This window comes from Streptomyces geranii (assembly GCF_002954775.1).
Lineage (GTDB): Bacteria > Actinomycetota > Actinomycetes > Streptomycetales > Streptomycetaceae > Streptomyces > Streptomyces geranii.
In genome coordinates, this window is sequence record NZ_PJME01000032.1 from 1 (window position 1) to 57,671 (window position 57,671).

Annotated in this window: 28 protein-coding genes, 1 other RNA gene and 2 pseudogenes (1 of these 31 running past the window's edge); 16 read left to right on the plus strand and 15 right to left on the minus strand. The window is 69.0% G+C overall.

Annotated elements, in window-relative coordinates; translation table 11 throughout:
* A pseudogene (locus CW359_RS29730) lies at window positions 1-108 on the plus strand (IS5/IS1182 family transposase); the annotation flags it as partial.
* Between the two features lie 93 nt (window positions 109-201).
* Here the strand turns inward: CW359_RS29730 and yaaA are convergent.
* Window positions 202-984, minus strand: a complete 783-nt coding sequence (gene yaaA, locus CW359_RS29735; protein ID WP_105973276.1) for a peroxide stress protein YaaA — start codon at window positions 982-984, stop codon at window positions 202-204.
* 130 nt (window positions 985-1,114) lie between these two features.
* On the opposite strand from yaaA, the gene CW359_RS29740 reads away from it, so the two are divergent.
* Window positions 1,115-2,575 (plus strand): RNB domain-containing ribonuclease, encoded by a 1,461-nt coding sequence (locus CW359_RS29740; RefSeq protein WP_105973277.1) that lies wholly within the window; start codon window positions 1,115-1,117, stop codon window positions 2,573-2,575.
* Here CW359_RS29740 and CW359_RS29745 read toward each other — a convergent pair.
* Both CW359_RS29745 and CW359_RS29750 read right to left on the minus strand, forming a co-directional pair.
* A complete protein-coding gene (locus CW359_RS29745) occupies window positions 2,526-3,143 on the minus strand; it encodes a hypothetical protein (RefSeq protein ID WP_105973278.1) in 618 nt (205 codons plus the stop codon). The two genes, CW359_RS29740 and CW359_RS29745, sit on opposite strands and share 50 nt — an antisense overlap.
* Entirely contained in the window at window positions 3,140-3,892 is a 753-nt protein-coding gene (locus CW359_RS29750; protein ID WP_105973279.1) for a MerR family transcriptional regulator, read from the minus strand. The genes CW359_RS29745 and CW359_RS29750 overlap by 4 nt, the downstream gene beginning before the upstream one ends.
* An 88-nt stretch (window positions 3,893-3,980) precedes the next feature.
* Here CW359_RS29750 and CW359_RS29755 point away from each other — a divergent pair, with 88 nt between their 5' ends.
* From CW359_RS29755 to CW359_RS29775, 4 genes and pseudogenes are all read left to right on the plus strand, one after another.
* Complete coding sequence (locus tag CW359_RS29755) at window positions 3,981-4,826, plus strand: helix-turn-helix domain-containing protein (protein WP_232838660.1); 846 nt, start codon at window positions 3,981-3,983, stop codon at window positions 4,824-4,826.
* A gap of 23 nt (window positions 4,827-4,849) precedes the next feature.
* Window positions 4,850-5,632: pseudogene (locus CW359_RS47630) on the plus strand (DMT family transporter); the annotation flags it as partial.
* A 115-nt stretch (window positions 5,633-5,747) separates the two neighbouring features.
* An RNA gene (rnpB, locus tag CW359_RS29770) (RNase P RNA component class A) lies at window positions 5,748-6,173 on the plus strand.
* Between the two features lie 324 nt (window positions 6,174-6,497).
* A complete protein-coding gene (locus CW359_RS29775; protein ID WP_232838661.1) occupies window positions 6,498-7,307 on the plus strand; it encodes a calcium-binding protein in 810 nt (269 codons plus the stop codon).
* A gap of 131 nt (window positions 7,308-7,438) precedes the next feature.
* On the opposite strand, the gene CW359_RS29780 is transcribed toward CW359_RS29775, so the two are convergent.
* Window positions 7,439-10,672, minus strand: coding sequence for a helix-turn-helix transcriptional regulator (locus CW359_RS29780; protein ID WP_332874999.1), 3,234 nt, complete (start codon window positions 10,670-10,672; stop codon window positions 7,439-7,441).
* 182 nt (window positions 10,673-10,854) lie between these two features.
* Between CW359_RS29780 and CW359_RS29785 the strand changes: the two genes are divergently transcribed.
* The 3 genes from CW359_RS29785 (at window position 10,855) to CW359_RS29800 (ending at window position 13,253) form a co-directional block, all read left to right on the plus strand.
* Complete coding sequence (locus CW359_RS29785) at window positions 10,855-11,352, plus strand: hypothetical protein (RefSeq protein ID WP_232838663.1); 498 nt, start codon at window positions 10,855-10,857, stop codon at window positions 11,350-11,352.
* A 45-nt stretch (window positions 11,353-11,397) separates the two neighbouring features.
* On the plus strand, window positions 11,398-12,177 hold the full coding sequence (locus tag CW359_RS29790) for a dienelactone hydrolase family protein (protein WP_198655434.1): 780 nt from the start codon (window positions 11,398-11,400) through the stop codon (window positions 12,175-12,177).
* A 365-nt stretch (window positions 12,178-12,542) separates the two neighbouring features.
* On the plus strand, window positions 12,543-13,253 hold the full coding sequence (locus CW359_RS29800) for a hypothetical protein (protein ID WP_157968658.1): 711 nt from the start codon (window positions 12,543-12,545) through the stop codon (window positions 13,251-13,253).
* A 98-nt stretch (window positions 13,254-13,351) separates the two neighbouring features.
* Here the strand turns inward: CW359_RS29800 and CW359_RS29805 are convergent, their stop codons facing one another.
* Window positions 13,352-21,295, minus strand: coding sequence for a ricin-type beta-trefoil lectin domain protein (locus tag CW359_RS29805; RefSeq protein WP_232838669.1), 7,944 nt, complete (start codon window positions 21,293-21,295; stop codon window positions 13,352-13,354).
* A 585-nt stretch (window positions 21,296-21,880) separates the two neighbouring features.
* On the opposite strand from CW359_RS29805, the gene CW359_RS29810 reads away from it, so the two are divergent.
* Window positions 21,881-25,117: a DNRLRE domain-containing protein gene (locus tag CW359_RS29810; RefSeq protein ID WP_105973288.1), complete on the plus strand. Its 3,237-nt coding sequence runs from the start codon at window positions 21,881-21,883 to the stop codon at window positions 25,115-25,117.
* Window positions 25,118-25,179: 62 nt separating this feature from the next.
* Here the strand turns inward: CW359_RS29810 and CW359_RS29815 are convergent, their stop codons facing one another.
* Window positions 25,180-27,345: a DEAD/DEAH box helicase gene (locus CW359_RS29815; RefSeq protein WP_408647534.1), complete on the minus strand. Its 2,166-nt coding sequence runs from the start codon at window positions 27,343-27,345 to the stop codon at window positions 25,180-25,182.
* Window positions 27,342-28,676: a BREX system ATP-binding protein BrxD gene (brxD, locus tag CW359_RS29820; RefSeq protein WP_105973289.1), complete on the minus strand. Its 1,335-nt coding sequence runs from the start codon at window positions 28,674-28,676 to the stop codon at window positions 27,342-27,344. Before brxD ends, CW359_RS29815 begins: the two co-directional genes overlap by 4 nt.
* 236 nt (window positions 28,677-28,912) lie before the next feature.
* On the opposite strand from brxD, the gene CW359_RS29825 reads away from it, so the two are divergent.
* Both CW359_RS29825 and CW359_RS29830 read left to right on the plus strand, forming a co-directional pair.
* The gene (locus tag CW359_RS29825) at window positions 28,913-30,727 is read left to right on the plus strand and encodes a GmrSD restriction endonuclease domain-containing protein (protein ID WP_105973290.1); all 1,815 of its coding nucleotides are present in this window, start codon (window positions 28,913-28,915) and stop codon (window positions 30,725-30,727) included.
* Window positions 30,724-31,761, plus strand: a complete 1,038-nt coding sequence (locus CW359_RS29830) for a CBS domain-containing protein (RefSeq protein WP_232838665.1) — start codon at window positions 30,724-30,726, stop codon at window positions 31,759-31,761. Before CW359_RS29825 ends, CW359_RS29830 begins: the two co-directional genes overlap by 4 nt.
* A 63-nt stretch (window positions 31,762-31,824) precedes the next feature.
* Here the strand turns inward: CW359_RS29830 and pglZ are convergent, their stop codons facing one another.
* From pglZ to CW359_RS29850, 4 genes are all read right to left on the minus strand, one after another.
* Window positions 31,825-34,878: a BREX-2 system phosphatase PglZ gene (pglZ, locus tag CW359_RS29835; RefSeq protein WP_232838666.1), complete on the minus strand. Its 3,054-nt coding sequence runs from the start codon at window positions 34,876-34,878 to the stop codon at window positions 31,825-31,827.
* Window positions 34,879-34,990: 112 nt separating this feature from the next.
* Window positions 34,991-38,977, minus strand: a complete 3,987-nt coding sequence (gene pglY / locus CW359_RS29840) for a BREX-2 system ATPase PglY (RefSeq protein WP_105973292.1) — start codon at window positions 38,975-38,977, stop codon at window positions 34,991-34,993.
* Window positions 38,978-39,279: 302 nt separating this feature from the next.
* Entirely contained in the window at window positions 39,280-39,486 is a 207-nt protein-coding gene (locus CW359_RS29845) for a DUF397 domain-containing protein (RefSeq protein ID WP_105973293.1), read from the minus strand.
* Entirely contained in the window at window positions 39,483-40,355 is an 873-nt protein-coding gene (locus CW359_RS29850; RefSeq protein ID WP_105973294.1) for a helix-turn-helix domain-containing protein, read from the minus strand. The genes CW359_RS29845 and CW359_RS29850 overlap by 4 nt, the downstream gene beginning before the upstream one ends.
* 189 nt (window positions 40,356-40,544) lie before the next feature.
* On the opposite strand from CW359_RS29850, the gene CW359_RS29855 reads away from it, so the two are divergent.
* Window positions 40,545-41,000 (plus strand): ATP-binding protein, encoded by a 456-nt coding sequence (locus tag CW359_RS29855; protein ID WP_105973295.1) that lies wholly within the window; start codon window positions 40,545-40,547, stop codon window positions 40,998-41,000.
* 246 nt (window positions 41,001-41,246) lie between these two features.
* Here the strand turns inward: CW359_RS29855 and pglX (CW359_RS29860) are convergent, their stop codons facing one another.
* Window positions 41,247-44,897, minus strand: coding sequence for a BREX-2 system adenine-specific DNA-methyltransferase PglX (gene pglX / locus CW359_RS29860; protein WP_105973296.1), 3,651 nt, complete (start codon window positions 44,895-44,897; stop codon window positions 41,247-41,249).
* Between the two features lie 110 nt (window positions 44,898-45,007).
* Window positions 45,008-49,756 (minus strand): BREX system serine/threonine kinase PglW, encoded by a 4,749-nt coding sequence (gene pglW / locus CW359_RS29865; RefSeq protein ID WP_105973297.1) that lies wholly within the window; start codon window positions 49,754-49,756, stop codon window positions 45,008-45,010.
* Window positions 49,757-50,022: 266 nt separating this feature from the next.
* Between pglW and CW359_RS29870 the strand changes: the two genes are divergently transcribed.
* Window positions 50,023-51,078, plus strand: a complete 1,056-nt coding sequence (locus tag CW359_RS29870; protein WP_105973298.1) for a beta family protein — start codon at window positions 50,023-50,025, stop codon at window positions 51,076-51,078.
* Between the two features lie 12 nt (window positions 51,079-51,090).
* On the opposite strand, the gene CW359_RS29875 is transcribed toward CW359_RS29870, so the two are convergent.
* Window positions 51,091-51,726, minus strand: coding sequence for a hypothetical protein (locus CW359_RS29875; RefSeq protein ID WP_105973299.1), 636 nt, complete (start codon window positions 51,724-51,726; stop codon window positions 51,091-51,093).
* Window positions 51,723-53,138 carry an AAA family ATPase gene (locus tag CW359_RS29880; protein ID WP_105973300.1) on the minus strand — a complete coding sequence of 472 codons (1,416 nt, stop codon included), beginning with the start codon at window positions 53,136-53,138 and terminating at the stop codon, window positions 51,723-51,725. The genes CW359_RS29875 and CW359_RS29880 overlap by 4 nt, the downstream gene beginning before the upstream one ends.
* 228 nt (window positions 53,139-53,366) lie before the next feature.
* Between CW359_RS29880 and pglX (CW359_RS29885) the strand changes: the two genes are divergently transcribed.
* Both pglX (CW359_RS29885) and CW359_RS29890 read left to right on the plus strand, forming a co-directional pair.
* On the plus strand, window positions 53,367-56,993 hold the full coding sequence (gene pglX, locus CW359_RS29885; protein WP_105973301.1) for a BREX-2 system adenine-specific DNA-methyltransferase PglX: 3,627 nt from the start codon (window positions 53,367-53,369) through the stop codon (window positions 56,991-56,993).
* Between the two features lie 39 nt (window positions 56,994-57,032).
* On the plus strand, window positions 57,033-57,671 hold the 5' end (the start) of the coding sequence (locus tag CW359_RS29890; RefSeq protein WP_198655435.1) for an SWIM zinc finger family protein. Its footprint extends 1,041 nt past the window's final position; the window shows 639 of its 1,680 coding nt (coding positions 1-639); its start codon is at window positions 57,033-57,035; the stop codon falls past the right edge of the window.

A 57,671-nucleotide genomic window follows, 5' to 3' on the forward strand; every position in this document is an offset into this window, starting at 1 on the left:
TTCAACAAGCTCAAGCACAACAAAGCCCTCGCCACCCGCTACGACAAACGCGCCCGCCACTACCAAGCCCTGGTCACCATCGCCTGCCTACGACTCTGGCTCCCCTGACATTGCGGACACGACCTAGGGGCGCGGGGAACTGCGCGACCAGCCCCAACGGCGCAGCAGAAAACGACTACCTGCCGCACCCCTCAGTTCTGTTCAGTGAATCTCATCGACCAGCACATCAAGCGCCCAAGCCACCCCACCCCTCGAAGGCGCATCGACCTCCACCACATACCCCATGTCCCGCAACGCCTCCACCAGCTCCCCCGGCCCGGAGGGCGCCACACCCGAACCGACAAGGCTCCGCACGATCCGCCCCTTGGTCGCCTTGTTGAAGTGACTCACCACCTTCCGCGTAGGCGCGTGCAACACCCGCACGGTCGCCGTCCGCCCGGCCACCTCCCCCTTCGGCTTCCACGCGGAGCCATACGCGGCGGACCGCAGGTCAAGCACCAGCCCACCCCCCGCCACCTCGGGCAGCGCCGCACTCATCGGCGCCCGCCAGTGCGAGGCCAGCGCGCCCAGCCCGGGCAGCTTCACCCCCATCGAACACCGGTACGAGGGAATGCGGTCGGTGATCCGGACGGCACCCCACAACCCGGAGAAGACCAGCAGCGACCGCGCCGCCCGCCTCTTCGCGGCGGCGTCGAGGGAGGCCAGGTCGAGGGCGTCGTACAGCACACCGGTGTAGATCTCCCCGGCGGGCCGGGTCCCGGCGGTGCGCAGCTCCGTGTTCTTGGCGACCTCGCCCCGCAGCCCCTCGCTCAGCCCGAGCACCTCACGCGCCTTGTCCTCGTCCCCGAGGCACAGCTCGACGAGCTCCCCGAGGACGGCCTCACGGGCGTCGGCGAGCCCCGGCAGGGACAGCGACTCCGGCTTGAGCGGGGCGCCGCGTCCGGAAGAGGCCTTGCCTTCGGAGGGAGGCAGCAGGACAAGCACGGTGGGTTCTCCAAACGGGTACGCGGGCTCGACTCGCGCCAGATTACGTGGTGCGGCGGCCGGATCCCGTGGTGCGGCGGCCAGGTCACGTGGTGAGGCGGGTACGTCGGACTGTGCCTACGCTCGTTCCATGCCCCGCCGCCACATACGCGTGACTGGCGCCCCCGAAGCCCCTCTCCGGGCCGCCCTCACAGCGCTGCGCACAGAACTGGGCGTCCCCGAGAGCTTCTCACCGGCCGCACAGGCCGAGGCGGAGGCGGCAGCGAAGGCCCCGGCCCTCCCCGCGACGGACGCCACGGAACCCACGGACGCCACGGACATCCCCTTCCTCACCATCGACCCGCCCACCTCCACCGACCTCGACCAGGCGATGCACCTCGCCCGCCGCCCCGGCGGCGGCTACCGCGTCCGGTACGCGATAGCGGACGTCGCCGCATTCGTCGTACCGAACGGCCCCCTGGACGCGGAGACGCACCGCCGGGTCACGACCCTCTACTTCCCGGACGAGAAGACCCCGCTGCACCCGCCGGTCCTCAGCGAGGACGCCGCCAGCCTCCTGCCCGGCCGGACCCGACCGGCCGCACTCTGGACGATCGACCTGGACGCGGACGGCCGTACGGTCGCGGTCGACGTCCACCGGGCCCTGGTCCGCAGCCGCGCCAAACTCGACTACGCGGGCGTGCAACGCCAGTTGGACGCCGGAACGGCGGAGGAACCGCTGGCCCTCCTCCGGGAGATCGGCGAGGCGAGGGAACGCCTGGAGGCGGAACGCGGCGGCATCTCCCTGAACGTGCCCGAGCAGGAGATCGTGAAGCGGTCCGGAACGTACTCCCTCACCTACCGCGCCCCGCTCCCCGCGGAGACCTGGAACGCCCAGATCTCCCTGCTCACAGGCATGGCGGCGGCCGACCTGATGCTGACGCACGGCACGGGAGTGCTCCGCACGCTCCCCGCCGCACCCGACGGCGCGGTCGGCCGCCTGCGCCGCACCGCGCAAGCCCTCCGGATCGACTGGCCGCACCACGTCTCGTACGCGGCCCTGATCCGCTCCCTGAACCCGCACGACCCCCACCACGCGGCCTTCCTCCAGGAGTGCACGACTCTCCTGAGAGGCGCGGGCTACACGGTCTTCCGGGACGGCAACCTCCCCCCGATCACGACCCATTCGGCAGTGGCGGCCCCGTACGCCCACTGCACGGCCCCCCTCCGCCGCCTGGCCGACCGCTACGCCTCGGAGATCTGCCTGGCGGCGGCAGCCGAACAGCCCACGCCCGACTGGGTGTTGGCGGCCCTGGACGCCCTCCCCAAGGAGATGGCCGAGGGCGGGAGGCGGGCGGGCGCGGTGGAGCGCGGCTGCGTGGACATCGTCGAGGCGGCGCTGCTCAAGGACCGGGTGGGGGAGGAGTTCGAGGGGTGCGTGGTGGACGTGGAGGAACGCGAACCGACGGTCGGGAAGGTCCAGTTGGAGTCCCCGGCGGTGGTCGCCCGCATCGAGGCGGACGGCACTCCACTGCCCCTCGGGGAACGGCTGCGAGTACGGCTCACGAGGGCGGAGCTTGGGCCGGCGGGGGTGCGGTTCGCTCCTGCGTGACGGCCCGCAGCGAGCGTACGAGACTGTCGGCGTCGTCGGCGTGGAAGCGGACGAGCCGGATGTCCTGCCGACGGCCGAAGAAGGTGAAGTGGGCGAGCGGCTCGGTGAGTTCGAGGGTGATGGTGGTCTGGGAGCCGATGGGGAGGGAGAGTTCGCCCGCGGTCCGCTGATGCGTGGTCCGCAGCTCACGACGCACGGCCGCGATCCGCTCCAGGGGGATGCGAAGATCGACGTGGGCGGCGTAACGGAGGCGCAGCGAACGCGAGTCGGGGTCGAGGACGTGGGGGCGGACGACGGAGGCCGCGTGCAGCCCGATGACGAACTCGACGGTGTAGACGTCCAGGACGAGCACGGTCCAGTGCGCGATCGGCCAGTCGCGCAGCAGCACGAACATCGCGACCGTCTCGACGACGCACACGAAGGCGAACGCGAACATGGTCGAGCCCTGCCCTCGGGCATACCCGAAGGCAATCCCGTCGCCGACCCCGTGGCGCCGCCGCCGCACCCACAGCACCAGACTGACCAGCAGCCGCACTTCATGCCGTACCAGAGCACCGGCGGTCTTCATGGCTGCCGCCCGCTGAGCAGGAGCAACGCGCCACGGACGGCGGCGGCCTGCGCGGGTGGGAAGTCGGCGTAGAGGGCGCGGAGAAAACTGTCGTCGTGGTCGATGTCACCCTCCGGAAGCAACTCACGCGGAAGACAATCGGCGAGCGCACGGGCGGCCTCACCGACACGAGGATCATCGGCGGGGGCATCGACGAGGGCGTCGAGAAGCACGTACACCTCGTGCGCCCGGGCCGCACCCTCGGGCGTGGCGAAGGCACCGCCCAGCGCGGACATCAGCCGCGCCCGGTCCTCGGGACGGGCGGTGGTCTCGACGAGGGCGAGCAGCTCGCGGTCCTTGGCGGCCATGGGGGAGTCGGAGCGGGGCCCCAACTCGGCGAACACGGCGGCGAGTTCGGGCGAGACGGGCCCTTCGGCGGCCAGCGCCTCCGCGTCGCGCAGCAGCGCCCGCAACCGCGCCCGCCGCTCACGAAGGGCGACCTCCTGCCGGGCCAGATCCGCGTCCAACTCCCCGAGCACCTCGACGAGTTCCCGCCCGGCCTCGTCCGCGAGCACGTCCCGCACCTCACCGAGCCCGAGCCCCAACTCGGTAAGCCGCCTGATCCGAGCGAGCACGACGGCATGCCGCAGGCTGTAGTCCCGGTACCCGTTACCAAGCCGCTCGGGCTCGGGCAACAGCCCCAGATGGTGATAGTGCCGCACGGCCCGCGTAGTGACCCCGACGGCGCCGGCAAGTTCTCCGATCCGCATGGGACCAGTAGAAACGTTGACGTTGCGGCTGGGTCAAGCGGGAACATCGGCCCTGCGCAGGTCACGGTCCGCGAAGTACCGTGGACCGGTGAAGGCACCCGGGGGCATACGTACGCGCGAGCAGGCACTCTGGACCAGAGCGAGGCTCGGCCGCTGCGGCCCCGCCCTGGACCTCCTCACCGCCCGTTTCGACCGCCACGTCTACGCCCCGCACGCCCACGACGAGTTCACCGTCGGTCTGTGCACGGGCGGTACCGAGGTCATCGACTACCGGGGCGAGCGGCTGCGCCCGGTGCCGGGGTCCATCGTCGTGCTCGACCCCGGCGAGATGCACACCGGTGGCCCGGACGCCGCCGGCGGCGGCTACGCCTACCAGGCCCTGTACGCCGCCCCCGCCCTCCTCACCGACGGCACCACCGGCGGTCTCCCGCACTTCCGCCAGCCGCTGCTCGACGACCCCGAACTGGCCGCCGCCTTCCGCGCCGCGCACACCGAACTGAGCGCCTGCCCGGACCCCCTGGAGGCCGAGTCCCGCTTCCCCTGGCTGCTCACGGCCCTGGCCCGTCGCCACTCCACGGCCCGCCCGGTGAACGACCACATCCCCGGCGCGAACGCGATAGCCCACGCGGTACGAACCCGCCTGACGGACGAACTCGTGACCCCACCCTCCCTCGCCGACCTCGCCACCGACCTGGGCCTCTCCCGCTACCAACTCCTCCGCGCCTTCCGCACGACGGTCGGGATACCCCCGTACGCCTGGCTGGCCCAGTACCGGGTGACCCGGGCCAGGAGTCTGCTGGAGACCGGACTGCGGCCCGCCGAAGTAGCGGCGCTCGTCGGCTTCGCCGATCAGGCGCATCTGACCCGCTGGTTCCGGCGCGTGATGGGCGTGACCCCGGCGGCGTACCGCAACAGCGTTCAAGACGGCGGGTAGGGGAGGGGCCGAGACTTGCCCGTATGACTGCACGCGGCTGGTTGTTGTTCTCCCTGATGGGAGTGGTCTGGGGCATCCCGTACCTGCTGATCAAGGTGGCGGTGGAGGCGGACCTCTCACCGTCCACGGTGGTGTTCGTACGCTGTACCCTCGGCGCGGCCCTCCTCCTCCCCTTCGCGATCCGCCAGGGCGGCCTGCCCGGCACCATCCGCACGCACTGGCGCCCCATGCTGGCCTTCGCGGTCATCGAGATCATCGGCCCCTGGTGGACCCTGACCGACGCCGAACGCCACCTCTCCAGCTCCACGGCGGGCCTGCTGATCGCGGGCGTACCGATCGTGGGCGTCGCACTCGCCCGCTTCTTCGGCAGTACGGAGCGACTGGGCACCCGGCGGCTCACCGGCCTGACCCTCGGCCTGGCGGGCGTCGCGGTCCTCACGGTCCCGCACCTGACCGGCGGCGACGCCCGCTCCCTGGCAGAGGTCCTGCTGACGGTGATCGGCTACGCGACGGCCCCCCTGATAGCGGCGCGCCACCTGAAGGACGTCCCCTCCCTCCACCTCACGGCTCCCTGCCTGGCCCTGGCGGCCCTGGTCTACGCCCCGGCGGCGATAGTGACCCGCCCATCCGCACTCCCCTCCACGGAGGTACTGGCCGCGCTGGCCGTCCTGGGCGTGGTCTGCACGGCCCTCGCCTTCGTGGCGTTCCTGGAGTTGATCAAGGAGGTCGGCCCGACGCGGGCGACGGTCTTCACGTACGTCAACCCGGCGGTGGCGGTGGCGGCGGGAGCCCTGTTCCTGGACGAGCCGCTGACCGCCGGCATCCTGGCCGCCTTCGCCCTGATCCTGGCGGGCTCGGTGCTGGCGACGGCCACCGGACCGCGCCGGGGCGGACGCCCGGTAGCATGGTCGACACGGCAGACGAGCCGGGCGGACGGCCGCGTGGACTCCCCTTCGGGGGCGCTCCCCGAGGAACGTCCGGGCTCCACAGGGCAGGGTGATGGCTAACGGCCACCCGGGGTGACCCGCGGGACAGTGCCACAGAAAACAGACCGCCGGGGCTGTGTCCTTGAAAGAGGGCGCTCTCCGGTAAGGGTGAAACGGTGGTGTAAGAGACCACCAGTGCCCAGGGTGACCTGGGCAGCTAGGTAAACCCCACCCGGAGCAAGGTCAAAAGGAGCGCCGCTGTAAAAGGCGCGCTCTGCGAGGACGTTCGAGGGCTGCCCGCCCGAGTCCCCGGGTAGACCGCACGAGGCCGGCGGCAACGCCGGTCCTAGATGGATGGCCGTCGCCGAGACGTCCGCGAGGACCCTCGGCACAGAACCCGGCGTACAGCCCGGCTCGTCTGCCACCAATGGCCTGTGACCAGGGAAATCTCTGGTCACAGGCCATTTTTCTGTCACGCGGCCCGCCGTCCCGGTGTCCGGCCGCGCGGCGAGGGCCACGCGGTAATTGAGGGCCACGCGGTAATTGGGGGACTTTCCCTCATACGCCCGGTGCGGGCGGCGGGCACATTGGTGACCACGTTTCAGCACGACGTCACCGCGCGTGCGCAACCGAGGGGAAGTCGATGGGCAGAAAAGCGTTACTCCGGGTTCTGATGGTCGCCGTGATGGCGGGTTCCGCGGTGACCTTGACCGCGGGGTCCGCGAGCGCGGCCACAGGGGTGTTCGTGAGCGGGGGCGATGTGATCGTCAACGCGGGGTCGGGCGTCGCGAACAACATCACGGTCTCCCTGTCGGGAAGTTTCGTCGTCATCCAGGACACCGCCGCCACCCTCACGGCCGGCGTCGGCTGCTCGGCTCAGATCAACGGATCGGTGGCCTGCCAGGTCGGCAGCTTCGCCACGGTGGTGGTGAACGCGGGGGACCTGAACGACCGGATCACCAAGACCGGCAATGTCCGGGGCAACCTGAAGGGCGAGTCGGGCAACGACATCATCGGCGGCGGCCCCAGCCCCGGCAGCAACATCCTCAACGGCGGGGCGGGCAACGACACTCTCAACGGTGGCGCCACCTTCGACCTCCTCATCGGCGGCGCCGGCGCCGACACGCTCAGCGGCGGGGGCGGCACCTCCGACATCGCCAGCTACTTCGAGAGCGGCTCAGGGGTGGTCGTCGACATCGACAACTCCGCGGACGACGGTGCCGGCGGCGAGGGCGACAACGTCCTCACCGACGTGGAGATCATCTACGGCAGCGAGTTCAACGACACCATCACCGGGAGTGCGGCGAACGACACCATGCTCGGCTACGGGGGCAACGACCGGCTGGTCGGCGGGGCGGGCAACGACAACCTGACCGGGGACCTCGTCCCGTCCAGCAGCGGCCGGACCGGCGCGGACACCCTGGTCGGCGGTCCCGGGAACGACACCCTGAACGGCGTGGACAACATCGTGGGCAACGACAGTGTCGACGGGGGCGCCAACACCGACACCTGCACCGCCGACTCCGGGGACACCAAGAGTCTCTGCGAGGCGTGAGAAGAGGCGTGGGAAACCGCCGCACGGGACCAGCCCAGGGACATGCGCGAGACCGATGCGGGCATGTGCCGGAATGATCCCGTGCGGTCAGCGGTCAGCGGTCAGCGGTCAGCCCACGTCAGGTACCGGATTCATCGCCCGTCCGCGTACCGGCGGGCCAGGCCGCGCAGGGCGGTCCGGCTGGTCTGGCCGGTGCGGTCGCGGAGACTCGACAGGTGCTTCTCGACGGTGCGGGGCGAGAGGAACAGCTGCTCGGCGATCTCCTGGTTGCCGAGCCCGCGGCCGAGCAGGCGCAGCACCTCGTACTCCCGGGCGGTCACCCCCGTCCGCCGTAGCTCCGGCGGAATCGTGTCGTGGCCCTGGCGCCGCCGGGGCACGGGAGAGCCCGCTTCCCGCAGCAGGGCGCGGCAGGCCGCCGACATCCGGGTCGTGCCCCGGTCGTGGAAGAACTGCTCGGCGGTGCGCAGCCACTCGACAGGCTGCCCCCAGTCGTCGGTGAGCGCCGCCTGGGCACCCAGGCGCAGACACAGGTGACGGGCCATGGGGATGGTGTCGGTACCGGCCAGGGCTTCCTCGGCCGCCTTGGCGGCCTCGGCGGCCCGGCCTTCGCGGCCCAGCAGCACGGCCCGGGACCATCCCACGAAGGGCCGGTCCCAGTGGACCTGGGTGAGCCGGTCGGCGGCCCCGCCGTCCAGCTCCGCCCAGCCGACCGCGCCCCGTACGGTGCGCAGGAGCAGGTACGGGCCGAGGAAACCGATGACTCCGCGGGTGCTGGGCAGTGCCCGCATGATCCGGTCCGCCTCGGTGAACTCGGCCATGGCGCGGTCGGGTTCCTCCAGCAGCAGGGAACACACGCCCCGGGCCCAGCCCCACACCGAGGTGTCGGCGTAGCCCCAGACCGCTCCGGCGCTCCCCCCGGCCAACGCGGTCTCCAGAACGTGCAGCGCGGCCTGGAGTTTCTCCCGTTCGCCCCGGGAGGCGGCGATGACGGCGTCCATCGCGACACCGATCAGCTGCACCTCGCGCAGCCGCAGCCTGGCGGCCGTCGCGTGGAGCCGCTCGGCGTACTCCAGGGCCCCGTCCAGGTCGTCGCGCAGCACGTGAGCCTGTGCCAGATGCGTGTCGGCCCAGGCCGTCAGGAGCACGGCACCGGTCTCCTCGGCCGCCTTCCGCGCTGCCAGCAGCCGATCGGTACCGGTGAACCGGATCCGGTCCAGCGCACCGAGTTCCAGCAGGCCGCGTATCCGCCAGACCGGCAGGGCATGGGTCTCGGCCGTGGACACCAGACGTTCGAACACCTTCTCCGCCTCGGCCAGGTCGTGGGGCCGCAGGCAGTACCCGAGGATGTTCAGCGCCTTGCAGCTCACCTCCGGCAGCCCGCCCGCCTCGGCGGCGGCCAGGGCCCCTTCGGCCAGGACCCGGGCGCTCTCAGCCCGGTCGGGGCGCTGTGAGCCGAGCACCAGGTGCGCCGCCACGGCGTCCAGGGCGGCCCGGGACGCCGTGTCGGGCTCGGCGCCGAGCAGTTCCCGTGCCCGCCGCACGGCGGTCAGGCCTTCCTCCCACTGCTGTGCGGTGGCCGCGGCCCGGGCCCGGGTCAGGAAGCCCGCGGCGCGCCGGGCGGCGGGCGCGCCCCACGCGATCAGGACCTGGTCCAGCCGATCGCCGAGCTCCGGTACGCGCTGGACGTCGCCCGTCAGAACGAGGGTCCCCAGCAGCTCCTCCAGCAGCCGGGCCACTGTCTCGGGCGGTGTGTCGGCTGCGTCGGCGGTCAGTTCCAGGCCCCGGTCGAGGAGTTCCACCGCGGTCAGCAGCGCGCCCCGTAAGGCCGCCTGCCGACTGGCCCGGGTGAGCAGCGCGGCTGCCCGGGCCGGCTGCCCGCCGGCGACACACAGCTCCGCGGCCAGGCGGTACAGGTCGTCGCCCGAGCCGCCGCCGAGCAGACCTCGCGGCTCCCCACTCCGGCCGGGGCGGGGAGCCGTCGGCTCCGGCACCGCCGCGTCGGCGGCCTCGATGGCGTCGGCGGCGGCGAGACAGAGCGCCGCCCGCTCGGCGGGCAGCAGCCGGCGGGCGATGGCGTCGGCGGTCAGGGCGTGGCGGAAGGAGTGCCAGCCGGGCTGCTCCGCGGTGGCGCCGTCGGCGACCAGGTCGGCCCGTGCCGCCTGTCTCAGCCGGCGGAGCGCCGTCGTCCGGTCGAGCCCGGCGACACGGGCGGCCACGTCCACGGGGAACCGCCTGCCCAGGACCGCCGCCGCCTCCAGAAGCGCGATCCCGGCGGGATCGAGGTGGTCGACGCGCTGGAGGACGGCGGCGGCGACCGTCGTGGGTACGCCGGCGTTCACCGCGCCGGTCACCGTCCAGCCGCCGTTCCGCGTCCGGACGAGGTCGCCGCTGTCGACCATGGCTCGCAGCAGTTCCTCGACGACGAAGGGGACGCCCTCGGAGACGGCGTGCAGGCGGTCCAGTACGGCCGCCGGTACCTTGCCGGCGTCGTCGTGACCCAGACAGCGGGCGGCCAGTTCCGCCGTGTGGGCGGGCCCGAGGCGCGCCAGGCGCAGTGTGCGGGCCGCACGGCGGGACACCGCGGCCTCGGCGAGGTCGAGAGCCGGTCCTGGCCCACCGCGCAGGGTGGCCAGCAGGGCGGCCCGCTGGCCGGGGAGGTTGTCCGTGAGGTAGTCGACGATGGTGAGCGTGTCGGCGTCCGCGTCGTGCAGGTCCTCCAGCACCAGTACGCAGCCATGGGCACGTCCGAGGACGCCCAGGAGCCGCAGTACCGCCTCGGCGTAACCCACCAGCGGCGCGCCGTCCTGCGGCGCCAGCCCGCACAGCCGTGACAGCAGCGGCTCGTAGGGGCCCAGGTCCCCGTCCGTCGGCGCTCCTTCACCGCGCAGTCCGGAGAACACGGCCTCCGCCAGCGGGCGCAGCGGCACCGCGCGCCCGGCCGACCCGGCCCGCCCGCGCAGCACCCGTGACCCGGTGCGCGCGGCGGCGGCCACGGCCTCCTCCACGAGGCGTGACTTGCCGATCCCCGGCTCGCCCAGCACGAACACCGACGAGCCCCGTCCGTCACCCGCCGACCGTCCCAGCTCGGTCAGCAGGTCCAACTCCGGTCCTCTGCCGACCAGTGCCGGTGACGACAACGACACTCGGGCCCCCCGCGCCTCTTCGCCTTCTTCGCCTTCTTCTTCCGGGATGTCCCGGCCGCCCCCTCGAATGCTTCTTCGAGTCCGTACAGCGTAGTGCCCACGAGTCACAGGGGACGCACAACTACATGGGGGCTCTTCCCCCATGCCCCCGGCAGCAGGCGCACGGCACTCTCTTCTCAGCAGGTTGGGGGGACAGGGCATGTCCGGGGGAGGGGGGGACATGCCCTGTCTGCTGTTCTTTCTTCGATGGGCGGATCCACATGCGTTCAAGGTCTTCGATTCTGGTCACCGCCGGCTTTCTGGCCGTGGTCCTGTCCGGGTGCTCGTCTCTCACGGGAAGCCCGGGAGCAGGAGGGGGCGCCGGCACGTCGCCGTCGACGGGTTCGGCAGCCGAGGGGCCGGACGTGCCGACGTACGCCCTGGATCTTGAGCGCGTGTGCACGGACGGGCTCGGCTACGCGGGGATGCCCGCCTACGACCGTACGAAGAAGACCGTGCATCCGGCGGTGCTCATGACCAACCCCGGCGACAGCTGGTCACAGTCCGAGCCGCCCTCCGGCGACTTCCCCAGGGGCTGGATCCTCGGCTACGCGGACAAGCCCGCCGAAGCCGAGCTGGTCGTCTGCGTCGAACGCACCAAGTCGACCCCGACCGGCAAGGTGTGCGCCATGGAGACCGATGACGGCAAGCCGCTGAAGATACGCACGTACGACACGTCCTACCGGCTGAGCGTGGTCGAGTCGCGGACGGGCGAAGAGGTTTACGAGTACACCGGTGACGCCAAGTCCGACGAGTGCCCGGTGTACATCTTCACCTCGGAGGGCGAGGACAAGGACAAGTACTACAACGAGGTGCGACCCAAGGACTACCGCAAGCGTGTCCAGCCCTTCATCGCGCCGTAGCCTCACTCCGGCCACCCCGCCCCCGGACCTCCCCTGGAGGAGAGTTTGTCCGCCACGACCACGACCACCACCACTGCCGTCGACCTGAGCGGGCTCAGCGCCGCCCGCGGCGGCTCCCGTCGGCTCACGGGCCATGTCACCCGGCCCACCGGGCCGGGCCCCTGGCCCGGTGTCGTCGTGATCCATGAGGCGCTGGGCGTCAACGACGTGATGCACCGCCAGACAGAGCGGCTGGCGAGAGCCGGTTACCTCGTCGCCATGCCCGACCTGTTCACCGACGGAGGGGCCGTACGCTGCCTGGTGCCGACCTTCCGGGCCGCCCTGTCCGGACGCGGCCGGGCCTTCCATGACATCGAGGCGGCCCGCACCCACCTCGCCCAGGATCCCGACTGCACCGGCCGGATCGGCGTCATCGGCTTCTGCATGGGCGGTTCCTTCGCCCTCCTCGCCGTGGGCGGCGGCGACTACACCGCCGCCGCCGTCAACTACGGCCGCCTGCCCAGGCATCTCGAACAGGCGCTCACCGGTTCCTGTCCCGTCGTCGCGAGCTACGGGGCCCGCGACCGCACGCTGAAGGGCGCGGCCTCCGGTCTGGAGGCGTCACTCGACCGGCTCGGCGTCGCCCACGACGTCAAGGAGTACCCGGAGGCCGGGCACTCCTTCCTGAACGACGCCGAGGTCGGACCACGCGCGCTGCGCCCGCTGATGCGCGTCGCCGGAATCAGGCCGCACCCGGAGTCCGCCGTCGACGCGTGGCGACGGATCGACGAATTCTTCGCCACGCACCTCAAGGGTGACGGCATCGACGGGGCGCGGGGGACGTGAGAAGCAGGGGCCGTTGCCCTCGCGGAACGGGTGGAGGACGTTCAGGTCGCCGTACGACGTGGACAGTTGGATGACGAATGCCTGTCGTCGTACGCGCCCGGGTGATGTCCGCCTCCGCTGCCGCGAGCAGCTGATGGTCGGTGATGCCGAGATTGTTGCGTAGCACGCCGTTGGGTATGGAGTACGGGTCGTTCACCCGGCCCGCCGCTCGGCCGCTCAGGGCCTCGACGGACAGGAGGACGCTCTGGGGCTTGCGTGGGCGCCGATGGCTTGATTCTGTACAGATTTCCAGTACGGATTCCGGCGAGTGTCCCGCCTCGGGCGTCTCGTCCGGCCCCTTCAGGCAATGGTCGTACGATTCCGGTGTGGAAGAGCTCATGCACCCGCGAAGCGACAGCGTCCGCCGTTTCCTCCGCCGTTGGTACGGCACATCCGGCGTATCCGTGGAACCCGCCTTCCCGGAATTCGAGGACGTCCCCGGTGAACTGGTCGAATGGCACAGAGCGGCTTCTTCGACCGGAACGCGGGTCGTGTTCCAGGACCACGCGGTGAAACCGGCCGACCTGAAAAGGGACGGCACCGGAATGCTGGTTTTCTGGATCGAGAACCAGCACGGCTACTACTGGGCCGTGGATCCGGAAGCGACGGACCCGCAGGTCTTCGACCGCACGAACACCTCCGACACCTGGAGACCCACCGGCGAGCACCTTGAGCGGTTCCTGCTGCACCGCACCGTGGACGAGGCTCTGGCGGGAACAGAGGTGAAGTTCTCCGCCCTGGTGCCGACCGAGGTGCTCGAATCCGGCGCCTTGAACGGATTCTCGGCCCTGCCCTTCGCCCCGGCGGTCAACGACTCCCCGTCGACCCGTTGGCTGTGCGACGGGGACACCCTGGTCAGGGTCGTCCCGCCGCCGGCCGGCTACGCCCCGCCCGGACAGGAGAGCTGGATGCTCACCGTCGCCGGGGCGTCCGGTGGCGACCTCCAGAGGTACCGCGCCGGGCTGGAACCCTATGTTCTCGAAAGGCCACGCCGCGAGGAACGGCCCGGCGAGCCCGTGCCGGCGCCCCCTTTCTGAAGGCCTGGATCCGCGCCGGGAAGCACGTCTGCCGGTGGAGCGTTCACACGCTCCACCGGCAGACCGGTCAATGCCGGATCACTTGGGACTGCCTGGGATCACCTGCGGTTTCCGCGGAAGTGTCGCGTGCCCCCTCCGGCCACGGTGACCCAGAGATCCGCGCCATGGGGCAGGGCGTCCTCGATGTTGATTCCCCCGTAGTCGAAGCGTCCGTCGCAGAAGCCGCAGATGCCGTCCGGGTGGTTGATGTACACATGGCCCTGCCGGATGTTGTTCAGCCGCATGTAGGCCGCGGCCTGCATCTCGACGTGGTGACGGTTCTTCTCCGTCATGCCCGGAATGGTCCGCCAGTCGACGACGCCGTTGGTGTCACGAGCCGCGTTCCTGTCCCCAGGCCCGCCGCTGAGGAACCCGCCGGAGTCCGGCCCACTGCCCAGCGGAATCTGCTCGACCTGGGTGTCCAGCACACCCGAGGTCACGTGCGACTGCTCGGAGGTCCAGACCTCGCACGCTTCTCCGCTGGTGTTGTGGTTGAGGACCGAGGTCCCCGCCGCCACCACGTAGAACGTGTGGAGGTCACCGACCGTGAGATTGTGAACGGTCGCCCGCTGTGCCGTCCAACGCTGGATCGAGGCGATCTGGACGTGTGTGCCGGAGCTGGTCCGCAGCCACTGGCCCGACCTCAGGTCGGTGGCGGCGACCCACTCGCCGAGTTCGGGGACCCAGAAGGGGTGGCCGTCGGTCGCGGTGACCTGGGCCGTCCTGGTGCCCTTCTTCCCGTCGGTGTCGATGGTGACCCTGACGAGATGCTTGAGGCCCTGGCCCTTGATCTCGGCCGTGACCGTCTCGATCCGGGTCTCGCCCGTCCTCGGGTCGGTCGCGACGATCCTGTCGCCCGCCCGGACCCGCTCGATCGGCTTGGTGGAGCCGTCGGCCATGAGGACCTTCGTGCCGGGCACGAAGCTGTTGCAGCCGCCGCCTCCGTCGGACCTGCCCGAACCGCCCCCGCCGCTGGCTCCACCGTTGTTGCGCGAGGAGCCGCCGGAGCTGCCGCCGGGCTTGGAACCGCCGCTCTTGCCGCCGCCCCCGGAACCCTTGCTGGTGGACACCTTCGGGGCCGCCTTGGCCTGAGCCTGCTTCTGGACGGCGTTACCGGTCTTCTTCGTCTGGGCGACCGCTTTGTCGGCCGTTCTCTTGGCCTGTTCGGCGGCTTTCTTCTTCGCTCTCTGCGCGGCCTCCTTCTTGGCCTTCTCGATCGCCGCCTTCTTTGCCCTCAAGGCCGCCGCCTCGGCTGCCTTGGCCGCCTTGAGCACCGCCTCGGCGGCCTTCTTGGCGGTCTTGAACGCCTGGATGGCGTCGATGGTGCGGTTGATCGCCTTCAGCACCGACGGGATCTTGCCCAGCTTCGTCCAGGGAATGGCGTCCAGGATGATGCTGCCGCACGACCACATGTCACCGCCGAAGCAGGCCATGGCGTCGTTGATGCCGATGAAGTCCTTCAGCGTCTCCCAGGCGATGGCGAGGATCACCGAGGACAGGGACCTGCCCATGGTGGACTGCGCCTGCGCGACCTGGGCGGCCGACAGACCCGCACCCACGAGGGCCGCGGCCCGCTCGGAGGCGGTAAGGGTGATCGCCAGCCCGGTCGGGTCGGAGTGCGTGACCGGGTTGTTGTGCGCGTAGGCGTAGCCGTTGGACTGAATCGGGTCGTTCAGGTCCACGATCGGGTCCGCGGACAGGAAGCGTCCCACCACCGGGTCGTAGAGCCGGGCGCCCAGCGGCTGGAAGCCGGAGGCGTCGTCCCGGGTCTGGCCCGTGAAGCCCTTGTGGCTCTGGAGGTTCGCGCCGGCGACATCGGGGGACCGCTGGTTGCCGAACGGGTCCTGCTTACGGATCCGGACGGGCATCCCGGTGCCGAGGGCGACCTCCGTGTACACGCTGGCCTGGTGGTCCATGGTCTGCGCGACCAGGGACTCCCCGCCGGTGCCGTTGGCGTAGCGCATGACCGCGCCACCGGGCGCGGAGTAGGTGCGCTCGGTACGGACCAGGGCGCCGCCGGCCTGGACGGTGACCTGGGCGTCGCCCAGGTTCAGCGTGGCCTGCTTGCCCTGGATGGTGAGGAGCCGTTGCCCCGTGGGGCCGTAGATGTGCCGGGTGTCGGACTGCGGCAGCCACTGCTGGGCGGACTGGGCCGCGTCACAGGTGGCCAGGACGATCGGCGTGGCGTTCACGTTCGCCGCGCCCTGCACCGCGAGGCACAGGTTGGAGTCGGCGTGGGTCAGCTGACCGGCCGCGTTCCGCTTCAGGTGCTGCGCGGTCGTGCCGTTGCACTTCTGGAGCTGGACCGCGGAGCCCACGCTGTTGGCGGCCGGCTGGAGGCACCAGGTGTCGTAGACCTCCAGCGTGCCCAGGTCGGCGCTGGGCTGCGGAACCGCCGCCGTGCCGGGGACCGGGTCGAAGTGCCAGTTCTGCGCCACCGTGGAGTTGCACTGGTACAGCTGGATCGGCTGGTTCGCGGCGGCGAGGCCGGACTTGAGGTCGAGGCACTTCTGGCCGAGACCCACGTACGGGGTTTTGCCGCCGGTGCCCTGACCCGTGATGCGCTCCACCTGGCCGTCGTAGGTCCAGGTCAGTTCCTGCTTGTCGCCGTTCGCGACCGAGGTGATCGTCCTGGTCTCGCCTGTCAGCTCGTACAGACGCGTGGCCTCGGCCGTGACCTGTGCACCCGTGGGGGTCTTGTAGGCCTTCGACACCTTGGTCAGCGTGTGCGGCTGGTCCTTGGCGGCACCCTTGCCGTACGCGTATGTGGTGACTGCGTTCTTGGTTGTGTCACCGCCGAGGTCGTTCTCGGTCAGCTCGGAGCGGTTGCCGAGCAGGTCGTACTCGTACTCCTGCCAGTAGCCGGAGCCGTCCTTGCCCGCGGCGACCCGGAGGGTGCCGTCCGCGTTCTTGTTCAGCGAGCCGTCCGGGTTCCTCGGGTTGACGCAGGAGGTCTGGTCCTTGGCGGTCCAGGCCGCCTTCAGCTGACCCAACGGGTCGTAGTCGAAGCACTGCCGCTCCTCGATCCCGACGGACTTCTCCTGGATCGAGGTGACGTTGCCGGCCGGGTCGTAGGTGTAGGCCCGGTTCGACACCAGGTTGCCGCCGACGAGACTCGCGGTGCTCTGCTCGCGGTAGACCTGCTGGTCCTTGAGCTCACCGCTGCTCTCGTCGAACGCGTTCTGCGTCCAGACCCGGTAGGGCTGGGCGCCCAGGGTCGAGCGGAGCAGCTGGCCCTGCGGGTCGTACCGGGTCTCCGAGCCGTACCAGTCCTTGCCGGAGACGGAGAGCGGCTTGCCGTCCTTGTTGTAGCGGACGACCAGCTTCTCCGCCGCGAATTTTCCGATCTTCGGGAGAGTGGTCTCCTCCAGCACTCCGGTGTCCGAGTAGGAGTAGGTGTGGGTGTAGTCCTTGTCCAGTCCCCATGCGTCGACGACGGACTGCGGCAGGGACAGCGTGGTCGAGGTCGGCTGGTAGTCCTTGGTGTAGCCGTTGACCTTCTGCGTGTACGCCTGGCCGTCGGTGTAGCGGATGGCCTGGGCGGGCATGCCCTTGCCACCGGTGGCGGAGTCGTACGTGTAGTCCGCGAGGACCGTGCCGGCGGCGTCGTCGAGACGCTGCTGCTTCGGCCGGGACAACTCGTCGTAGCTGTTCCAGACCTTCACACCGCGGGCGTTGGCCGAGGTCAGCATCCGGTCCCGGTTGTCGTACGTCATACGGGTGGTGCCCGAGTCCGGGTCGGTGGAGGTGTCCATCCGGCCACGGTGGTCGAACGTCCAGGACCACGGGTGTGCCGTGTCCGCGGAGTTGACCGCCTTCACCAACTTGCCGTGCCTGTTGTACTCGTAGGCCATCGAGACCCGGCCGCCCGGAGCCTCCGGGTTGAAGGTGTCCACCCGGGCCGTGCGGCCCAGTGCGTCGGTGAAGACGCGGTAGGACGAGGCGCCCTGCGGGTTGACGACCTTCGACCAGTCGGCGCCGTACTCGTACTTGGTGGCCCGGTCCTCGTACGCCTTGGAGAAGGACTCCTCGGAGATCGGGTCGACCCACTTGAGGTACGGCGTCTCCTGCGTCACGCGGCCGAGACCGTCGTAGGTGTAGCGCGTGATGTTGGGGATGGCGACGTCCGAGACCGGGGTGAACAGCTCGCCCGGCTCGGCCTCGTCGGTCAGGTAGGCGTTGTTCGTCTGGTAGACCTCGCCGGATGTGTTGTACAGCGTGTCGGTGATCAGCCAGCCGGCGTCGTCGTCGGCCTCCTCCTGCGTCTGCCGCTCACGGCCGAGGCCGTCGTAGAGGGTGACAGAGGTCTCGACCCGGTTGTCGTAGCCCCGCGCGTAGGTGGTGACGTACGGAGGCTTGCGGATCTTTGTGTTCGGGTCGGTCGGGTCGGTCTCCTCCGCGGGGATCGTGTAGACCGCGCGGAAGTCCGGCACCGACGAGGCCGAGGGGGTGCGGCCCGGGGCCCAGGCCTCGGAGAGCCGGCCCAGCGGATCGTACTTCGCCTCGCTGACCAGGTCGTTGGCGTCGGTCGTCTTCAGCGTGACCGAACGGCCCGGCTCCAGGTCCTGGATCTGTCTGTGCCCGAGCACGTTGGTCGTGGTGACCGTGAAGACCTGGCCCGTGGCCGGTCCTTCGGAGCCGTAGGCGATCGTGGATGCCTTCGGGACCGGCTTGGCCAGCTCGTCCGGGTCGGTCTGCCGGACGACCCGGCCGACCGCGTCGAAGCCGGTGGTTCCGTCGGTCTGGAACCCGGTGCCGGTGCCGTTCAGTGACCACGACTCGGTGGCCAGACCGCGGGTCGAGCCCGACAGCGCGGTGCCGTAGGAGGCGCCGTCGTACGCGGTCCGGGCGGCCCCGCTCAGCGTCGTGAGGTCGCTCCAGTTCGCGTTCGCGCAGGTGGTCGGTGAGACGAGGACCTGCTTGCTGAGACCGATCAGGTTCTTGTCGGTCTGGTGTACGTACTCCGACTTGGTGCAGGACTCGTCACCGGTCTTGTTGACGGCGGCGTCGCCCAACGACTCCACCAGCGTCGGCAGCCCGTACGTCGGGTCGTAGGTCGTGGTCGTCTTCACCGACCGCACCGTGCGCGTGTCGTCGGAGTTGGTGCCCGACGACTTGGTGTACGCGACCTCCTCGGGCTCCGTGACCCGCCAGGCGCGCAGCGGGGTCAGGCCGTCCTCACGGTTGCGCTTGGCCAGTTCGGTGGCCTCGGGCTTGGTGCTGGAGCGGGTCAGCCAGTCGGTGTCGGCCTTCGTGGAGTCGACGTAGGAGAGCTCCTCCGCGATCCGGCCGGCGAACGGCTCCTCGTCCTTCGCGATCTCGGCGCCCGTGATGTCCTTCACGGACACGGTGTCGCCGAGGCCGCGGAAGTAGCGGGTGACGGACTTGGAGCGCTGACCGGCGGTGTCCGCGGTGCCCTCGTCGTCGACCGGGCCCGTCAGGACCGTGGTCTGCTCGACGCCCGCGAACTGCGAGTAGGTGCGCTGCGACTTCTTGGTGAACTCGGCCTCGGCGAGCTTCCAGGCCGGGTTCTTGTAGTCGTACTCGGTCCTGGTGGTGAAGTTGCCGTCGATGTTGGGCAGTTCCTCGACGGTGTCCACGACGTACTTGTGGAACCAGTCGATGTCCTCGACCTCGGGGTCGGGGTTCCAGAACGACGGGTAGCAGAGGCGGTTGTTGGTCTTCAGCTGCGACTGCAGCCGGGCCAGGGCCGCCGCCCGGGTCTCGCCGGACTGCTGGTCGAGCAGCGGCAGGTCGCCGGTGAGGCAGTCGCCCTCGATCGGCTTGTAGCGGACGATGGTCTCGCCGCCGTACTCGTTGATGACGCGGGTGATACGGAGCCGGGAGAAGCCGGGACGGTGCGCGTTGACCGCCTTGACGCGGTTGGGCATGTCCTCGGCGTTGGACTCGAACCGCACCGAGTTGAGGGTGACCTTCGCGTCGGTGCTGCCGTTGCGGGCGTAGCCGGTGCGCTGCACGGACTCCAGCCACAGGGCGGTGTTCGGGCCGGTCTTCAGCTTGGCGAAGCTCTGCTTCAGCTGGTACTCGTCGACGACCTGGCGGGCGGCGGTGTCGGTACGGCGCTGGGCCGAGGTCGTGATCTTGTCGAGCCGCTTGCGGGTCCAGAAGGTCGGGCCCGCGTTCCAGCACTTCTTGCCGGACTCGCAGCGCAGGTCGGCCGGGGTGTCGAACCAGGGCCGGTAGTTGCGCGGGTCCTTGGACTTGAAGTTGGTCTCGGAGCAGGTGACGTCGTCGACGGTGTAGCAGCGCTCCTCCACCGCGAAGCCGACCCGGGCCGGGGCGGTCTCCGTGTAGATGGTGTTGCTGCGCTGGCCGTAGTCGATGTGGTCGAGCCAGCCGTCGCGGTCGTAGACGACCGGTTCCTTGAAGTTGAAGTTCCGGGCGTAGTAATTCTGGTCCTTCTTCCACCACAGCGACATCGCGTTGCCGTGGACGTCCTCGACGTAGTCGAGACCCCAGCGCCAGCCCTGGGTGCAGTAGGAGTTGGTCCAGTCGGTGGTCGTCGGGCCCTTGTAGCAGTCCTCGTCGGAGTGGTTGCCGTAGACCGGGACGGTGAGCACCGAGTTGGTGGTCGGGTCGTCGGCGGCGGTGCCGCGGTCGGACCAGCCCGGGAGCTTGTTCCTGCCGAAGTGGTACTTGATGCCGTCCTTGGTGGTGACGACCCAGTACTCACCGTCCCGGGCGCCGTTGCCGGTGGCCTCGCCCTTGACCAGCTCGACGGTGGAACCGTCGCCGTTGGCCGTGAACCACTTGCCGGTGGGCTTGCCGTCGCCGTCGAGCGGTCCCTTGGTCTCGTCCCACACCAACTCGGTGGTCATGCCGCCGAGGGAGAGGGTGGCGTTCTCCGAGCCCCAGCACAGGTCCGCGGTGCGGTGCGTGGAGTTGTTCGAGCCCGCCTTCTTCGAGTCCTGGCGGCAGTTGGCGTACGTACGGGTGATGGAACCCGCGTTGTAGTCCCAGCCGTCGCCGATCCACGAGGCCTGGTTGTTCGTCGAGGACGTACGGCCGTCCACGGACTGCGAGGAGTACGCCAGGTTGACCTTCGGCATCAGGCCGCCGGCGGTCTCCGGGACCTGCGCCTGGTACGAGTACGTGAACGCGCCCGAGGACGAGCCCGACGACCAGGAGCCGGAGGACAGCAGCGGTGAGGCCGTGAAGTCGCCGGACACCGACGAGCCGATGTCGAGCCCGCCGACGGCGGCGCCGCCGTTCGCGGAGACCGCGGGCTGGACACCGTCCCGGTACGTGGCCTGCGTCGCCTTGGCGGGCACGAAGCCCTCGCCGACGAGGCTGGCGACCGGGATGCTGCCGCCGAGGATCTTGCGGGTCCTGGCGTTCTTCGCCGTGGTGGTGTTGGTGGGCGCGTCCTTGGCCGCCACGGTCCGTACCGTGCTGCGCAGCCGCTGGAAGTTCTCCTTGCCGTTCCTGACGTCCTTGTCCCCCTGCGGGACGGACATCGTGGTCACACCGCCGGCGTCGGCGCAGTCGCCCTCGTTGGGCGAGGAGTAGACGCACTCGGGCAGCAGCATCAGACCGAAGCGGTCGGCGGCCTGCGGCCCGTAGAGGTCGGCGAAGCCCGTGGTGTCGATGCTGATCGCGACCTCGGCGGCCGGGTCGACGGTGGCCGGCGGGGTCAGCTTCATGACGATGCCGGAGACGCCCGCGTCCTGCGAGGTGGTCTGCGGGGCCACGCCCACGGTCCAGTCGCCTGCCAGGTCGGCGGCGTCGCCGCCCGCCGGGACGCCGATGGCGACGGGCAGGTTGTTGCTGACCGGCTTGGTGGTGCCGGGCGCGTCGGCCGCGGAGAGGGTGGCGCTGCCGGTGCCCGAGGTCCACGGCGCGATGGCGTCGGGGGTGTACGGGACGACCGGGTTCTGCGGAGCCAGGGTGAGGGTCTTGTCCGCGGCCTCGTCGCCGTCCACCTCGGTGGCCTCCGGCAGTTCCGGAAGGTCGACCTCGGCGATCGACTTCTCCCGGCTCATGTCGGGGCCGGGGACGGCGAGCGCCTCACCGCCCAGGCTGGTCACCGTAAGAACCGAGGACAACAGAAGAACGGTCGCCGTGCGGCTTCGCCGCCGGCGCCTTCTCTGTGAGTCTGTCAGGGCTGGGCGTATCGGCCCCAGCCATGACAGGCGACCTGAAGCACGCATCCGCGTCGACCCCCACCTGGTGATTCACCAAAAACACACGTCCGGCTCAGACGCGTGCGTGCGCACTCTGTGTCATGTCCGCCGCACAATTCAAGATCGACCAAAGGGACGAAAGCATTCCGGAGTGATCCGGGTCACGGGGCGAAACGCACCAGATCGTCCCGTCGGCGACCTGCCAGGCGGACCGGGTGAATCAGGTGATCGCTCTCAATGTGGCTCCAGAAAAGCCCTGAACCAGGCGTAACTGTCACACCGTCACATCAGTTTCGTATTTTCATAACAAATCCTTAACTAATTAAAATGTGGACGTGCTATGGCGAGTGTGTGATCGTGTGGCCGCCTCCTGCCCCGCAGCCTGCTGAACGGGGCTGCTTGTGCTGTCCTCAGTCCGCTTGGTTCCCACGGGAGTAGACCGCCGTGACCGCGCCGCCCCGATATCCCCGATATCTCAGCCCCTTCGTGCGCACCCGCACCCGGCTGTCCCTGACCCTCGGCCTCGTGCTGGCCGCCCTGACCGTCTCCCTGCTGCCCTGGTGGCAGCCGGACGACGACACCCCGCCGGCCCGCGCCGGAGGCACCACCACCGACGCCACCCGTGCCTCCACCGGCCCGCGCGACGAGGCCGCCGCGATGGCGCGGGCCAGGCTCACCGGCAAGCAGGTGCTCGTCGACACGGCGACCACGGCCACCGCGCTGACCTGGGCGCTGCCCGACGGCCAGTTCAAGACCCGGATCACGGCCGCGCCCACCCGGGTGAGGAACGCGGCCGGGACCTGGGTCCCCGTGGACAACAGGCTCAAGCGGACGGCCAGGGCCCCGCGCGGGCTCGGCGTCGCACCCGCGAACCCGGTCGTCCCGGTCCGCTTCGCGAGCGGCACGACCGCCTCGACCGCCCCGAAGACGCGCGCCGACCGGTCGTTCGCCCGTGACGAGAAGCTGGTCACGGCGTCGGGCGAGACGGTCCTCGCCGAGGTGGAACTGGGCGAGCACACCGTCGCGTACACCTGGCCGGGCGCCCTGCCCGAGCCGGTGCTGGACGGACCGCGCGCCCTCTACTCCGAGGTGCTGCCCGGCGTGGACCTGCTGCTGGTGGCCCGCGAGGAGGGCGGCATGGCACAGCTCCTCATCGTCAAGACCCCGGAGGCCGCACGGCAGGAGGCGCTCAGGACCGTCACGTACGGCCTGCGCTCCGACACGGCCGTGTTCCGCCAGGACCGCAAGGCGACCCGGGTCCAGGTCCTGGACAAGGCGGGCAAGGAGGTTGGCTCGATCCCCACGCCGTTCGCGTGGGACTCCAGCGGCCGTGACCCCGAACTGCCCCCGGGCACCCCGAACCGTACGTCGGTCGCCACCCCGGCCGACGTGCTGAAGCTGTCGGGCCTGACCGGCATCGAGCCCGGCGCCAACTCGGCACCGCTGCCGATCACCCTGGACGGCGAGAACACAGGTGCCGCGAGTCTGAAGCTGGGCTTCGCCGCCACAGGTCTGGCAGACCGCAAGGACGCCGCATACCCCCTGTACGTCGACCCACCCCTGAACCCCGGCTGGGACGCGTGGACGGTGGCCTACAAGCCGTACCCCACCACCAGCTTCTTCAACGGCACCAACTTCTCCTCCGGCACCTCCGACGCCCGCGTCGGCCACGAGGACGACACGGGCGGCACCGCCCGCTCCTTCTGGCGCATGGACTGGTTCAGCAGCATCAAGGGCGCGGAGATCACCAGCGCCACCTTCAAGGTGCTCAACAACCACTCCTGGTCGTGCACCAAGCGCGAGTTCCAGATCTGGCGCACAGGCCCCATCTCCTCCGGCACGACCTGGAGCGCGCAGCCGAGCTGGTCCGACGAACTCCAGCGCAAGTCCTTCGCACACGGCTGGTCGTCCTCGTCCTGCCCCAACGACTACGAGGACTTCAACGTCAAGGACGCCGCCCAGTACGCCACGGACAAGGGCCACGCGACCGTCACCCTCGGCATGCGCGCCTCCAGCGAGTCGGACACCCAGACCTGGCGCAAGTTCAAGGCGACCTCGGCGACCATCGAGGCCGAATACAACCGCCCTCCGTCCGAGCCCACCAAGGGCACCTCCAAGCCCGGCGGCGCCTGCACGCCCGGCACGGGCGCGGGCGTGACGGTCGGCAAGACCAACATCACGCTGTCGGTGACCGCCAAGGACCCCGACAACAACATGAGCAAGGTCCGCTTCCGCTTCTGGAAGAGCGGCACCACGGCTCCCGCCGGTACGTTCGTCACCATCGGCGCGTCGGGCGGCACCTCGTCGCTGACCATCCCGGTCACGGACGCCCGCCTGAAGGACATCACGACCAACACCACGTTCAACTGGGACGCGATGGGCCAGGACCTGGCGAGCGCGACGTCCACCAACTACCCGCCGGGCACCGACCCCTGCCGCCTCACGGTCGACCCGAGCGGCCCGTCGCAGCCCGAGGTCACCAGCGACGTGTTCCTGGAGGCCACCCCGAGCGGCACCACCTGGGCGAAGGTCAACTTCGGCACGACCGGCCCGATCACCTTCGAGTCACCGGGCGCGGTGCGGTTCCAGTACGCGTGGGGCGGGGTGAGCCCGAAGTCGGTGAACGCCGACGCGAACGGCGTAGCCACGGTCCCCGACCTCCAGCCACTGAACGCCGGCCCCAACACCCTCCAGGTGTACGCCTACGACACCCTCGGCAACCCGAGCGTGCGCACGGACTACACGACGTACGTCCCACCGAAGGAGAACGCCGACACCCCCGGCGACACGGGCGGCGACGGCACCCCCGACCTGATGGTCATCGACGCGGCGGGCACCCTGCGGACCTACGCGGGCCAGAAGCCGGACGGCGAGCTGTACGGCTCACTGATCGCGTCGTACGCGAGGGCGACGGACGGCACGGTGACCTTGAACCCGCCGGGCCACTGGTACGACGCGGCGTCGACACTGGGCAACAAGGCGGCGCTGATCGCGCATTACCAGGACACGTATCCGGGCGACGGTACGACGGATTTGTTCGCGCGCACTCCGGACGGCGGCTTCTGGCTCTACCCGGGGGACGGGTACGGCTCGTTCGACGTGGGGCAGCGGATGAAGGTTCGTTTGCCGTCCAATGCGCCGGCGCCTTCTACGTGGACGCAGTTGAAGGCGCTTGGCGATATCACGGGGGACAAGCTGCCCGACCTGGTGCTGCGTACGGCTGCTGGGTTCTGGGTGCTGTCCGGGTATACGGGGGGCAGTGTCCAGACGGCGACGTTGATGAACGCGGATGCTTGGGCTCGGCGGGATGTCGTCAACCTGGCCGACATGAACAAGGACGGGGTGGCGGACCTGCTGTGGCGGAACCTGGACAACGGGAGCATGTATCTGCGGCGGGGGAAGGTGGGAGCTGCGGGGGCGGGGAGTGTCGATCTCAACTCGCTGATGCTGGCGTCCAATGCCGTTGATGGGGACGAGGCGTTCGGGACGAGTTGGACGGAGGCCAATGTCAATTCGGCTATTGGGGTTCCGGATATCAACGGGGATGGGGTGCCGGATATTTGGGCTCGGTTTGCGGCTGACGGGCACATGTCCGTGTATCACCCGTCCACTACGAATACCAATGCTCCGGTGAAGACGGTTATTGGGTCGGGGTGGAACGATAAGTTGGCGTTTGGGTGAGGTGAGTGGGGTTCGGGTGGTACGGGCCTAGTGAGCCTCCAGCGCCGCATAGTGCTGGGGGCTCACCCCTTTGCGTACGGCTCTGAGGGGAACACGAGCCTGACAGGTTCCCGGAGAACAGAGGCAGCCCCTTCCAAATCGGCCAGGCGCGCCGCGACGGTTGCATCTGCCAGTCGAGGAGGCAGGGCCGCGCTGAATTTCAACCCTGCCACCGCACGAGGGTCCACGGTCGGCAGGCAGAGACGGTCAGCTGCCTCCGCAGCGGCCTTTCTCCATTCCTGAGCCGTGATGTCCTCGCGCAGCCGTACATACGCGTCTGTCGGGCGCTGCAATGGGTCGGCAACAGAGGTGAGCGTCGCGGCGAGGGTGGCGTTGGCTCGACTGCCTGCCCAGGTCCACCAGCGAACATTGGTGTCCTGCCCACCGCGGATCACGATGGTGCTGCCGACATGTACTACCTCGCCGTACCGTTCCCGAGTCTGCGCCAACGCGCTCTCGGCGCGCCGGGTCAGCCTGACCGGAGGCGTCGAGCCGAGCAGGACCTCCCGCGCGGCGCGGGCAAGTTCGAACGATGCGGAACGGGCAAAACCCATGCCACCCCAGCGTGCCCTGCCGCCGTCTTCGACCGGCTCCACGAAACAGCGTCGCCGTGACCAGTCGATGTAGGTCACCTGCCAACTGCGTCCGGCGAGGAGCAGCCGACGTGGCCCTACGACCTCATCGGTGAGCAGTGCCGGATCCGTGGTGCCGATCTCCGTTCGGCCGGACAGCACGGTGAACTCGGGGGCCGCGGTGAACACTGCCGTCAGATCCATGAAATGCCGGAATCCGAAGCGTTGTTCGGCTTCGGGGCCGATGAACAGCATGCCTCCGTCCCGGTCCAGATAGCCCTGCTCGATCAGATGGCGCATCACCGGTTCAGCGGCGGGACCGAAGGGCCCGATGCCGCCCCACCATTCCTGCCACAGCCGGTCCCCGATCCGGTGTTCCTGAAGGCACAGCGCGAGGATCTGCTGAGCGGCGATGTGCCGGGGCTCGGGAGGCGGTGTGATCGGCTCAACCCAGCCACGCGACCACAGTAGGAGCAGAGCGGCGGCGGACACCAGGTCGTCTTCGTCGATGGCGAGGAAGAGGCAGTTGCGTACGGATCCTGGCCGCCGGCCTGTGCGCCCGATGCGTTGCAGAAACGAGGCCACGGTACCCGGCGCACCGATCTGCAGGACCCGGTCCAAGTCACCCACATCGATGCCGAGTTCCAGTGTGCTGGTGGAGACGATCACGCAGTCGCGGGCCTCGGCGAACGCCTCCTCGGCTCGGGTCCGCTCGTCCACGGAGAGCGAGGCATGGGACAGGAACGTGGTGACACCCTTCGCACGCAGGCCGGCGCCGAGTTCCTCCACCTCCCTGCGGGACTCGCAGAACACGAGCCGCTTCTCGCCGTGGTGGAGGGCCGCGATCACCCGGGCGGCGTTGTCGAGGGAGCCGACGTAGTCGAGTTCGACCTCCCCCGGTGGGGGGAGCGCCGCGGAGACGTCACGCAGGTGGGGAGCGACGACATGGGCCGCGCGTTTTCCGGCCCCTGAACCCTGCAGCCAGTGCAGCAACTGCTCCGGGTTGCCGACCGTCGCCGAGAGGCCGACACGCTGCACGGGGTTCCCCGCCACCCGTTCCAGCCGCTCCAGTACGGCGAGCAGATGCCATCCCCGGTCGTCCCCGGCGAACGCGTGCACCTCGTCGACCACGATCGCCCGCAGGCCCGAGAAGAAGGCGCGATGGTCGACGTTGGTGCTGACCAGCATGGCTTCGAGGGATTCGGGGGTGGTGAGCAGCACGTCGGGCCGGTCGCTGAGGATGCGTTTGCGGCGTGAGTGGGTCACGTCCCCGTGCCAGAGCGCGGAGGTACGCCCCAGCCACGAGGTGTATGTCTCAAGACGTGGCAGGAGGTTGTTGAGCAGTGCTTTGAGGGGGCAGACGTAGAGCAGGGAAGTGCCTGCCCAACCCTCCAGAGCCATTTTTGAAAGCAACGGAAAGGCCGCCGCCTCTGTCTTTCCGCCGGCCGTGGGCGCCAGCAGCACCGCGTCCGCCCCGTCGAGCAGGGGGGTGATCGACTCCTCCTGGAGTGGCCGAAGAGCAGGCCAGCCGAGCGAGTTGACGATGTGGTGGACCAGGCCCGGGTGCAGCCGGTCCAGTGGGTCCAGCGGGTCGGGGACCTGGTCGTATCCCGTCACGGAAGCTCCAGTTCCACGTCGTCCGCCCCGGCTGCCGCGGCGTTCCTTTCGACTTCGGTGAGTTCGGAGGTCTTAACCGTCAACGAGTAGTGCCTGCGCGGATCGAAGTCGTCGAACTGGTCGACGCGGTCGAGGACGTCACCCACCAGCTTCTTCAGGAACAGCCGGGGGGCCACTCCGACCTTGCCCCCAAGAGTGCCGCCGACGGCACGTGCCAGGTCCGCGACATAGGCGTTGTCGGCCATCGCCGCGATGCGTTTCGGACTCGAGGACCCATCCGCGTACAGGTCTCGGATGGTCTGCCCGAGAGCGATCAGGGACTCCTCCGTGAAGCCCGGAAGCCTCAGCTGTACCGCGCGTGGGTTGTCGAAGCGCGGTTCGGTGGTGAAGTCGGTCGCCAGTCGCTGGGCCAGGGGCGCCAGCCGTTGCACGCCCTGCTGGCCGTCGTAGAACGCGGGTGTGCCCGTGATGATGAGATAGAGGCCGGGGAAACGCCCGGAGTGCACCTCGTCGATGAGCTGCCGCAGCGCGTTGAGTGCTTTGTCGCGGGCATCCGAGCGGACCCGTTGGAGGGTTTCCACCTCGTCGAGTACCAGGAACAGACCCGCGTGACCGCTGTCCCGCAACACCGTGAGCAGTCCCTGGACGAAGCCCAGTGCGCCGAAGTGGTCGAGATCTCCCCGAACCCCGGCGGCTCTGCGGGCGGCGGCGGCCACGTGGGGCTGTCCGCCGAGCCAGGCCATGACGGCCGCCGCGGTGGTCTCGTCACCGGAGGTGAGTGCGACGCGGTATCCGCGGAGTGCGGCGGCGAAGGACGGGGCGTGCCGGGACACCTCGGCGAGACGCGCGGCCATGAGCCTCTCGACCGACTCGGCGAGCCCTTCTTCGGCGGCGCCGTCGGCCAGAGCGTCCTCTTCCAGGGCGTAGAACCACGCGTCGACGACAGGGCGGAGCGCGCTCGGCGGGAATCCGGGTGTGGCCAGCCGTTCCGTGAGCCGACGGTAGACGGTTTCCAGCCGGTGCAGAGGAGTCTCGGTCTCCGAGATCTGGATCTCGGCCACGGCGAAATTCCGGCGCTTGGCGCGCTCGCCGAGCCACCGCGTGAAGAAGGTCTTGCCGGAGCCGTACTCCCCGCGGACCGCCTTGAACACCGACGCGCCCGACGCCACCGCCGAAAGCTCCGCGTCCAGTGCGGTCTCGAAGCGGTCCAGGCCGGTCGCCAGCAGGTCAAGACCGTTCTCGGGTACGGCCCCTCGCCGCAGCGCGTCGATCACATCGCGTCGACGCGTCGCACTGACGGGGGAGATCCGGGACGGCTGATCTGTACTCACCTCGTCAGTCTTCCATCCCGTGGAGGGCGGTGCGGCGGGGCCGGGAGTAGGTATCCGGCGGCAGGGGACGACGGCACCGGCTCCACCGTGGCATCACGGGTGTCCGAAGACGGTAGTGATGGCTGAATAGTAATGAGGCGCAGGTGTCTCGATTTCCGCATTCCTTGACGGCGCTCAGAATGGCTTGATGCAATACGGTATCCACCATTGAGGTTCAAAGCGGGGGAGACCGCAGCGTGTCGCTGGACAGTCCGAAGCTCAGAGATCTACTCAAGCAGGTCGAGTCAGGGGCCTTGCAACTACCTGATTTCCAGCGTGAGTGGAAATGGAACGACGAACACATCCGGGCGCTGATCGCGACGGTCACGCTCAACTACCCGCTCGGCGTCGTCATGTCGCTCCAGACCGGCGGCAACACGCCCTTCAGGCCCAGGCCGCTGAGCGGTGCGCAGGTCTCGGAGAACAGGGTGCCCGACCTGCTTCTCCTCGACGGCCAGCAGCGCATGACCTCGCTGTACCAGGCTCTGCGGCGCGACCAGCCGGTGGACACGGTGGACACTCGCAACAAGGAACTGAAGCGCTGGTACTACATCGACATCGCCAAGGCGATCGGCTCGCCCTCGGACCGGGACGAGGCGATCGTGTCGGTACCCGAGGACCGGACCCTCAAGACGGACTTCGCTCGGCGGGTCGTCCTCGATCTGAGTACGACACAGCTTGAGTGCGCCGCGGGTTATTTTCCGCTGAATCTCGTGTTCGACACCCAGCGCATGAATGCCTGGCACCGGGAATTCGTGAAACTTGACGAAGCGAACTGGGATGTCTGGTCGCGGTTCGAGGAGCACGTACTCAACCACGTGCAGTCGTTCGACGTGCCCATGATCAACCTGCCCGCCTCCACCGAAATGGACGCGGTGTGCGCGGTCTTCGAGCGGGTGAACGCGGGCGGCGTCCCGCTGAACGTCTTCGAGCTGCTCACCGCCACCTACGCTGGCGACCGCACCCATGTGGCGGAGTTCGGGGAGTACTACCGGCTTCCCGACGCGTGGCTGCAGATCAAGTCGGACCTGACCGCCGCCCATCCCGTGTTCGGCAGGATGGAGGCCGGGGTCGAGGACGGGCTGAGCAGCAGCGACTTCCTTCAGGCGATCGCCCTCGTACGCACCTGGGAGGACAAGCGGGACGGACTTCGCAACTCGCTCTCCTGCAAGCGCCGCGATCTGCTGGGGCTTCCGCTGGTCGACTTCATGCGGCTGGCCCCGCGGCTGGCGGAGGCCTTCGCCTGGGTCGGGGCGTTTCTGGAGCGGCAGTGCATCGTCAACTCGGCGGACCTCCCGTACCGCACCCAGCTCGTGCCGCTGGCGGCCGTACGCGCCGTCATGGGCGACGAGACGGACACCGCGGACGGAGAGGAGCGCATCGCCCAGTGGTACTGGAACGGCGTGCTCGGCGAGATGTACGGCGGGTCCATCGAGAGCCGTTTCCCCCGTGACGTGGAGCAACTCGTCGCGTGGATCCGTGGGGAGGGCGGAGAGCCGGACACGGTGGCGGAAGCCGTGTTCGTCTCCGACCGGCTCGACACCCTGAGCACGCGCAACAGTGCCGCCTACAAGGGAATCTACGCCCTGCTCGTCAAACAGGGCGCTGTGGACTGGTACTACACCGAAGCTCCGCTGAGTCCGGGCCGACTGGCCGCGCACGGCGTCGACGTACGGCTGATCTTCCCCAAGTCCTGGGTGGCCAAGTCGCACCCGGGCTACGCGTCGCGCGTCAACTCGATCGTCAACAAGACCCCGCTGTCGTACCGGGCGAGCCGGAGCATGACCGGTCCGCCCACCGCGTACCTCAAGTCGCTGATGCTGGAATCGGGCATGCGCCCCGAGTGGTTCGACGATGTCGTCTCGACGCACCTCATCGATCCGGCCACGCTGCACGAAGGGGATTTCGAGCGCTTCTACACGGACCGTTCCAAGCAGCTCCTCGACCTGGTGCGGTCCGCCATGCGCAAGCACACCGTGCACCGCGGCTTCGCCGAGAAGCTGGGCGGGTGAGCGCCACCATGCCCTCCGACGACAGCCTGATGGCCCTCAAAGGTACGAAGATCCCGGTGCGGGAACTTCTCGCGCTCTTCGGCACGCGCCGACGCGACGACCAGTCCGTCCTGGCCATCGCGCAGGCCCTGAAGGATGTGGGCCTGTCCACCGTTCCGTCCTTCGCCACCTGCGGCCACGGCAGCTCCGTCCACGTCGTCGCCCTGGAGACGGTCGTGGTGGCGGACGAGGTGAGCGACGAGGAACCGGAGGAGGAGCCGACGCCGGGCCTGCTTCCGCAGCATCCGCTGAGGATCGGGGACATCGCGGCGGCCAGAGCCGGCCTGGAGTCCCTCCCGCCGACCGCGCAGCTCTCCGAGGCCACGCACCTGATGCGCACCAAGGACTACTCCCAGCTGCCCGTCATCGACGGGACGACCACACTGTGCGGTGCCGTCACCTGGGGTTCGGTCGCCAGGATGTACGAGAAGGCGGGCGTCGACCGGGTCCTCGCGAACGCACTCGTGGACGACGTTCCGGTGGCCGAGGAGCACCAGAACTTCTTCGCCGTACTGCCTCTCGTCAGCGAGAAGGGATACGTCCTTGTCCGCCGCAACGACGGCCGGTTCAGCGGGATCGTGACCTCCGCGGACATTACGGAACGCTTCGACGCGACGGCGAGGCCGTTCTTCATGGTCGGGGAGATCGAGTTTCTGCTGCGCAAGTGCCTGGGTGCCGCGATCGACCCCGAGGCCATCAAGGCCGTACAGCCGAAGAAGGCGGAGCGGCAGACCGGCAAGATCTCCGACCTGATGTTCGGTGACTACGTGACGCTGCTCGACGGCCAGCAGACCAAGGACGCGTTGCGCGCCAAGGCGGATCAGAACTGGCAGGCACTCGGCTGGACCATGGTGAACCGCGTCCAGTTCGTGTACCAGCTCGACCAGGTCCGCAAGATCCGTAACAAGATCGCCCACTTCGCCCCCGAGCCGCTGGAACAGCGATTCCTCGACGAGCTGGGGCAGTTCGTACGGATCATGCGGCAGCTCGTCTGACGGCGTGCGCGGAAGTGGAACCTGGTACCGGCCGGTGCTTCCCGGGCCGGTACCAGATCACAACTACTGCGGGTCCAGCTCGAACTGTCCCTTCAGCAGGCCGCTGTTCAGCCGCAGGGTGCGGCCGTCCGGCAGGGTCTCCAGGACCTGGGCGCCGTCGTAGTTGAGCAGTTGCCGCAGTACGGCGCAGAAACCCTCCGCGCTGCGGCCGGCCGGAAGCCCGACGCGCTGCGCCAACGCCGTCATGGGAAGCGTGCCCCCGATATCCAGCAGGACCCGGACCGCCGCCTCCATCCGCGGCAGCTCGCGCCTGCGGGCCAGCACCTCCACCTGGGCCTGGTAGATCTCGGAGGCGAGCAAGGCGGTCATCAGGGCGTCGTTCGGCGAGGCGGACTCGTCCGGGGCGACAGCCGTGACGGACAGCAGTGAGTCGGTCTCCTCGGCGGGGACGAGCACGATGTCGAAGAGCGAGTCCCGACCGGCCACGATCTCGACCGCCTTCTCCGCGGCCTTCCCGGTCGGGCGCGGTGCCGCCGGTGCGGGCCGGGTCCCCGCCGGCCGTGACGTGGTCGAAGGCGCGGTCGTCAGGGCCGTCGTCTGCGCGGTCTCGGCCGAGGGTGCGTCGAGGCGCCACCAGGAGGGCCGCTGGTCACCGAGTTCGCGCCAGCCCTTGGGCGGCTGCGCGCCGAAGGGCAGGAACGCCAGTACGGGGATGGCCACTTCGGCGAGGGAGGCTCCGCCGTGGTAACCCGCCTTCTGCGACGTGTAACGAGAGTCCGCGTCCCAGAGCGCGACGACCTCGCCACCTGACGCGCGCCCGGACGAGTCACCGGCATCGGGCACGACGACCCGGCGCCCGGTCAGCAGGATCTCCGGCTCGGCGAGAGGCCCGCCCGGCTCCCGGTGCCGGGCCGACAGCGGGGCACCCGAAGCGACCCGCGAGCCGTGCCGGTCGACGACGTGCCCGTGGTCACTGGTCAGGATCACCGCCCGGCCCTGGAGCGCGGCGTACCGCAACAGCTCCCGCAGTTGCCCTATGTCGCCGAGCCGCCAGGTGGCGTCGCCCAGTTTCTGTTCCTTGGCCAGCCGGTCGTCGATCGTGTTGAGGACCACGGCTACCTGCGTACCGTCGTCCATGAGCGCGGCGAGCAGTTCGGGACCGAAGGAGTCTCCGGCGGCGTCGGCACGCAGGTCGTCCTTGTGGAAGACCGCGGCCTGCGAGTCCCCCCAGAACCTGTGGGCCGGAAACGTCCGCTTCTCGTCGGCCTGGGTGCCCGAGGTCAGCGTGGCGGCGAAGAGCGAGGTCCGGGAGACCGACGTGAGGGTGGGCAGCGCGGCTGCCATCGCCCGGCGCCGTGCCGGGTCCTTGGCGTCGGCCAGCGGGTCGTACTCGACCCAGTGCTCGCGCAGTTCCTCGGCCAGCTCGGAGGCGATCGCCGCGCTCATCCCGTCGAGGACGAGCAACAGCACCCGGCGGTCGCCGGACTTCGTCACGGGAGCGACGACGCGCGGGAGGAAGGTTTCCACCGTCAGCATGGTTCCGGGCGTGCCGCCGTCCGCGGTCCAGATGGCGAGTGCCTGCGCGAAGTGCCGGTCGATCTCCCGACGGCGAGCCCGCACGGAGGCGCACAGGGTGTCGTACGAGGACCGCAGCGTCGGCTCGCTCTCACCACCGGCCTCGATGTGTTCGAGGGCGAGATCGACCCAGCCCGTCTCCGAGACGTGACGGCCGATCGCGGACGCGAGGTTCTCCGACGAGTCCGGCGGATCGCCCGCCAGCCACCGCGTGAGCCGCTCTGCCATGCGGGCGCGTGCGATACGCGTACGGGGGTCGGTGTCCGCCGAGAGACTGTGGTCGTCGAGGGCGCTGACGGCCTGGGAGATCGATAGCGGGTCGCCACTGCGAAGTGCCTGTCCGACCGCACCGAAGCGGGCCTCAAGTCCGGCCGCCAGTACGGGACTCGACTGAGCGGCCCGCTCGGCTCCGAACTGCCGTACCAGCGACTCCGCCCGGTCCAGGGCGGCGCCGCTCATCCTCCGGGCGGCTGCCGCCGACTCGTCGAACTCCGAGCGGCCGGTCAGCAGCAGCGCGGAGACGAACTCCTCGCAGGCCCGGCCGAAGGAGGCCGTGAGCCGGTCCAGGGCCTCACCGTGCGCCAGCGGCTCCTCGCCGAACCAGCGTTCCGCACGTCCACGGGCGCGGTAGTCCTCGGCGTCCACGGTGGCACCGCCGGCTGCCGCCTGGGCGCGGCCCGCCGTACGCCGGTGACCGCGCCGCCCGCCCGCCGCGTCCGGAACCTCGGTGTCCCGCCAGAGCGCCGCGCACACCAGTCCGAAAGCGACCGCGTCCGGCCCGTGCTCGGCGCCGATCAGCGCGAGCAGGGCCCGCCCGGTCAGCCCGACCTGGTCGTCCTCCCCGAGGAACCGGGCCAGCCCGGCCCGTTCCGGTGCGCGCAGCGCGAGGAAGCGGTCCGGGCCTCCCGGCTGCAACGTCCAGCGCAGCAGGGCGTGCACGTCGAGTCCGTCGGCCCCCGCCGCGCTGCCGGGGACGCGATCGGGGTCGTAGCGCCCGATGCCGAGCCGGCGCATCGCCAGTGCCGCCAGCGCCTCGCGCCGCGAGAGCGTGCCGCCCGCGAGGCGGGGCCAGCCGCCCGGAGGAGTGGCGTCGAGGAGCGCCTCGGCGGCCCAGTTCTCCTCGGACAGCCAGTGGTCGGTGGCGTCGGCGCCGAACGCCTCGCGGACCACGTCCCAGATGTTGACGGCGCTGACCCGCTGCTTGTGGACCTTGGACAGTAGGTCGGGGCCGAGTTCGGCCTCCTCGCGGTCGGTGAGGACGACCAGGACGTCGGGACCGGTGACCAGGGCATGGGGGCCAGGGGTGCCAGCCGCTTGGTGGGCCAGCACCAGCTCGTACACGGCGAGCGGTGAGGGCCCGGACGCGATCCGCGCCCGCCGTCCTTCACCCCACGGGAGTTCGGCAGGGCCGTCCCAGACAGGTGCCGCCCGCAGCAGGACCGAGCGGTGCTTGTCGGGGGTGAGGCCGGGCTGGGAGGTGAGGTACTGGGTGATGGTGGCCGAGTTGAGCCGCACCGCGCTCGTGCTGGTCGCCGTACTCACGCGCCTGCCCGCCTCGTCTCCCTGGCGTTCACCGCCGCACCTGCCTCTTGTCCCGTTCCCACATCTCCGGCATCTCCCACATCCATGGCCCGCGCCACGGTAACCGCCGTCGTCACTCCACGACCTGCCAGCTGAACTCGATGGTGGCATCGGGCTCAGCCGCAGCCAGTGCGACCAGCTCTGCGAGCAGCTCGGCCGGTGCCTGAGAGATGTTTGTGCGCGCCCTGCCCGAGCGCCGGACGGCACGGCCGTCGGTCCCGGTTCCCGTCCCGGCGGCCGGAAGGGGCGGCTGTGTCGTGGGCACCGGAGGGTGACTGCTCGCGGTGGTGAGGTCCACGGCTCCGGGCGAGGTGAGCGGCCCCGGAGCTGGCGTTGACGGACCGGGCGCGGGCCGGGTGGGCGCGTTGGCGGCCTGGTTGCGCTTGAGCGCCGCGACGCCCGCCATCCGTGCCTTCTCCAGGGCGTCCTTGAGATTGACGGTGCGCTGGTCGGCGTTGGCGGCACTGCGCAACTGTGCGAGGACAGCCTCGCCCTCCGGGCCGACGTTCGCCGCCAGCTCGAACGTGTCCCAGCTCGCGCCCGCGAGCGCTGCCGCGACGGCCTCGGCCTGCTTGACGGAGGCGCCGTAGCGGCTGGCCGAGGCCGCGCCGAGATCGAACGCGGCGAAGGCCGTGATGATCTGCTTGGCCGCGGCGATGCCGCCCGCCACGCCTTGGTCGAAACCGGCCAACTCGTCTAGGAGATCCCGCGACCGGCGGGCGAGGGCGAGCCGGCCGGACTCGTCGCCGCCGTCGAGCGAGAGGAACACCGAGTGCCTCTCCAACTGCCGCAGAAGATCGTCCGCGTGCGGCCGGAAATGCCGGGCCTTGGCAAGAATCTGCCGCGCGAACTGACTGACCAGCCGCCCCCGGCGGAGCGTCGGCGGCTTAGCCTCCGCCCCCTCCACCCCGAAGACGTCCCAGTACCGCCGCCCCGCTTCCTCCCAGACCTCCTCCTCGGGCAGCGGCTGTGACCGCAGCCCGTCCTGCGACCTGATCGCCGAAAGCTCGGGCGCCGGGTCCAGAACGGCACCCGCACGCACCCACACACGGTCGTCCATCTCCGCGTACGACGCGATGACCAGGTTCGCGAGGAACGGCTCAAGGCCCATCCGTTCGGGCCGGTCGATCCACTCGGTGAGCTTGGCGACGCCGAGGTCACCGGGGCCGCCGTCCGTCCGCGCCATCAGCGCGAAGTGATCGGCCCACCGGTTCGACAGCCGGAAGTACGCCTCCTTCTGCTGCCCCAGCCCGAGCGGGACGGCGATCCGCTCCATCAGGGCCTTCTCCTTGCCCGAGTTCTCCACCTGCCGGTCGGAGGCCTCGGCAGCCGCCCGGACGAGCCCGAACACGGTCCGCGCCTCACTCGCCCTGACGGGGGTGTTGCTGCCCTGCGGGTCGAAGTCCGGGTGGGCGGGGAACTGGTGGGCGAGCAGCTTCGCGACGATGTGCCGGACCCCGGCCCGCATCGACTGCCCGATGGAGATCCGCAGGTCGGCAACCTCGGGCAGGGCCTCAAGATGGTCGTTGAAGGAGACGTCGACGTCGGAGGCCTTCTTGTCGGCCAGCCCGTACGCCTCCTTGAACGCGTCTTTCACGGTCTGCGCCAGCGACTCCCGCTGCCCTTCGAGCAGGGCCTTGGCCCGTGCCCGGTTGTCGGCGTTGAGGTGCATCGCGTACTGGGTGTCGAAACGCCGCTGGTCGGCGAGCGCGTAGTCGATGACGACGAGCCGTTGGAAGTCCTTGTAGCGGGCGGCGGACAGCCGGGCGGGAATCCACGCCACGGTCTGCGGATGCGTACCGGGCCGCTCCCGCAGCCCCTGCATCCGGTTGGCGTCGTCGACCGCCCCCCACTCGCCCTCCGCGTACGGCAGACCCATGATGATCCGCCACATGCCCTCCTGGCTCGGCTGGAACTCGTGGTCGGCCAGGTCGTCGGGATCGGCGACGGTGCCGAAGACGACCTCCGCCGTGCGGTTCGAGCCGCGCCATACGAGGTTCAGCTCGTCGGCGATCAGCCGGTCCTGGAGGTCGAGCCCCAGCTCCTCGGCGAGCAGCCGCTTGGCCAGGGTGCGCCGGTTGCCCCGGCTGTTGTTCACGTTGGCGTTGGCGATGACGGAGTCCACATCCACGCCGGCGAGTTCGAGCCGCACGCCCGGGTTGGTGTCGGTGCCGGTCGCCTTGATCTCGGCGAACTGGGCGGCCCACTCCTTGACCTTCGTCTTGATCATGCCGACGTCGGCACCGGGGATCGGCGAGACGACCGAGCCGTGGTTGAGCGCGCCGAGCCGCCGGATCGTGAGGTCCCGCAGCGCGGGCACGCTGGGCGCGAGCGCGGACAGCAACAGCGTGCACATCAGCCGGTTGTCCCCGACGAAGCTCTTGCACCGGCCGAGCAGCGCCGGGTCCGTGATCGAGTCCCGCCGGTGCGTGTACTGCTCGATGTCTTCTTCGGTGACCTCGTACGTACCGAGCAGATACGGCCGCATCTTGGTCCGGTACAGCTTGTCGGCGGTCTGGAACTCGACCTTCAGAGCGTCCACGAACGGCTTGTCGCCGCCGTCCGCGATCACCGGATACAGATCACCGAGCGGGATCAGCTGATCGAGGGTGGCGTCGTCGCGGTGGGTGGCGAGCAGCTGCCCCATGAGCTTGAGACCGGTACGGGACCGCTGGAGCGCGGACGAGATGTGGACGAGCGTGTCCATGAAGGCCGGCGAGAAGGGGTACGTCAGCCGGAACGACGCCTCGTCCGCGCCGGTGGTCCCCTCGTCCGACCCGAGGAGTACGTCCCACACCTGCGGCCCGACCCGCTTGATCTTGGTGAACGCGGCGTCGAGCTTGGCCCCGGCCTCCGCGTTCTTGGGCTTCAGCAGCCGGGCGTGCGCGATCTGCGGGAGGTTGCGGTCCTCCAGGGTGATCTTGTCGAAGCGCCCGGAGGCAAGGTTGAGGCTGTCCTGGATGGCGGTTTCTGCGGCCCCGGAGGTCTCCTCACCCACCAGCTCACGCAGATCGCGCTGGCGGGCGATGAACGACACGATCGGAATGGCCCGGCGTGAGTCGGCGCCCTCCACGAAGTTCGTGATCTTGTCCGCCTCGCGGGAGACGAACTTCTGGTCGTGGATGCGGTTGGCGAGCCAGAGGATCAGCTCGTCCATGAACAGGATCAGACCGTCGTACCCGAGCGACTTCGCGTGCTCGGCGATCACCGCGAGCCCCGCGTCGAGAGAAATGAATCCTTGTTCGTCCTCGGCGGCATTCTTGGCGAACCCCGGGAACCAGGTGGTACTGGCGTCGTGTACGAGTTTGGCGCGCAGCTCGGCGGGGGTGCTCGGGTTGACGAGGTCGAGGTTGACCTCGCCGCCGTCGAGTTCCTCGGCGGCGAGCGCGGTGTCCAGCAGTTCGGGGGTCCAGGCGAAGGACTCGCCCCACTCGTCCTCGTCGTCCCCGGTGCTGCCGGGCACGTCCGCGTCCCCGTCGGTGCCGGCGAGCCCTTCGATGAACTTGTCGTCGCCCATACGGATGCGGTGCGAGCGGATGTCCTCGAAGAGGGCGTCGGTTCGGTAGACCTGCGGGGTGGGGATGTCCTTGTCGCCGTGGAGCGCCTTGACGTGACTGACGTACCCGCCGAGTACGCGCTGCTCCAGGGACTTCGCCCCGAGCATGTGGTACGGCACCAGCAGGAAGTTCTTCTGCTCGGTGTTCAACCACTCGTGCTTGCCCAGTATCGGGTCGAAGTCCCGGCGGGAGAGGGCGGCGGGGTCGCGACGCAGGATGGCGTGAAGGACGGCCATGAAGTGGGACTTACCCGAACCGAACGATCCGTGGAGATACGCGGCTTTCGAGGTGTTCCCGTCGAGCGCGGCCCTGATCAGCCCGAGGGCCTCGTCGAAGTTGTCCAAGAGCCGCTCGGTGACGACATAGTCCCGCAGCGCGTTCGCCGCGCCTTCCTCGGTGACCGCCTCGGCGAGCTTCAGGACGAAGTCGGAGGTGGAGATCGACGTCTTGATGTCGATGACGTCACGGAGGAGGGGGGCGGTGGCGGCGGCTGTCGGGGCCATGTTTGTCTCGCGTCTCCTGGGGCCGGTTTTGATGTGTTGTGGCACATCTGGGGTTGTTCTGGGGCGGGCGCCTTGGGGCTGGGGTGGTGCTGGGGGCGGGGTTGTTGCTTGGGTCCCAGGTCCGAAGGGCCGTATCAGATCGTAACCGGCAGGTATGACAGGGCGGAGGTGCGTGGGGAGGGGAGGGGCGGTTTGTGGGGTGGCTGGGTGGCGAAGGGCGGGCTGGGGGGCCTGGCCCTTCGCCGGGGCCGTTCTTCCTGCGGCCCTGTGACCGACCGTGGTTGGTGGTCACGGGAGGGGACTCAGCAGCTGAGCTGAGTGACGAAGGTCTGCCAGGCGTCGCGGCTGAATCCTAGGACGGGGCCGGTGGGGCACTTGCTGTCGCGGACGGGGATGAGGTGGGGGATGTTGTCGGCGATCTCGACGCAATCCCCCTGGCCGCCGCTGTAGCTGCTGACTCGCCATGCAGCTATGGCGAGGTCCGACGGGGCGACGCGGGCATGCTTCATGGTCTGTACTCCTTGACGGCGCGTTGGATCAGCGTGAGCGATTCCGTGGGCGGCAAGGCCGACATGCGGGCGTCATCGAATAGCGCTCGATAGTGGGCGACTTCGGGTTCTCGTTCGATCCAGATGTTGCCGGTCGGCGTCTCGGTGAGTACGAGATCCAGTGATGCCACCTGCGGAAAGCGCATCAGCAGGTACGGGCCGAACATACCCGAGTACGCACCCCGCGAGAACGGCAGCACCTGAATGGTGAGGTTGGGCAGATCAGCAAGGGCGGCGAGCTGCTCCAGCTGCCCACGCATCACCTCGGGACCCCCGACCTGCTGTCGCAGAACTCCCTCGGAGAGGACGGCCCAGAACTCCATCGGGGAGTCGCCGGTCAGCCGTTCCTGCCGGGCGAGCCGCACCTGCACGAACTGCTCGATCTCCTCTGGGCTCTGCCAGGAACGCGAAGCGACGGTCACCGCACGCCCGTACTCGGGTGTCTGTAGAAGCCCTGGAACCAGCTGTACCTGGTACGTCCGCACGCTGTCGCAGATCGCCTCCAGCTCGATCTGGTCGCGGTACGCATCGCCGAGGACGGAGTCGTACTGGTGCCACCAGCCTTCGCGCCGCCGCCGGTTGGCCTTGCGGGCCAGAGCTTCGAGGCGCTTGCGCGCATCGTCGTCGTCGACTCGGTAGGCGCCCATGAGCGCGTTCAAGTCCGGTGTGCGAACCGGGACATGGCCGTTCTCGATGCGGCTGATCTTGCCCTTGGTGCAGTCGAGGACCTCGGCGGCATCTTGCGTGGTGAGGCTTGCCGCCTCACGGAAACGGCGTAGCTCGTCGCCGAGTTGGCGTCCAAGGACAGTGGATGGCTTCACGTTTGGCATACGCACTCCCTATCAGGGCCGAGGGCCCGTGATGGCGAGGTTACTCGAAAGGGTGAATCAAGCCTGAGAAATCCCTTCAACGTTGCGTGAATGTCTCGTCTCGCGGCATTCTGCTGCACGGAGCAAGGGCAACCCCTCAGACCAGTGGGGGAGTTGACTGCGAGGAACCGACCCGCCTCAGGGGGCGTCATGGCAGACCGCGACAGCTCGAACGAAGTGCACTTCCGGATCTCCCGACACCCTCGGGGCGTGGGCTGGTCGCGGTCGATACTCCGGGACGCGCTCGCGGGTTGGGGCATGGAGGAGGGCGTCACGGAGGCGGCGGAACTCGTGTTGTCCGAGCTGGTGACCAACGCGCTGCGGGTTCCGGTGCCGAGGGACCGACTGGTTGGCGTGGGTTTCGTCTACGACGTGGAGGTCGGACTACTGCGCCTGGAGGTGAGCGACGCGGGGGCGGGGTGCCCGGAGTTGGGGTCGCCGGGGGAGGGTGACACATGCGGGCGGGGTCTGGTGCTGGTGGACGCGCTGGCCGACCGGTGGGGTGTGCGCGATCGGGAGGGCGGGGTCGGGAAGACAGTGTGGGCGCAGTTCAAGGTGCCGCAGGCGGCGATTCTGCCGGTGGGCGGTGCGGTGTCCTCTGGGTGAGGTAGTGGCCGGGGCTTCGAAGTTGCTTGGTGGCGCGGGGAATTGGTGGATTTGGGCCAGGGGGCTTCGGTGAGGGCGGGTCGTGAACGGTGGGGCTGGCCCAGACACACCAGTCTCACTTGTAGCGGGCAGTGGAGACCGCGTCACCGCCCCTGAGTGCGCTGCTCAACGTCGGCCATCACATGCGAACGCCTTGTCGAGGCCCGGTGGTGGACACGCTGGGCCTCAACAGGGCGTGGGTGGAAGTCAGTTCTTTGCGGCGGCGCCACCGCTTCTGCCGCGCTTGGCCGGTGCGGGGCGCCAGGCACGCAGGTCGTCGTCGGTGAGACCATGCTGCCCCTGGTACACGGAGCGGTGCCCGGCGAAGAAGGCGGCGGGGGAGCCGCTGTACATCGCGTCGAACCCGTTGTGCCACTGATCGAGCCAGGGCTGGAGTTCGAGCAGGCCGGCGAGGAGTGGGGTGATCTCCTCCTTAGTCAGCTCGTGCACGGTGAAGTACGTGGCGAGCGCTTGCGCCTGCTCTCGGTGGTCCCAGCCAGCCCAACCAAACAGCTCGGGGGTACCGGAGAGGGACCCGGTCGCGTAGGAGATGAACCGCTCCTTGGGGACGTCGAGTTTGCCGCGTGCCCGCCAATAGGACGGCTTGAGAAAGTCGGCGGAGACGTAGCTCTGTGGTGCTCGAATGGAGTCCCGGATCGTTCGCTTTTCCGCCTCGGTCTCAGCGGCGTCCTCGTTGCGCTGAAGCTCCCAGACGCGCTCCCAGTCCTGACGCTTCTTCAGGGCTGCGGGCTTATGGCGGAGGGCGGCGAGGAAGGGGACGTGCTCGTCGGCGAGGAGCGCCGACATGACGGTTTCCAGTTCGGTGTGGGGCGAGTACAACTCGGCGACGCCGACGAAGTCCTCGTCCCGAGAGAGGAGGTCGGTGAGCTGGTACCGAGTGCGGATCGTGGGCTGTCCGTCCTCGTCGAACCAGTGCTCACGCTTCTCGATCCGGTCGAGCAACCAGGACTGCAGGGCCTTCTTTTGAAGGGCATCCCACCCTTCGGTCGCCCAACGTCGCTTGTACTCGGGCCGCTCGATCATGCCGATGGCACGGCTGGTCTCGATGACGTCGATGCGCTTCTGCACGACAGCCTTGTAGGCGTCGGACCAGTGTGCGGGCAACTCCGTGATGGGCGTGGACCCATGCCGCTTGAACCACTCCCCGGACGCCACTCCCTTCTTCACCCGCCGAGCGAGAACAATCTCGAAGGCCCGCTCGCCGAGGACGAGTTTGGGAACCTCGGATTCGGGGGCGCGAAGGTCTTCTGCATGCAGGTTGTAGAGGGAGTAGACCTGCCAATCGAGTTCCTCTTGGAGGCCGATCATTTGGCCACGGGTGGAGAGCCACTTGGCTTGGGCTTCTTGGAGAGAGGCAGCAGTCGGGGTGGTGAGAGCATTGGGGCTGGAGGCAGCAAGCCTCTGCGCGAAGTTGTCCAGCTTTGTGGCCAGGGCGGTGGGGTAGGTGGATGGCAGCGGGAATTGCTCCAGCTTTGTACCTGTGAACTCGTAGCGGTCAGACCAAGGATGGATGCTGACGCGTGCTCCGTCGTCACCCATGGGGTCACCCCCCTTTGGGTAGCTCACCATCTTGAGCCAAAATCCAGCTGTAGAGCTATTGAGAACTCCGAGCAGCCGAAAATACTCTTCCTCGCCAGCCTCCTCCCTCAGCTTGACTACTGGCGCGGACTGCTTGAATACCTTGCCGCCTCGATCCAATACGAAATGATTGTGAGTTGCGACAAAGGCGAATGTAATCAGAAGTTGAGCATTTAGACGCTCTTCCTTGTAGAACGCATAGTTCGACCAGGGAATTCCTCTCTGTTCCTTTGTTTTGGCAAAATATAGAGTGTTGCGGAGGATGTTTCGTGCGGGCCACAGTGGGCCGTTTTCTAGGTGCTCGCGTTCTTTGGGGCTAGCATTGATCGGGTAAATTGCATCCGCTTCAGGCGAACTGTCCCAGTCGCGGATTTGGTCACCCTCTAGGCAGGGGCGTGAACGTGCCATGTGGGCTTCAGTCCATGTGGCTTTGGGGCGCGGAAATGCGAATACGTCGTCATCACCTGTGATGGCGGAGAAGCCGCTGGAGCTAGTCAGTGTGGCGAGCTTTTTGATGGTCGAGCTTGTGATTTTTTCAACCATCTCCAAACCGCCATCGGGAAGAATCCATGGCTGCTTCCCGAAGTATCGCTCCCGGTCGAGGTCATCGACGGAAACCCATTCACTTACCGAACCCGGCTCTTCGATTTGACTCTTGAGAGCCTGCCAAACGAGTCCGTCTTCCCCGAATTCGGGAGCGGAAGGTTCTCCTTGGACACTGCGAACAGTCCGAATCGTCTTCCCCCGTGCTGTCCCCGCTCGCCGCCGCCCCACCAAAATCACAGTCGGTGTCCCATGTCCAGGAATGTAGGCCCCCGAGGTGTCAATAACCTCAGTCAATTCCACCTTATGCGCGAAGTATTCCTCAATCAGCTTCGTCCCGAACTCCCGCTTCATGAACGAGTTCGCAGTGATCTGCCCAACCATCCCGTACCCGCGCCCATCCGGCTCCCCAACCTTCGCCAGCTGGAAAAATCGCTCGGCAAAAGGAACCGACAATGCATATTTTCCGGCGCAGGATTTATAAAGCTCTCGATAAAGCGTGTTGAGCTTCTTATCCTTGACGGTGATGTAAGGTGGATTCCCCACCACCACGTCATACCGCCCAACCTCAAGAATCCCCTTGAACTGGGCCTCGTGCACATCCTCAGTAGCGTAAGAAAACTCCGCCAGCTCGTCCTTCTGCTCCGCACTGAACTCCAGTTCCCCTTGCCCTCCGGTCCCGCGCACGCCGAACTCCAGCTGCCGAGCCTTGATCAGCGAGTCGCCTACCGCCAGGTGTACAGGCCAGTCATACCGCCCGGCATCTGCCAGTGTCCGCACATTCGCCGCCGCCATCGCGGCCATCAGCAACCGGAACCGCGCGATAGCCACGGCGAACGGATTCAAGTCGACCCCGTGCACGGAATCAAGCGCGGCCCGCACCAGCTCGTGCGGGTCCTTGCCCGGAACCTTCTCCGTCCACAGATCTACCATCCGCTTGAACGCGCCCAGCACGAAGTGACCGGATCCGCACGTCGGGTCGATCATCTTCAACTCGCCGAAACGGGAACCGAGTTCGCGCACCACCGGATTCATCGTCCGGTTGAGGATGAACTCCTCCACGAACTCCGGAGTCTGAAGCAGCGCGTACCTCTTACGGGCCGCCTCAGACAGATTCTGGTACAGGTCACCCAGGAACCGCGTGTCCCAACCCTCCGTGCCGTCCGCGTTCAACGGGTCGGTGAAGTCGTGGATCAGTCCTTCCTCGCCACGTTCCCTCCAGAACTCCACCAGCACCCGAGCCCCGTCGTGCGACAGCGGAATCTGGTAAAGCGGGTTGTGACGGCCGTCAAATAGCAGCTTGCCCGCCTGTCCCGCACCTAGTTCCGCGAACGCCCGCTCCAGCCACCCCCGGTACGTCGGGTCGGCGCCCTCGGAGTCGTCGGCCACGTACTGGGCGTACCGCGCCTCCGCGAGGTCCTGGCGCTCCTGATCCGGACCCGCGAGATACGGCTCGGGAATCAGTCGGTTGTCCTCGCAGAACCGTACGAACACCGTGCCGAGCACCCATGCCACGGCGACCTGGGTGATCCGCTCCTTGAGCCAGTCGTTCCACGTGGCCGCCGTACGTTCCAGCTCCCGCGCCCGGTCGTACTCGGCTCGCAGCCGCGCGCCCACCTCAGGTACGGCACTGACTTGCTTGTCCAGGTCCACCTCGACCGCCTTTACCCGCTTGATCAGGTCGGCCAACAACGCCTTCGACTTGCGGTCGATCACTTCGTCACATCTCCACTCGTCGCTCGTACACCCGCCGACCGAGCCGCGCCCACCGCGCCGCCCGCTCCATAACTCACGCCAGTCCCGCTCCGGTCACACCAGCCCCACCCCTACTCCACCACCAGCCCCGCCCCCGCCCGATGCCGATTCCCCACCCACGAGTCCGGCAGCACGATCCACTCGCCCAACCCCGCCTGATACGGAACCGCGGTCACCCCCAGCCGAGGCGGACGCGTCGGGTCGCTCTGCGGGCACAGCAGCCACAGCCCCCGCCCGCCCCGCCGGGACCGCTCCGCCAGCCGGTCGAGGACGCCCATCGCGTCGTACCGGCCCAGCACCCCGGCATCAACGAGAAGCATCGGCCCGCCGCCACTCACCGAGCCCCCCGCACCCGCACCCGTACCCACACCAGTCCCCAGCAACAGCTCAGCCAACCGAGGCTCCACCACACCCCAGGCAGTCCGCGCGTACTCCGCGAACTTCATCGCTCCCCGAGACCCCGGCTCCGCCACATCCGCCCGCACCAGCGTTTCCCACGTCGGCTTGGGACGCTGTTCGACCAGTTCGTGCAGGGCCGCCAGGAACAGCTCGGTCACGGAGACGACCCCGGCCTCGAAGCGATCCCCGTCCAACTCCCGTACCGCCGCGCCCGCCAGACCCGTACGTACCGTCAGCACCCGGAACCCGTCCCGCCGCGACGACGACGTCAGCCGTTCCTCCGCCGCGACCGCACCAGCCAGCTCCGTGTCGTCGGCGTAACGGTGCGCTGCGATGGTGCCGGTGGCCACGCGGCGGGCGCCCGAGGACAGGAAGCTCGACGCGTCCGCCAGTTTGCGCGGTAGGTAGCGCGATGTCCGGGTGCCGGAACGGGTCGACAGTTCCAGGTCGAAGCCCGCCTCGCGCAGAGCCGTCGTCAGACGACCGCCCCTCGGGAGTTCGTGGCTTCCCCGGTGGTCCAGCAGCTCCGGGAAGCGGGCTCGTACGCGCTCGTGGACCTCGTCCACCGTCAGGCCGGGCTGACGGGCGCGCTCCAGGTCGGGGATGACGCGGACCAGGCCCGCCTGGGTCAGGCGCAGCGCCCGTACGAGGGGTAGGTCGCGCGGGTAGATCTCCAGGCGCGGGGTCGCGGCGGCGTTGCGGGAGGCCGCAGCCGCCAGCTCCGCCGTGCGGCGCTCGTCCCACTCCACGGCCGCGCTCGGGGGCGGGACCGCGCCCAGTTCCGACAGGACCGTCGCGGCCGTCGGCAGCGTCGGCTGCTTCGACAGGCGGTCGGCGATCTTCCCCAGACGCTGGGCGTAGTCGAGGAGGCCGGGGGCCGACGGTGTTTCCGGGGCGTCCGCCTCGCCGACCTCCAGGGCCAGCAGGCCGGCGCCCATCGCCTCGTCGGACGCCTCACGGTTGGGAGCGTGCCGGAACTCGCTCTCGTCCGGCTTGAGTTGCTCCACCTCGACCACGGCGCGCACCGCCGCCAGGGCCAGGGCCCGCCGCTGCTCCCGTTCCTCCAGCTGGGTGCCACGGCGTACCACGAGCGCGTCGGCGATCTCGGCGGCCGAGGCGACCCGGCCCAGGTCACGCAGCAGTTCGAGGATCTCGGCGCGCAGGGCCTGGACCGCCGGGTCCTTCTTCCACCGTCCGCGCTGGGTCTTCAGCATCTGAGGGATACGGCCCGCCGAGAGGCCGAGGGCCGTCGCCACGTCCTTCTGCTTCGGCCACACCCCGATGTCGGGCAGCTCGCCGCGCTCGTCGGGCAGGCGCAGCAACAGCCGTACCATCTCGCACTCGTTGCGGTTCGACTCGTCCTTCTTGAGCTCGGGGACGAAGACCGTGGCCAGTGCGTCCAGGCTCACCGTGCGCAGGGCTGCGGCGGGGAGGGATCCCGCGCCTCCGCTCGCCGCCACCGCGTGTGCGACGGCCGCCTCGGCCTCCGTCAGCTCCTCCTTCGCGGCCTTCCGGCCCTCGGGAGTCAGGGGCGCGGTGGGCCGCTCGGCGAGCTGCCGGCGCCACTGCTTGATCCGGCCCAGCACCTCCTTGCGGGTCTTGGCGCCCAGGCCGGGGGCGTTGACGAGCTGGCGCTGGCTGTAGTCGAGCAGCCCCCCGACCGTGTTCACCGGCAGGCCGTACACGAACGACTCGGCGGCCGGGCTCAGACCCGAGGCCGAGACCGGCGTGTCACGGTCCACCTGACCGGCCAGCCGGTCCCGCTGCTGCTCGGCGGTCTCCTCCTCGGCGGCGTCGATCACCGGTTCCGCGCGCGCTGCCACGCCGTCCCCGGCGGCGGCTTCCGTAGCCGTTGCTCCAGCCTTGCCCGGAGTGGTCGACACCGGACGCAGGCGCCGCGACGACGGCTTCGCCTCGTCCATCGCCAGGAAGATCCGCTTCCAGGCGTCCCGCATCGGCTTGAGATCCTTGAAGCGCTGCGCCGCGTCGCGGTGCAGCGCCTGCTGGAAGAACGTCTCCAGTCCGTCGCGTACCGCCGGGTCGAAGGCGTCGACGGCGATCGCCGGATGCGGCTCCTTCTCCGGATCGGTCTGCCGGGCCGACACCCGGCCCCCGCCCCACAGCGGCAGCTCGCCCGAGGCCATCTCGTGCAGGGTGACGGCCACGGCGTACCGCTCGGCGTGGGCGTCGTACACCGAACGGTCTGTGAGGTCCCCGATGAACGGGTCCAGATAGCCGTCCGTGCCCGCTCCCGTCTCCTTCACCGGGTAGCCAGCCAGCGAGAAGTCGATCAGCACCAGCTCGCGGGTGCGGTTCGGGCGGACGCGGATGGCGATGTTGTCCGGCTTGATGTCCCGGTGCCAGACGCCCTCGCCCTCCAGAAAGTCGACGGCGCCGAAGAGGTAGTCGCCGTACGCCTCCAGCTGGTCCACGGTCAGTCGGCCGGACTCGCGCAGCTGACGGGCCACGGTCTCCTCGCGCCGCCTGGTGCGGGAGCCGCCCGGAGCGGACGCGTCGCCCTCGCGCTCGTCACCGACGTACTCCAGGACCAGGACCGTGCGGCCCGCGATGCGCTGCGGCTCGGACTCGACGAGGCGGATGATGCGGGAGTCGGGGCGCAGCCGCCCCATGACCTCCGCCTCGTGCTCCAGCACCTCGCCGCAGCGGTCCGACAGCGCGACCTTCAGGACCGCGAAGGACTTGGACGGCCGTACGTCGGGGCCCGCCGCCAGATCCCGCACGAGGAACGCGCGGCTGGTCGAGCCCGTCCCGAGCCGGCGCTTGACCTCCCAGCGGCCCGCCAGCAGATCGCCCGCGACGGCCTCAAGTGGGTCCTTCTCCGGTTCCGGCTCAGGCTCGGGTTCCGGTTCGGGTTCGGCAGGAGTCGGAACCGGGGTCGGAGTCGGAGCCTGCGGTGCCGCCGGGCGGGCGGGCTCGGTCAGGGTCTCCTCGACTACCTCCAGCATGTCCAGGAAGTCGTCCACCGAGGTCAGCCGGTCGTTGAGGCTGTAGGCCGTGGCCAGCTGGACCAGCTCGTCGATGTCCTCCGACAGACCGTCCACCACGGCGCTCGGCCGCAGCCCCTCGCCCGCCTCGAAGCGTGCCACCAGCTCGGCCTGACTGGCCGCCGGAGCCCTGCCGGTGGCCAGCAGGTAGGTGAGGACGCCGAGGCCGTAGACGTCGAGCGTCACCGGGTCGGCCTTGGGTGCGGTCAGTTCCGGTGCGAGGTAGGGGTCAGCGCCCTCCGCGAGGTGCGCGCCCGCCCGGGAGAACGTGGTCGGCGCGAACCGCTCACCGCCGCCCGAACCGGCGTCGCGCTGCACGGCGACCTGCCAGTCCGAGATCTGCACGTACGGGTTGAGCCAGCCCGCCTCCTCGCCGTCCGCCCCCGCGGCGCGGCCCCGGGGCCGGGGCATCACGTGGATCGCCCTCGCTGCCAGCGTGCGGTGGTAGATCCGGCGGCCGTGCGCCGAACGCACCGTCTCCGCCAGCTGCCGCACCAGCGCCATCCTGGTCAGCACGTCGAGCTTGTCGCCGTACTGCGCCAGATACTCGTCCAGCCGCAGGGTCCTCGGGTCGTAGTCGAAGATCAGCGCCGGACCCGCCGGGTGCCCGGACGGGTCGTACTGCTTCAGCTGTACGACGCCCGGGTGCCGGAACCGACGCAGCACCGCCGCCTCGCGCCGCGCCGCCCGCTCCACCGAGGCCCGCTGCTCGGCGTCCGAGCCGCGCTCGCGCAGATAGACGCGGACCCGTGCCGCCTCGGGCAGCTCGCTGTGCCGGGCCAGATAGTCCGCCCACGTCGGTCCCGAGTCGAACGACTTCCGGTCGAGCTGGTAGGGCCCCACCCGGTACTCGGCGTCACTGGGCGCGATGCCGATCCGCCGCAGGGCGTTCGCGATGGCACGCGACTTCGGGGCGTCGATCCGGCGGCGTTCGTCGAGGGGCGGGCGCTCCAGCATCTCGGCGAGCTTCGGCACCGTGAACAGGCCGTGCTGGTCGTGCGCGGGCAGACGGTTGCGCAGCGAGGAGTCGGTGAAGCACACGGCCTCCGACACCCACACCGACAAACCCTCGCGGCGCAGCAGGGAGGCCAGCTCCTTGGCCTTCCGGTTCGCCAGGTGTAGGGGATTGCCGTGGGAGACCTGCCGGCCACTCGGCTGGGTCTGCAGCCAGGACCCGTTGCGGGACTCGACCGAGCCGTGCCAGTCCTTCAGCTCGATCAGATGCACCCCACCCGGGGTGATGACGAGGAGGTCCACCTCACGGACGTGGCCGGTGCCCGCAGTGAAGGTGAAGTTGGACCAGGCATGCCAAGGTTCGTTGTTCTTGTCCCGGAGCTTCTCGCGGATGGCCGTCAGGCCGCGCCGCTCATGCTCGAACTGGGATTCGGTGACCGTGACCCACCGGCCGTCCCGCATACGTGATCCCCGCTCATCTCGCCCAGCCGCCCCGACCAATGCTGCCCGGACGGCGAAAATCGCCCCTCGCATGCTACTGGGAGTGCACGGTCCCTGCGGCTGCCCTGCGCACATACGGCCCCTCGGGCACCGCCGGAAGCCTGCCGATCTCACGGGTCTTGGCCTGCGCGTTCCGGCCCGGTGACCGGAATCGCACCCTTTCGGTACGCATGACCCCAGCTCACCCTGGTCCCAGACTGCCGCGGGGCAATGTGGAGGGGGCCACCATGTCCGGACCGTTGTACGTTCCCGCTCTGCCCGTGCGCCTCCACGCCGTGGCCTCGGTCAAGGACCTCGCCCCACGGATCCGTGACCGGACGGCTCCCCTGTGGACGCTGCCGGCCCTGACAGCCGCAGGCACCGACGAACTCCAGCGGACGGTGGACAAGGAACTCCGGCGGGTCGCGGCCGTACAGAAATACACGCCGGCCTGGCTGGACGCCCCACACGCCGACCTCGACGAGCGCGCCTACGCGGACCTGCTCCCCTCGTACTGGTCCCACACAGCGCTCCGGCCGGTCACCGACCCGGACCTTCCCACAGCCCACCAGGCCGTGGCCGTGGAGAGCGCTCGCTATGGCGGCAACGGCCTCGGCATACGTGTACGGCTGCCCGGCGCATGGAACGACGAACTCGCCGAACGCACCGCGGCTCTGCTCGCCCGGACGGGTCCCGAGGTGCGGGTCGATCTTCTCCTTGACCTCCAGACGGTGCTCCCCGGCCGTCCCGACGCGGGCAAAGAAGCGCTGCGCGCGCTCGACGCCCTGGTGCCCCTTGCAACCTGGCGCACGATCGCCACCCTTGCCGGTGGCTTCCCGGACGAAGTCGACAGGTTGCTCGACGGAGAGCGGGGCGAGGCCGACCGCGCCGACTGGGACATGTGGCACGAGATACGCGCGAGCGGGCGGTCGTACGCGGAGTCCGTTCGGTACGGCGACTACGGCACACTCCCCGCCCGCAACCTCGACAGAGCGGCGGACGACAGTGATCGGTCGCGGTTCGGGCTGCTCCGGTACACGACGGAACGTTCCTTCCCGCTCGCCCGGTTCTGGGCCGAGAACCGGGGCGAAACCGGTGTCACGAGGGAGGCGGCGCGGTGGATCACCGAGTTCCCGGACTTCCGGGGAGAGGGCGCGAGCGCGGGCGACCGCTGGTATCAGCAGTGCGCCCGGACCACGGGTTCCAAGGGCACGGGCAACGCCGGGACGTGGAACCAGGTCGGCAACGTCCAGCACATGACGTACGTCGTCCGCTGTTTGGCCGGAGGCGCGGATCGTCCCTGAGGTCGGCAGCGGTCAGTGACTGCCGAGCGCCTCGCGTAGATCGTCCGTGAACGACCGCCAGGACGCGAGCTGCCTAATCGGCCCTTCGCGATCCAGCATCTGTAGGAGCCGCGCACGGTTCTCCGGAAAGCGAGCCTGGAGCTTCTGCAGACGCCGTCCGCTTTCTTCGCTGGCCGTGGCGATCGCTTGCTTGAGCATTTCCTTGGGGTCCGGCACCGACTCCGCGCGTGCCGGTCTCGGAAGGTTGAGCGCCACCCTGCCGTTCGGGTTTCCCGCCACCTCGCGAATCGCCACCTGGTCGAGTAGCAGCCAGGCTTCCAGCATCCGCACCGGGATCGCGGGCACATGGGCCAACCCGGGGCTCACCGCGCTCACCGCGTCCGTGATTTCTCTGCGGCGCTCATCAGGGCGTTCGCGGTCGGAGTCGCGGTGGACGACGACGAGGTCGAACTCGTTCTCACCATCGCTGAGTTGTTGCGCGGCGCGCAGCTTGTTCGCGACCGAGCGGCCCGGCTTGTTCGGCAGACGGTCCAGCTCGGGGACCGTCACATGGATCTCCCTGCCCATATCCCATGCGATTCCCTCGATGTGGGAACGCAGGCCCATGTCACTGGTTCCCTCACAGAGATAGAGGGCGCGAATGGTCACGAGGCATTCTCCTCGAGAGTCAGCCGTGCCTGGGGTGGGGCCGTGAGGTAGGCGAGGATGTCGGCCTTGGTGCCGTAGCCCTTCCCGGCACCGCCGGCACGCCAGGTGCCTGCCAAGGGGCGCAATCGCAGACCGCGCGCGGCCCTGCCGCCGGTCCCCGGAACGGTGGTCGTGTCGGCGATCAGCAGGTCCGCCGCATCGACGAGCTGTACTACACCCGGTGAGTGCGTGTTGATCAGGACCTGCCGGAAGGGGTTGTCCTCGCCCACCGGCAAAGAGGGATCCACGGCCAGGTCTCGTACCAGGTCCACCATCGCGGGGAGGTTCGCCGGATGGATGCCGTTCTCCGGTTCTTCCATGCAGAGCAGACCGTGCACCTGCGGGTCCTCCAGCAGGACGCACAGGGCGAGGAAGCGCAGGGTCCCCTCCGACAGGCTGCGGGCGGGCAACACCATGCCGTCGATCTCATGGAGCTTGATGGTCAGCAGTTCGCGGGTGTCGTCGGCCTCTACATTCAGCGTCCTGACGTGCAGACCGGAGAGGTCCGACAGACGACCCGCGACCCGTGAATAGATCCGCGCGGGATCGTCCGGAGACTTCTTTCGCGCGATCCGGTCCAGGCTCCGCGGCAGGTACCGGCCGTCGGGCTGCATCTCGCTGGGGTCCGAATAGCGATCGGATGTGCGCAGCGCGGAGGGCTCGAGCGCCATCCGGCGCCAAGACTGCATTTCCCGCCGGGCAGTCAGGATGGTCGGGTCGTCGTTCCGGTTGATCGTGGAGAGCATGGTCTGCGGTGCCCGGCTCGCGGGTGCTGGACGTGGCTTGCCGCCGCCGCCGCCGTCGGCATGGATGCGGACCACGGCACTGCCCGTCTCAAGGGACGTTGAGATGTAGGGCGCGCCAGATCTGCGACCCCGGACCACGACATCGCGGAAGTCCCTGGCGCTGTGGGGGAAGCGCAATTGTGACAGAGCGTCACTCGGCCTGATCCGGCTGAGATCCTCGTACCGCAGTGTCAGCCTGCCGCCCCGCTCCCCGCCCTGCGGCGGCTGGTAACCGAGGTGCACCTCGTAGCGGAGGAACGTGGACGTCGGTCGTGCCAGCCTGCCGAAGTCGTCCTCCGCCTCACCCGGGACGATCATCTCGGCGGCGAACGTCATCAGGTGCTCGCCGTCCGCATAGCCGTTCCAGAACAAATCGCGCGCGTCACCGTGCAACGTGCCATGCGTTCCGCGGACGGCCTGGGCCGCCTCGATCATGGAGTGATCGGTGAGCAGACTCAGGAACTGGATCGCGTCGAAGACGTTCGACTTCCCCGTGCCGTTCTCTCCCGCGATGCAAGTGAACGGGCCGAACTCGACCCGGAGATCCAGCAGGTTCTTGAATCCACTGACTTCGAGCCGTGTCAGCATGTGCCCCCCGTCGGTCCAACCCTGGCGCGCCCCTGGAACGAGTGCTGCCCGGCCCGCGTCCAGGGCCGCCTGCGCGCAGAGGAATGATAGGGCGTCAGACCGCGATGGGCCGCGCGCCCGGCGGTGACCGGCGACGGAACCGGGGCGTCGGCCGAAGAGCTGGCAGGATGTATCCGACGAGACAGTGGATCGTGGACGCCGACGACGTACGGAGGAGAGGTCGCCGCTGTGCCTCCGACTGACGGAGCTGATTCGGGGACGTCCTCGCTGGACAGGGCCGCGCTTGTCGCGGGCGTACGCAAACAGGTTCGGGCGCTGGAGGTGGATCTCCGTGAGCGCAGCGATGACGTCGACCGGTATCGCGACCGCCTCCGGGGCGTGTACGAAGACGCGCGGGCAACCGGTCGTACGGCTGCCACGTACGGTGTCTGGCGGGACGAGCGCATCACACAGACCGCCGTGGCCTGGGTGCTGGGCACGGTGTTCGTACGCTTCTGTGAGGACAACGGACTCATCGACCGGGTCTTCATCGCGGGGCCGGGGAGGCGTCTGGCGGAGGCTGTGGAACGGCAGGACGCCTATTGGGCTGAGCACCCAGGGACCAACCACCAGGACTGGCTGGCGGAGGCGTTCACTTGTCTGGCGCGGTCGCACATAGCGTTGGCCCGCATCTTCGACCGGGAGCACAACCCCGTTTGGGACCTGTCACCCTCCCCGCGCGCTGCGGCCGAGCTGGTTGAGTTCTGGAGGTGGCGGCGGGGCAAAGACGGGTCACTTCAATACGACTTCACTGACCCGGAACTCGACACCGATTTCCTCGGTGACCTGTATCAGGATGTCAGTGAGACGTCGCGAAAATCCTACGCGCTGGTCCGGACGCCTGATTTCATCGTGGATCTCGTCCTGGACCTCAGCGTCGATCCGGCCATCGCGGAATTCGGGCCCCCGGGCTTCCGTGGGATCGACCCGGCCTGCGGATCGGGAACGTTTGCACTGGGGTTTTTCGAACGGCTGCTGGCCGCCTGGCGAGTGGAGGAACCCGCGACGCCGGATCACGTACTCATCCGCCGGACCCTGGATTCCGTCCATGGCTGCGACGTCAATCCGTTCGCCGTGAGCATCACTCGGTTCAGGCTGCTGATGGCTGCCCTGAGGGCGAGCGGTCACCGGGCCCTGAGTGAGCTGTCGGGACACGTGATCAATGTGGCGGTCGGTGATGCTCTGCTGGACGGGCGAGGTGCTCCGGGAGAGTCGGCGCTGTCGTTCCCCGGGGGGAGGGAGGGCGAAAGTGGGGGAATGATGGAAGACGTCGATTATTTCTCCGAGTCGTGCGATCTCCTGGGCCGGAATTCCTACCATGTCGTGATCTCGGAACCTCCCTTTGTTGCTGAACGCGACAAGGCGAAAAGCGTGGCCTACAGGGAGGCATATGACGTGGGTTCCGGGATGTCCCCGCTCTCGGTCTTCTTTGCCGAGCGCATGTTTCAGTTGGCGGTGCGGAAAATCGGAGGAACCTCCGCTGGTTACGTCGGCCAGTACACGTCCAGTTCCTTCATCACTCGTGACTTCGGCGAGAAACTGATCGAGGAGTTCCTTCCGCGCGTCGCACTGACCCATGTCATCGACACCTCCGGCGTCTACGCACCGGGCCACGGGACCCCGACCCTGATCCTGGTCGGTCGGAACGACCCGACCAGGAGTGATACCCGGGTGCGGTCGGTCCTCGGTGTGCGTGGTGAGCCCAAGCAGCCGACGGATCCGGCCGAGGGGATCGTATGGAAGGCGGTTCTCGACCAGATCGACCGGCCTGGCAGCACGTCGGAATGGGTGAGCGTTCAGGACGAACCACGGGAGCGTTACGCCCGCTTCCCATGGACATTGGCGGGTGGCGGGGCTGCGGACCTCATGGACGTACTCTCGCGGGCCCCCCGACAGCTGGCCGACGTGCTCGCCGCCTCGGTCCGAATCGTCGCAGATCCAGGTCAGCGAGAGGTTTTCGCCCTTGGCCGACCCTGGTTCGCCAGGCATCCGGACTCTGCCGGACTAAGCCTCAGCATGGTCACCGGCGAGACCGTACGGGACTGGCGTGCGGAAGTGTCGACGGAAATGCTGGCCCCTTACCACCGGGACGACTCACCGCGTCTACTGGACCTTCGTACCTCATGGGGTCGCCACCTCTGGACGATGCGAGGGATCCTTCAGGCTGCCCCCGGGGCGCGGGAACCCTTCCAGACCGGGCCGTGGTGGACCTGGAGACGCTGGTCCCCCGGCGCCAATCGGGGACTGGTGATCACGTTCGCGGCCATGGCCTCTCACAATCACTTCGCCGTCGCATCCGCCGAAAGAGCGTACAACAGGACCGCACCCGTGCTGCGGCTGTCACCGGCCGGGGGCGAGGACGAGAACATCGCTCTGCTGGGAGTGCTCAACTCGTCGACGGTCTGCTTCTGGCTCAAGCAGACAGGCTCCACCACCGGGTCCGATGGGCCGGGTGTCTCCTCGCCCGGTGAAGAATGGGCACGGACCTACCGTTTCGCCACGAAGTCTCTCCCACGGCTTCCGCTGCCGACTGCTGTTCCGCTTGCCCGTGCGCGGAAACTGCATACCTTGGCCGAGCGGCTGGAGGCCCAGGAACCGAGCGTCGTCTGCTCACAGGAACATCCGCCCTTCCGAAGCGCCCTCGACGCGGCGAGGATCAGCCGCGACAAGACACACCATCGGATGATCGCTCTTCAAGAAGAGCTGGACTGGCAGGTCTACGGCGCCTATGGAGTGTTGTCCGCCGACGAGCAGGCACGCTTGACCACCACCCTCGATGTTGCGCCGCCTTCGCTGCGGCTGGGTGAGCGTGCTTTCGAGATCGTGTTGGCACGCAGGATCACCACCGGCGAGGCTTCGGACTCGTGGTTCGTGAGACATGGCGCAACGCCGATCACCGAAATCCCGCAGCACTGGCCGGCCGCCTACAAGCGGGTCGTGCAGGCCAGAATCGACGCAATCGAGTCCCATCGGGCGCTCGCCGTTGTCGAGCGCCCGGAGTACAAACGGCGATGGTTGTCGGAGCCCTGGGACCGGCGCCAGGGACAAGCGCTGCGTACCTGGCTGCTCGACCGTTGTGAGGATCCACGACTATGGTTCGAGCACAGGAACGGGGTCGAGCACCCGCGTCCCCGGACGATCGACCAGCTCGCACGGGAGTTGACCACCGATGCCGCAGTCCGTTCCGTGGCCGCGCTCTACGCAACCGATCACCTCGGGAAGCGAGACGCGCCCCTGCGTGATGTGCTGGCGGCGGTCGTGGCCGACGAGTATGTGCCCTATGCGTCCGCGCTGACCTACCGGGAATCGGGACTGCGCAAACGCGCCCAGTGGGAGCAGGTCTGGCAACTCCAGCGCAACGAGGACCTGACGGGTGAGGCACTGGGCATTCCCGTCCCGCCGAAGTTCACTGCTGTCGACTTCCAGCGTGCCTCTTACTGGTCGCTTCGCGGCAGCCTGGATGTTCCACGGGAGCGCTTTGTCTCCTATCCCGGCACCGATCCCGAGGAGGACGGCCCGCTGATCGGCTGGTCCGGCTGGAGCGACATGGACCGTGTTCGCGTGCTGCTGGACATGGTTGGTGCACTACGGCAGCAGCCTCACCCGAGCGCCCACCGGATCGTTCCCCTGCTTGCCGGAATGCAGGAACTGATTCCCTGGGTAAACCAGTGGAGTGACCCGAGAGCACTGGGCGGGGACCTCGACCACGCAGGGACCTACCAACGTGAACTCGACGACCTGCGCACCGCTTTCGGGCTCGCCACCCACGACTTGACCTCCTGGCGACCTCGGAAGGTCACGCCGAGAGGGAAGTGACCGGCGATGCGCGCAGTGTCAGGAGCGGTGCGAAAACCCGTGACCAGCTTCACGGAGGAGAACCTCAAGTCGCTGGCCGGCGCCCCTTCCTACGAGCGCGGGCTCGGGTACCTCGACGTGGTGTCCGGGGTCGAGGTCGGCGACGGCTGGATCACCGCGACCGTCCATGGCACGGACCGGTACGGGGTTGAGCTGAACCTGGACGGCCCCGGAGGGCTGACCGGCGAGTGCGACTGCCCCTACGGGCTGGAGGGCAACTTCTGCAAGCATCTGGTGGCCGTCGGTCTGACCGTGCTCGCCCAGAAGAAGAGCCTGCCGCGGCAGCGCAAGGCGGCCCGGAACCGTGCGCAGGAACTCGACGCCTGGCTGTCGGCCCTGTCCCAGGGCGAGTTGCTCGCCCTGGTACGCGAACAGCTCGGCGAGGACCGTCAGTTGCGGCGCCGCCTTGAACTGCGGGCCGCGAGTGCCCGCGGGGACCTCGCCGCGGTCCGGTCGAGCATCCGTGAGCTGCTCGACATCGGCCCGTTCGCGCGGTACGGGTACGTCGAGTACGCGGACGCCCGCGCGTACGCCGACCAGGCCGGGCAGGCGGTGTCCGCCATCGGGGCGCTCACCGGCTCGGGCCAGGCCTCCGACGCGATCACCGTGGCGCGAGAGGCGATACGGATGCTGGCCGAG

Excerpts from the sequence above, each read along its gene's own strand:
- CW359_RS29740 (WP_105973277.1), top strand. The coding sequence starts at position 1,115 with ATGCCCCGCCGCCACATACGCGTGACTGGCGCCCCCGAAGCCCCTCTC.
- CW359_RS29745 (WP_105973278.1), bottom strand. The coding sequence starts at position 3,143 with ATGAAGACCGCCGGTGCTCTGGTACGGCATGAAGTGCGGCTGCTGGTC.
- CW359_RS29750 (WP_105973279.1), bottom strand. The coding sequence starts at position 3,892 with ATGCGGATCGGAGAACTTGCCGGCGCCGTCGGGGTCACTACGCGGGCC.
- CW359_RS29780 (WP_332874999.1), bottom strand. The coding sequence starts at position 10,672 with ATGTCCCCCCCTCCCCCGGACATGCCCTGTCCCCCCAACCTGCTGAGA.
- CW359_RS29805 (WP_232838669.1), bottom strand. The coding sequence starts at position 21,295 with ATGAGCCGGGAGAAGTCGATCGCCGAGGTCGACCTTCCGGAACTGCCG.
- pglY (WP_105973292.1), bottom strand. The coding sequence starts at position 38,977 with ATGGCCCCGACAGCCGCCGCCACCGCCCCCCTCCTCCGTGACGTCATC.
- CW359_RS29845 (WP_105973293.1), bottom strand. The coding sequence starts at position 39,486 with ATGAAGCATGCCCGCGTCGCCCCGTCGGACCTCGCCATAGCTGCATGG.
- CW359_RS29850 (WP_105973294.1), bottom strand. The coding sequence starts at position 40,355 with ATGCCAAACGTGAAGCCATCCACTGTCCTTGGACGCCAACTCGGCGAC.
- CW359_RS29855 (WP_105973295.1), top strand. The coding sequence starts at position 40,545 with ATGGCAGACCGCGACAGCTCGAACGAAGTGCACTTCCGGATCTCCCGA.
- pglW (WP_105973297.1), bottom strand. The coding sequence starts at position 49,756 with ATGCGGGACGGCCGGTGGGTCACGGTCACCGAATCCCAGTTCGAGCAT.
- CW359_RS29870 (WP_105973298.1), top strand. The coding sequence starts at position 50,023 with ATGTCCGGACCGTTGTACGTTCCCGCTCTGCCCGTGCGCCTCCACGCC.
- CW359_RS29880 (WP_105973300.1), bottom strand. The coding sequence starts at position 53,138 with ATGCTGACACGGCTCGAAGTCAGTGGATTCAAGAACCTGCTGGATCTC.